Annotated in this window: 50 protein-coding genes; 21 read left to right on the forward strand and 29 right to left on the reverse strand. The window is 67.5% G+C overall.

Annotated elements, in window-relative coordinates; translation table 11 throughout:
- Nucleotides 1–763, reverse strand: a 763-nt coding sequence (locus tag NN4_RS21360) for a biotin/lipoyl-containing protein (protein WP_308633332.1), incomplete at its 3' end; no start/stop codon positions are given.
- Between the two features lie 261 nt (nucleotides 764–1024).
- Between NN4_RS21360 and NN4_RS21365 the strand changes: the two genes are divergently transcribed.
- A complete protein-coding gene (locus tag NN4_RS21365; protein WP_107655090.1) occupies nucleotides 1025–1387 on the forward strand; it encodes an oxidoreductase in 363 nt (120 codons plus the stop codon).
- A gap of 388 nt (nucleotides 1388–1775) precedes the next feature.
- On the opposite strand, the gene NN4_RS21370 is transcribed toward NN4_RS21365, so the two are convergent.
- Both NN4_RS21370 and NN4_RS21375 read right to left on the reverse strand, forming a co-directional pair.
- Nucleotides 1776–3287 (reverse strand): leucyl aminopeptidase, encoded by a 1512-nt coding sequence (locus tag NN4_RS21370; protein ID WP_147134196.1) that lies wholly within the window; start codon nucleotides 3285–3287, stop codon nucleotides 1776–1778.
- A complete protein-coding gene (locus NN4_RS21375; RefSeq protein ID WP_186818548.1) occupies nucleotides 3284–4096 on the reverse strand; it encodes a TetR/AcrR family transcriptional regulator in 813 nt (270 codons plus the stop codon). Before NN4_RS21375 ends, NN4_RS21370 begins: the two co-directional genes overlap by 4 nt.
- Before the next feature lie 98 nt (nucleotides 4097–4194).
- Here NN4_RS21375 and NN4_RS21380 point away from each other — a divergent pair, with 98 nt between their 5' ends.
- The 3 genes from NN4_RS21380 to NN4_RS21390 all read left to right on the forward strand — a co-directional run bounded on the left by NN4_RS21380 (nucleotide 4195) and on the right by NN4_RS21390 (nucleotide 7632).
- Nucleotides 4195–4800, forward strand: coding sequence for a GNAT family N-acetyltransferase (locus NN4_RS21380; protein ID WP_147134199.1), 606 nt, complete (start codon nucleotides 4195–4197; stop codon nucleotides 4798–4800).
- 126 nt (nucleotides 4801–4926) lie between these two features.
- On the forward strand, nucleotides 4927–6027 hold the full coding sequence (gene gcvT, locus NN4_RS21385) for a glycine cleavage system aminomethyltransferase GcvT (protein ID WP_147134202.1): 1101 nt from the start codon (nucleotides 4927–4929) through the stop codon (nucleotides 6025–6027).
- Nucleotides 6028–6534: 507 nt separating this feature from the next.
- Nucleotides 6535–7632 carry a branched-chain amino acid aminotransferase gene (locus tag NN4_RS21390; protein ID WP_147134205.1) on the forward strand — a complete coding sequence of 366 codons (1098 nt, stop codon included), beginning with the start codon at nucleotides 6535–6537 and terminating at the stop codon, nucleotides 7630–7632.
- A 185-nt stretch (nucleotides 7633–7817) separates the two neighbouring features.
- Here NN4_RS21390 and NN4_RS21395 read toward each other — a convergent pair whose 3' ends face one another.
- The 5 genes from NN4_RS21395 to NN4_RS21415 all read right to left on the reverse strand — a co-directional run bounded on the left by NN4_RS21395 (nucleotide 7818) and on the right by NN4_RS21415 (nucleotide 14279).
- Nucleotides 7818–8531 carry an MBL fold metallo-hydrolase gene (locus NN4_RS21395; RefSeq protein WP_147134208.1) on the reverse strand — a complete coding sequence of 238 codons (714 nt, stop codon included), beginning with the start codon at nucleotides 8529–8531 and terminating at the stop codon, nucleotides 7818–7820.
- A gap of 818 nt (nucleotides 8532–9349) precedes the next feature.
- Complete coding sequence (locus tag NN4_RS21400; RefSeq protein WP_147134211.1) at nucleotides 9350–10090, reverse strand: adenosylcobinamide-GDP ribazoletransferase; 741 nt, start codon at nucleotides 10088–10090, stop codon at nucleotides 9350–9352.
- Nucleotides 10091–10379: 289 nt separating this feature from the next.
- Complete coding sequence (gene cobT, locus NN4_RS21405) at nucleotides 10380–11558, reverse strand: nicotinate-nucleotide--dimethylbenzimidazole phosphoribosyltransferase (protein WP_147134215.1); 1179 nt, start codon at nucleotides 11556–11558, stop codon at nucleotides 10380–10382.
- Nucleotides 11559–12179: 621 nt separating this feature from the next.
- Nucleotides 12180–12734, reverse strand: a complete 555-nt coding sequence (gene cobU / locus NN4_RS21410; protein WP_147134218.1) for a bifunctional adenosylcobinamide kinase/adenosylcobinamide-phosphate guanylyltransferase — start codon at nucleotides 12732–12734, stop codon at nucleotides 12180–12182.
- 567 nt (nucleotides 12735–13301) lie between these two features.
- Nucleotides 13302–14279, reverse strand: coding sequence for a helix-turn-helix domain-containing protein (locus tag NN4_RS21415; RefSeq protein WP_147134221.1), 978 nt, complete (start codon nucleotides 14277–14279; stop codon nucleotides 13302–13304).
- An 85-nt stretch (nucleotides 14280–14364) separates the two neighbouring features.
- Here NN4_RS21415 and NN4_RS45075 point away from each other — a divergent pair, with 85 nt between their 5' ends.
- Nucleotides 14365–14523 (forward strand): hypothetical protein, encoded by a 159-nt coding sequence (locus NN4_RS45075; RefSeq protein WP_186818549.1) that lies wholly within the window; start codon nucleotides 14365–14367, stop codon nucleotides 14521–14523.
- Between the two features lie 333 nt (nucleotides 14524–14856).
- Here the strand turns inward: NN4_RS45075 and NN4_RS21420 are convergent, their stop codons facing one another.
- Nucleotides 14857–15465 carry a DUF3043 domain-containing protein gene (locus tag NN4_RS21420; protein WP_240772598.1) on the reverse strand — a complete coding sequence of 203 codons (609 nt, stop codon included), beginning with the start codon at nucleotides 15463–15465 and terminating at the stop codon, nucleotides 14857–14859.
- Nucleotides 15466–15724: 259 nt separating this feature from the next.
- Here NN4_RS21420 and NN4_RS21425 point away from each other — a divergent pair, with 259 nt between their 5' ends.
- Both NN4_RS21425 and NN4_RS21430 read left to right on the forward strand, forming a co-directional pair.
- Nucleotides 15725–16081 (forward strand): HesB/IscA family protein, encoded by a 357-nt coding sequence (locus NN4_RS21425; protein ID WP_069165132.1) that lies wholly within the window; start codon nucleotides 15725–15727, stop codon nucleotides 16079–16081.
- Between the two features lie 731 nt (nucleotides 16082–16812).
- Complete coding sequence (locus tag NN4_RS21430) at nucleotides 16813–17781, forward strand: carbohydrate kinase family protein (protein WP_147134224.1); 969 nt, start codon at nucleotides 16813–16815, stop codon at nucleotides 17779–17781.
- A 360-nt stretch (nucleotides 17782–18141) separates the two neighbouring features.
- Here NN4_RS21430 and asnB read toward each other — a convergent pair whose 3' ends face one another.
- Nucleotides 18142–20085 carry an asparagine synthase (glutamine-hydrolyzing) gene (asnB, locus tag NN4_RS21435; protein ID WP_147134228.1) on the reverse strand — a complete coding sequence of 648 codons (1944 nt, stop codon included), beginning with the start codon at nucleotides 20083–20085 and terminating at the stop codon, nucleotides 18142–18144.
- A gap of 458 nt (nucleotides 20086–20543) precedes the next feature.
- Here asnB and ctaC point away from each other — a divergent pair, with 458 nt between their 5' ends.
- Together ctaC and NN4_RS21445 are read left to right on the forward strand one after the other, a co-directional pair.
- Nucleotides 20544–21629 carry an aa3-type cytochrome oxidase subunit II gene (ctaC, locus tag NN4_RS21440; RefSeq protein WP_107660189.1) on the forward strand — a complete coding sequence of 362 codons (1086 nt, stop codon included), beginning with the start codon at nucleotides 20544–20546 and terminating at the stop codon, nucleotides 21627–21629.
- A gap of 9 nt (nucleotides 21630–21638) precedes the next feature.
- On the forward strand, nucleotides 21639–22055 hold the full coding sequence (locus NN4_RS21445; protein ID WP_107655104.1) for a cytochrome c oxidase subunit 4: 417 nt from the start codon (nucleotides 21639–21641) through the stop codon (nucleotides 22053–22055).
- Nucleotides 22056–22587: 532 nt separating this feature from the next.
- Here the strand turns inward: NN4_RS21445 and NN4_RS21450 are convergent.
- The 4 genes from NN4_RS21450 to NN4_RS21465 form a co-directional block, all read right to left on the reverse strand.
- Nucleotides 22588–23400 (reverse strand): SDR family NAD(P)-dependent oxidoreductase, encoded by an 813-nt coding sequence (locus NN4_RS21450; protein WP_147134231.1) that lies wholly within the window; start codon nucleotides 23398–23400, stop codon nucleotides 22588–22590.
- Between the two features lie 971 nt (nucleotides 23401–24371).
- Nucleotides 24372–25649 carry an FAD-binding oxidoreductase gene (locus tag NN4_RS21455; protein WP_147134234.1) on the reverse strand — a complete coding sequence of 426 codons (1278 nt, stop codon included), beginning with the start codon at nucleotides 25647–25649 and terminating at the stop codon, nucleotides 24372–24374.
- A gap of 51 nt (nucleotides 25650–25700) precedes the next feature.
- Nucleotides 25701–27266: an alkaline phosphatase D family protein gene (locus NN4_RS21460; protein WP_147134237.1), complete on the reverse strand. Its 1566-nt coding sequence runs from the start codon at nucleotides 27264–27266 to the stop codon at nucleotides 25701–25703.
- Between the two features lie 301 nt (nucleotides 27267–27567).
- Nucleotides 27568–27945: a VOC family protein gene (locus NN4_RS21465; RefSeq protein ID WP_147134241.1), complete on the reverse strand. Its 378-nt coding sequence runs from the start codon at nucleotides 27943–27945 to the stop codon at nucleotides 27568–27570.
- Nucleotides 27946–28692: 747 nt separating this feature from the next.
- Here NN4_RS21465 and NN4_RS21470 point away from each other — a divergent pair.
- From NN4_RS21470 to NN4_RS21480, 3 genes are all read left to right on the forward strand, one after another.
- Complete coding sequence (locus NN4_RS21470; RefSeq protein WP_147134244.1) at nucleotides 28693–30168, forward strand: flavin-containing monooxygenase; 1476 nt, start codon at nucleotides 28693–28695, stop codon at nucleotides 30166–30168.
- 31 nt (nucleotides 30169–30199) lie between these two features.
- A complete protein-coding gene (locus tag NN4_RS21475; protein ID WP_147134247.1) occupies nucleotides 30200–31093 on the forward strand; it encodes an SDR family oxidoreductase in 894 nt (297 codons plus the stop codon).
- A 234-nt stretch (nucleotides 31094–31327) separates the two neighbouring features.
- Nucleotides 31328–31942 carry a TetR/AcrR family transcriptional regulator gene (locus NN4_RS21480; protein WP_147134250.1) on the forward strand — a complete coding sequence of 205 codons (615 nt, stop codon included), beginning with the start codon at nucleotides 31328–31330 and terminating at the stop codon, nucleotides 31940–31942.
- A 125-nt stretch (nucleotides 31943–32067) separates the two neighbouring features.
- On the opposite strand, the gene NN4_RS21485 is transcribed toward NN4_RS21480, so the two are convergent.
- The 10 genes from NN4_RS21485 to NN4_RS21530 form a co-directional block, all read right to left on the reverse strand.
- Nucleotides 32068–32796, reverse strand: coding sequence for a lysophospholipid acyltransferase family protein (locus NN4_RS21485; protein WP_107655113.1), 729 nt, complete (start codon nucleotides 32794–32796; stop codon nucleotides 32068–32070).
- 254 nt (nucleotides 32797–33050) lie between these two features.
- Nucleotides 33051–34058 carry an ROK family glucokinase gene (locus tag NN4_RS21490; protein ID WP_147134253.1) on the reverse strand — a complete coding sequence of 336 codons (1008 nt, stop codon included), beginning with the start codon at nucleotides 34056–34058 and terminating at the stop codon, nucleotides 33051–33053.
- The gene (locus NN4_RS46200) at nucleotides 34055–34873 is read right to left on the reverse strand and encodes a hypothetical protein (protein ID WP_246180993.1); all 819 of its coding nucleotides are present in this window, start codon (nucleotides 34871–34873) and stop codon (nucleotides 34055–34057) included. The genes NN4_RS21490 and NN4_RS46200 overlap by 4 nt, the downstream gene beginning before the upstream one ends.
- Entirely contained in the window at nucleotides 34866–36143 is a 1278-nt protein-coding gene (locus tag NN4_RS21500; RefSeq protein ID WP_147134256.1) for an ArsA family ATPase, read from the reverse strand. Before NN4_RS21500 ends, NN4_RS46200 begins: the two co-directional genes overlap by 8 nt.
- Before the next feature lie 23 nt (nucleotides 36144–36166).
- Nucleotides 36167–36604, reverse strand: coding sequence for an SRPBCC family protein (locus tag NN4_RS21505; protein WP_147134260.1), 438 nt, complete (start codon nucleotides 36602–36604; stop codon nucleotides 36167–36169).
- A gap of 67 nt (nucleotides 36605–36671) precedes the next feature.
- Nucleotides 36672–37055 (reverse strand): polyketide cyclase / dehydrase and lipid transport, encoded by a 384-nt coding sequence (locus tag NN4_RS21510; RefSeq protein ID WP_147134264.1) that lies wholly within the window; start codon nucleotides 37053–37055, stop codon nucleotides 36672–36674.
- Between the two features lie 192 nt (nucleotides 37056–37247).
- Nucleotides 37248–38375, reverse strand: a complete 1128-nt coding sequence (locus tag NN4_RS21515; protein ID WP_107655118.1) for a glycosyltransferase family 4 protein — start codon at nucleotides 38373–38375, stop codon at nucleotides 37248–37250.
- Between the two features lie 75 nt (nucleotides 38376–38450).
- Nucleotides 38451–39446, reverse strand: a complete 996-nt coding sequence (locus tag NN4_RS21520; RefSeq protein WP_147134267.1) for a hypothetical protein — start codon at nucleotides 39444–39446, stop codon at nucleotides 38451–38453.
- An 83-nt stretch (nucleotides 39447–39529) separates the two neighbouring features.
- The gene (locus tag NN4_RS21525) at nucleotides 39530–40558 is read right to left on the reverse strand and encodes an NlpC/P60 family protein (RefSeq protein ID WP_246180994.1); all 1029 of its coding nucleotides are present in this window, start codon (nucleotides 40556–40558) and stop codon (nucleotides 39530–39532) included.
- Between the two features lie 263 nt (nucleotides 40559–40821).
- Nucleotides 40822–41394 (reverse strand): C40 family peptidase, encoded by a 573-nt coding sequence (locus NN4_RS21530; protein ID WP_135235842.1) that lies wholly within the window; start codon nucleotides 41392–41394, stop codon nucleotides 40822–40824.
- Nucleotides 41395–42013: 619 nt separating this feature from the next.
- Here NN4_RS21530 and NN4_RS21535 point away from each other — a divergent pair.
- Together NN4_RS21535 and NN4_RS21540 are read left to right on the forward strand one after the other, a co-directional pair.
- Nucleotides 42014–44107: a DEDD exonuclease domain-containing protein gene (locus NN4_RS21535; RefSeq protein ID WP_147134273.1), complete on the forward strand. Its 2094-nt coding sequence runs from the start codon at nucleotides 42014–42016 to the stop codon at nucleotides 44105–44107.
- A 4-nt stretch (nucleotides 44108–44111) separates the two neighbouring features.
- Nucleotides 44112–44387, forward strand: coding sequence for an Lrp/AsnC family transcriptional regulator (locus tag NN4_RS21540; protein ID WP_107655123.1), 276 nt, complete (start codon nucleotides 44112–44114; stop codon nucleotides 44385–44387).
- A gap of 12 nt (nucleotides 44388–44399) precedes the next feature.
- Here NN4_RS21540 and NN4_RS21545 read toward each other — a convergent pair whose 3' ends face one another.
- From NN4_RS21545 to NN4_RS21555, 3 genes are all read right to left on the reverse strand, one after another.
- Nucleotides 44400–44684, reverse strand: a complete 285-nt coding sequence (locus tag NN4_RS21545; RefSeq protein ID WP_147134276.1) for a hypothetical protein — start codon at nucleotides 44682–44684, stop codon at nucleotides 44400–44402.
- A 287-nt stretch (nucleotides 44685–44971) separates the two neighbouring features.
- Nucleotides 44972–46033 (reverse strand): anthranilate phosphoribosyltransferase, encoded by a 1062-nt coding sequence (trpD, locus tag NN4_RS21550; protein WP_147134279.1) that lies wholly within the window; start codon nucleotides 46031–46033, stop codon nucleotides 44972–44974.
- An 82-nt stretch (nucleotides 46034–46115) separates the two neighbouring features.
- Complete coding sequence (locus tag NN4_RS21555) at nucleotides 46116–46544, reverse strand: hypothetical protein (protein ID WP_147134282.1); 429 nt, start codon at nucleotides 46542–46544, stop codon at nucleotides 46116–46118.
- A 240-nt stretch (nucleotides 46545–46784) separates the two neighbouring features.
- Between NN4_RS21555 and ctaE the strand changes: the two genes are divergently transcribed.
- The 6 genes from ctaE to NN4_RS21585 all read left to right on the forward strand — a co-directional run bounded on the left by ctaE (nucleotide 46785) and on the right by NN4_RS21585 (nucleotide 53373).
- The gene (ctaE, locus tag NN4_RS21560) at nucleotides 46785–47396 is read left to right on the forward strand and encodes an aa3-type cytochrome oxidase subunit III (protein ID WP_147134285.1); all 612 of its coding nucleotides are present in this window, start codon (nucleotides 46785–46787) and stop codon (nucleotides 47394–47396) included.
- Nucleotides 47397–47454: 58 nt separating this feature from the next.
- Nucleotides 47455–48318, forward strand: coding sequence for a cytochrome bc1 complex diheme cytochrome c subunit (qcrC, locus tag NN4_RS21565; protein WP_186818550.1), 864 nt, complete (start codon nucleotides 47455–47457; stop codon nucleotides 48316–48318).
- Between the two features lie 23 nt (nucleotides 48319–48341).
- Nucleotides 48342–49580 carry a cytochrome bc1 complex Rieske iron-sulfur subunit gene (qcrA, locus tag NN4_RS21570; RefSeq protein WP_281289386.1) on the forward strand — a complete coding sequence of 413 codons (1239 nt, stop codon included), beginning with the start codon at nucleotides 48342–48344 and terminating at the stop codon, nucleotides 49578–49580.
- A complete protein-coding gene (qcrB, locus tag NN4_RS21575; RefSeq protein WP_107655128.1) occupies nucleotides 49577–51190 on the forward strand; it encodes a cytochrome bc1 complex cytochrome b subunit in 1614 nt (537 codons plus the stop codon). Before qcrA ends, qcrB begins: the two co-directional genes overlap by 4 nt.
- Nucleotides 51191–51421: 231 nt before the next feature.
- Nucleotides 51422–52729, forward strand: a complete 1308-nt coding sequence (locus NN4_RS21580; protein ID WP_147134288.1) for an AAA family ATPase — start codon at nucleotides 51422–51424, stop codon at nucleotides 52727–52729.
- Nucleotides 52730–52734: 5 nt separating this feature from the next.
- Nucleotides 52735–53373: an RloB family protein gene (locus NN4_RS21585; protein WP_147134291.1), complete on the forward strand. Its 639-nt coding sequence runs from the start codon at nucleotides 52735–52737 to the stop codon at nucleotides 53371–53373.
- Between the two features lie 47 nt (nucleotides 53374–53420).
- On the opposite strand, the gene NN4_RS21590 is transcribed toward NN4_RS21585, so the two are convergent.
- Nucleotides 53421–53942, reverse strand: coding sequence for a polyadenylate-specific 3'-exoribonuclease AS (locus NN4_RS21590; protein ID WP_246180999.1), 522 nt, complete (start codon nucleotides 53940–53942; stop codon nucleotides 53421–53423).
- Between the two features lie 173 nt (nucleotides 53943–54115).
- Between NN4_RS21590 and NN4_RS21595 the strand changes: the two genes are divergently transcribed.
- Entirely contained in the window at nucleotides 54116–55501 is a 1386-nt protein-coding gene (locus tag NN4_RS21595) for a class II 3-deoxy-7-phosphoheptulonate synthase (protein ID WP_147134293.1), read from the forward strand.
- An 86-nt stretch (nucleotides 55502–55587) separates the two neighbouring features.
- On the opposite strand, the gene pknB is transcribed toward NN4_RS21595, so the two are convergent.
- The gene (gene pknB / locus NN4_RS21600; protein WP_147134379.1) at nucleotides 55588–57534 is read right to left on the reverse strand and encodes a Stk1 family PASTA domain-containing Ser/Thr kinase; all 1947 of its coding nucleotides are present in this window, start codon (nucleotides 57532–57534) and stop codon (nucleotides 55588–55590) included.
- Nucleotides 57535–57671 lie beyond the last annotated feature (137 nt).

Here is a 57671-nt window from a genome sequence, read left to right on the forward strand (position 1 = left end):
CCTGGGGGGCCGGGGCCTTCGGAGCCGGGGCGGGCGCGGCGGCCTGCTTCGGTTCCGGCTTCGGCTCGGGCTTGGGTTCGGGCTTCGGCTCAGGCTTCGGCGCGGGCTGCTCGGCCTTCGCGGGGGAACCGCTGCCGATCACGCCGAGCTGTCCACCCACAGCGACGACATCGTCTTCCTGCGCGGTGATCTCGAGCAGCTTGCCCGCCACCGGCGAAGGGATTTCGGTGTCGACCTTGTCGGTGGAGACCTCGAGCAACGGCTCGTCGACGGCGACATCGTCACCGACCGCCTTGAGCCACCGGGTGACGGTGCCCTCGGTGACCGACTCGCCCAACTCGGGCATCTTGACCGCGGTGCCATCGCCCGACGACGCGGGCGCGGCCTCGGCGGCGGGCGCCTGAGCCGGTTCTTCCTGAGCCTCGGGCTCGGGCTCGGCGGCCGGAGCTTCCTCGGCGGGAGCTTCCTGCGCGGGCGCGGCAGCGGCTTCGGGGGCGGGAGCCGAGCTCGACTCGGACGCCTCGCCGGCTTCGCTGATCACGCCGAGCTCACCACCGACCTCGACCACATCATCTTCTTGGGCGACGATCTTCGACAGCACGCCCGCCTGGGGGGACGGGATCTCCGTGTCGACCTTGTCGGTGGAGACCTCGAGCAGCGGCTCGTCGACCTCGACCGTGTCTCCTTCCTGCTTCAGCCACCGGGTGACCGTTCCCTCGGTGACGCTCTCACCAAGAGCTGGCATCTGGACGGAGAAGGCCATGTCCTCTGACTCCTCTGACTGCTCGACGGGTTTCTACAACAGTTGATCTCTCAGCGGACCCCCGTCGCGGGTTGCGGCGCGAGTCCGAAAGCCACCGATCATTGTGCGTGGCACCGGAGATCTGTGTGGTTCTTGTACCGCGATCCATCCTTGCACTCGACCGCCCGGCGTGTAGCACAAGGGCAGTGAACTTCGTCGAGCTGGCAAGATAGGGAGACCGGCGCGCACTATGTGCCGGGGGTTGAAAGGAGGTGCGCGTCGTTGGGTTTGCTAGATCGTTTCCGAGGCGGCGCGACCCGGGGTGGTAGCGCAATACGTGCGGGTTCGGGGGGCGGCGAGGACGCCCGCTATCTCGCCGAGTGGGTGCGTACCCATGTCGGTGTCGAAGGCTATTTGGAGCCGAAAACAACCGTGACCGATGTCACTGTCGTGCTGATCGCCGCAGACGGCGAATGGACGCGGCGGATCGTCGGAGAACGCGGGGCGCGTCGGCTAGCCAAAGATTTGCGGATTCCGGTTTACGAGGTCGGTAAAACTGGATATCCACAACGGATGCGGGATTATGACGCCCGCAAACGCATCGAGCGGCAGCGTGCGTTCGAAGCGGAACTGCGGGATCTATAGCTCCTGGCTACCGGCGAGCGACGCCGCATAGCGGTCGAGTCGGCGTGCGCGGAATCGCGTGGGAATAGGTGCGAGTTGCATCGGCAGCGGCGTCGGACGGGCGCCACGCCGGGGAGTCAGTGGCTGCCGGTGAAGGTCTCGAGCGGCGAGCGCCGAAGGCCTCGAGTGGCGTGCGCCGAAGCTCTTGATCGGCGTGCGGCGAGTGTCTCGTGGGGCGTGCGGCGAAGGTCTCGAGTGGCGTGCGCCGAAGCACTGTGTCAGCAGCCGTGAGTGGCACACGATGGAGAGGTCCTCTCGTGGTTTGCCGCAGCCGTGTGCCACTGAACGCGGATTCGGCGGATCGCGGGGCGAGGTGCGCCGTCCGAGAGTTCCGGACGGCGCACCGTGCTCACTCCGCGGCGATGTCCTCGATGACGGCGATGAGCGTGCGGACCGGCACGCCGGTGCCACCCTTGCCGATGTAGCCGAACGGTCCGCCGGTGTTGTAGGCCGGCCCTGCGACGTCCAAGTGCGCCCACTGCACGCCCTCCGGGACGAACTCCTTCAGGAACAGTCCGGCCGAGAGCATGCCGCCCCAGCGGTGCGGGGCGACGTTGGCCAGGTCGGCGATCTTGGAGTTGAGGTCGGCGCGCAGCTCGGTGGGCAGCGGCATGGCCCAGCCGTTCTCGCCGATCCGCCGGGAGATCTCGGCGACGCGGTCGCGGAAGTCGTCGGTGCCCATCACGCCGGGGGTGCGAGTGCCGAGCGCGACCATCTGCGCGCCGGTGAGGGTGGCGACGTCGATCAGGTAGTCGGGCTCGTCCTCGCCGGCCCGCACGATCGCGTCGGCCAGGATGAGGCGGCCCTCGGCGTCGGTGTTGAGCACCTCGACGGTGGTGCCGCCGTACTGGGTGAGCACGTCACCGGGGCGCTGCGCGGTGGCCGACGGCATGTTCTCGGCCATCGGCACGGTCGCGGTGACCGTCACCGGCAGGCTCAGCCGCGCGGCGAGCAGTGTGGTGGCGACGACCGCGGCGGCGCCCGCCATGTCCGAGGTCATGTTCTCCATGTTCTGCGCGGGCTTGATGGAGATGCCGCCCGTGTCGAACGTGATGCCCTTGCCGACCAGTGCGATCTTCTTCGGGCCGCCCGCATAGGTGATCCGGACCAGCCGCGGCGGCCGCGACGAACCCTTGCCCACGCCGAGCACGCCGCCGTAACCGCTTGCGTCCAACGCGTTCTCGTCGAGCACCTCGACGTCGAGCCCGGCCGCCTTCGCCAATTCCTCCGCGCGGGAGGCGAATTCGGCGGGGTACAGGTGGCTGGGCGGAGTGTTCACGAAATCCCGTGCGGTGGCGACGGCTTCGGCGATCAGCTGGGCACGGAACAGCTCGGCCTCGCCGAATTCCGGCTCGGGCACCAAGAATTCGACCCTGGCCACCGGCCGCTCGTCCGGCTTTGGCGCGGACTTGCCCGACTTGAACGGCGTGAACGTGTAGGCGCCGAGGTAGAAACCCTCCGCTGCGGCGCCGAGGTCGAGACCCGACAGGGTGGTTGCCACCAGCTCGGTGCCCGACAGCGCGCGTGCGGCGACACCGGCCGAGCGGCGGATCTGTTCGGCGTCGATCTTGTCGGCGGCGCCGAGGCCCACGGCGAGCACACTGGTCACCTCCGCCAGCGCGGCCGGGGCGGGAACTCGCGTCAGTTCCTCGGCCTTGCCCTTCGCGCCGACCGCACCGAGCTGATCCAGCAGTTCCGCACGGACATCGGCGGTGAGCACGTCGCTGAACAGGTCCTCGGGCACGATGGCGGGACCGTTCTCCGACGAGGTGATACCGAGGACGAGGACGTCGGTGTCCGCACCGATGGTCTGGGTACGTACGAGTTCCGGTCCTAGTGAACGATCTGCAACAGCGGTCATGGCGACAGGCTACTGGGCAGTCTGATCGCGATGCCGTCGAGGAGCAGTCCGAGGCCGGTGTCGAGGATGGCAGGCAAGTCCAGGTCCGGGCCGGGCGGGCCGTCGGCGAAAAGCCGATGTAGCACGGGGCGCACAGCCGGGTCCAGCAACTCGGCGTGATCGGCGGGCAACTCCCTCGGCCCGGCCGTGCGCAGCCGTTCGACGCGTTCGGAATTGGTCAGCAAGGCGAGCCCCTGAACCAAGCCGGAGAACGCGAGATACATCGCGAGCATCGCGTCACGGGTCAGGCCGCGCTGGTCGAGGGCGGCGAAGGAACGCTCGAGAATGTCCAGAAGTGCGGGGCCGATCGGCGGGCGCATGCGCGCGAGGATCGGCAGCATCCACGGGTGGCGTTGATACAGCTGCCACTCCTCGTGCGCCTCGTGAGTCAGCCGGGTTCGCCAGTCGCCGGATTCGGTGTCGGGCTGGTGGATTTCGGCGAGTACCAGTTCGGCCATGCTTGCCAGTAGTGCCTCGCGGTCGGCGAAGTGGCGGTACAGGCCTGCGGTCGCCGCGCCGAGTTCGCTGGCCAATCTGCGCATGGTCAGTCCGTCGATGCCCTCGCGGTCGGCCAGGTCGACGGCGGCGCGCAGGATGCCGATCGTGGTCAGCTTGGCCGGGCGCGCGGCGCGTGAGGTGGGCGTCACGTGGTGGCGGCGGGCTCGGTAGGCGCGGGCTTGGCACGCGCGTGAGCAGTACCGGCGTTTGCGGCCGCGGGCCGGTTGGGTGAGGGCGTTGCCGCAGATTCCGCAGGCCACATCGGCCTCCATTTCGACACACGAATAGGTGTGACGAAATTCTAGCGACGCCACGCTGACCTGCCTACCTTGGCAGAAGCACACGGTGTTCACGACGAAAGGGTCAGCGGATGGAAATCACGGTTCGGCGGGCGGGCGAGCAGGATCGCGACGCGGTGATCGCGGCGTACAGCATTGCCAGCCCGGACGAGGTGGTGACGGAATGGGTGCTCGACGGGTATCCCGTCGACGAGTTCACCCCGCAGTATGTGCCCGGTCTCATCGACCGCGGATTGCGTGACGACGAGATCTGGCTCGCGGGTACCGAATCGGAAATCTGGGCGGTGTCGATCTGGCAGCGGGTGGATTCGGTGGCACGGTTCGAGGCGGAAGCCGTTGAGGCGCGCGCGATGGCCGCGAGTGTGCCCGATGTGCGTCCGCTGCAACGGGTCGCCGTGCTGACCGATCTGCTCGCGAGCTCGCATCCCCGGGAGTTCCCGCACTGGTATCTGCAGGTGATCGTCACGGTGCCGCAGCATCGCGGGAAAGGGGCGGGTGGCGCGATTCTCGCCGATCGGACGAAGGCGGCTTCCTCGGCGGGACTGCCCGCCTACCTCGAGGCGAGCACCGAGCGATCCGCCCGGCTGTACACCCGCAATGGTTTCGCGGCCACCGGCACCACCCACGACCTTCCTGAGAACGGACCCACCATCCGTCCCATGTGGTTCCGCGGATGAGTTCGAGCGGGACATGACGGCGGTGAGCCGCCCTCATGTCCCGCTCGACGGGCTCCGTCTGAGGGCTCAGACGGAGTCGGGGCGGGAGTGGGGACGCCGGTTGCGGGTGACGGATAAGCTCGCCGGGTGACCGACTCGAACCTGCTGCAAGGCCCTATCCATGGTGTACACGTCGAGCTGGGGGCGACTTTCGCGCCGTTCGGCGGGTGGGAAATGCCCGTCTCCTACGAGGGGACGGTGGCCGAACATCAGTCGGTCCGCACCACGGTCGGACTGTTCGACGTGAGCCACCTGGGCAAGGCGACGGTGCGCGGTGCGGGCGCGGCGGCCTTCGTGAACTCGGCGCTCACCAACGACCTCGGCCGGATCCGGCCGGGCAAGGCGCAGTACACGCTGTGTTGCGCGCCCGACGGTGGCGTGATCGACGACCTGATCGCCTACTACGTGAGCGACGACGAGATCTTCCTCGTCCCCAACGCGGCCAACACCGCGGCGGTGGTCGCGGAGCTGCAGAAGGTGGCGCCCGAGGGCATCACGGTGACCGATGAGCACCGCGAGTACGGGGTGTTCGCGGTGCAGGGTCCGCGCTCGACCGAGGTGCTCACCGCGCTCGGCCTGCCCACCGACATGGAGTACATGGCCTACGCCGACGCCGAATGGGACGGACGCCCGGTCCGCGTGTGTCGCACCGGGTACACCGGCGAGCACGGGTACGAACTGCTGCCCCGCTGGGCCGACGCCGAGCCGCTGTTCCGTGCCCTCGTCGAGCAGGTGCGCGCCGCAGGCGGCCAGGCCGCGGGCCTCGGTGCCCGTGACACGTTGCGCACCGAGATGGGTTACCCGCTGCACGGACATGAACTGTCCCTGGAGATCTCCCCGGTTCAGGCTCGCACCGGTTGGGCCGTCGGGTGGAAGAAGCCCGAGTTCTGGGGCAAAGCCGCACTGGAGCAGGAGAAGTCGGCCGGGCCGCGCCGAACCCTGTTGGGGCTCAAAGCGCTCGACCGCCGCGTGCTGCGCCAAGGGCAGACGGTGCTGCGTGATGGTGAGCCGGTCGGCGAGACCACCTCCGGCACGTTCTCGCCGACTCTCAAGATCGGCATCGCGCTTGCGCTGCTCGACACCGAGGCCGGCATCGAGCCCGGCGCCGAGGTCGAGGTGGATGTTCGTGGACGTCGGCTTCGGTGTGAGGTCATCCGGCCGCCGTTCGTGGAGACGAATACGAAGTAGGTGTGAGTTTGCTTGCCGCGCGGGATCTATCGCGCGGCAAGCAATACGCGCCTCCCTGTCGTCGTTGGCGTACTGCCCTCCGAGGCGGCGGTCATGTGGCGTCCGACGGGGCCTCGCCCCCGACAACTACCGCTCGCGTGGGCGGGTATGCCAGTCACCGCTCGAGCGCGGTGTGAGAACTGTTGCTTACGGTGTAGTGCGCTGGGCTGCTGTTCGAGTCGCGAGACCGCTGCTCGCCACTGGCGGGCGTAAATCTTGGCTCGCGTCCGTACCTGCTGCCTTCCAAGATTCGCGGCGGGACACCGTTGAACGCGGCGTGTCGCGCGAAAGTCGCGGCGTGGCGGGTTGGTGGGTGCGCAGATTGCGTACTGAGCGGTGTGGTTTCCTGGGGCGAGTTGGGGCGCACGGTGCATTTTGGTGCGCGCCTCGTGGGGGTCGCGGGAAGTTCTGCGGTGAGGTGGCCGATCGGGCGCAAAGCTTGAATGTGGTTTGGCTAGGATCAGGCACATGACCGTTGCTGCACAGTTTGCCCGTGTCCCGCATCCCGCGCCCGCTCCGGCGCAGCGGCGACAAGAGGTACTGGCGGCGCCCGGGTTCGGGCGGTTCTTCACCGACCACATGGTCTCGATCGACTACACCGACGGCGAGTGGACCAACGCCCGCGTCGAGCCGTACGGCCCGCTGCCCCTCGACCCGGCGACCATGGTCTTCCACTACGGACAGGCCATCTTCGAGGGATTGAAGGCGTACCGGCACGGCGACGGCAGCGTGGCCTGCTTCCGCATCGACGCGAACGCCGCGCGGTTCCGCCGCTCCGCTCGTCGGATGGCGATGGCCGAACTGCCGGAGGAACTGTTCATCGAGTCCGTGCGTCAGCTGCTCGAGGTGGACCGCGACTGGGTGCCCGCCGCGGGCGGCGAAGACTCGCTGTACCTGCGCCCCTTCATGTTCGCCACCGAGGCCGGGCTCGGCGTGAAGCCCGCCGCCGGCTACAAGTACCTGCTGATGGCCTCCCCGGCCGGTGCCTACTTCCCGCGCGGGGTCAAGCCGGTGCGGGTGTGGTTGTCGACCGAATACGTGCGCGCGGCGCCCGGCGGCACAGGTGAGGCCAAGGTGGCCGGTAACTACGCCGCCTCGCTGCTCGCGCAGGCCGAGGCTACGGCGCAGGGTTGCGATCAGGTGGTGTGGCTGGATGCGTGCGAGCGTCGCTACGTCGAAGAGATGGGGACCAACAACCTGTTCTTCGTGTTCGGATCCGGCTCGGAAGCGCGGCTGGTCACTCCGGAGCTGTCCGGTGCGTTGCTGCCCGGCATCACCCGCGACTCGCTGCTCACTCTGGCGGCCGACTCCGGGTTCCCGGTCGAAGAGCGCAAGGTGTCGGTCGAGGAATGGCGCAAGGGTGCCGAATCCGGGGAAATCACCGAGGTTTTCGCGTGTGGAACCGCTGCGGTGATCACTCCCGTCGGCTGGGTCCAGTCCGCGGACGGTGAGTTCACCATCGGTGGTGGCGAGCCCGGTGAGGTCACCATGGCGCTGCGCGACACGCTTACCGGTATCCAGCGGGGAACTTTCGCCGACATCCATGGGTGGATGCGCACGATGTAGTCGGTGAGTGGCACACCATGGTGCGGGTCTCTTGCGATTTGCCGCAATGGTGTGCCACTCGGCTCAGCCCGGCGCGGAGATTGCGGCGGTTCGTGGCGAATGCCATACCTGTGTCGGATTCAGCCCCGGCGTTCCGAGCGCGTGCTTGTCGGGCGGGGTGATTTCCCGCCCGTGTGCCAGGCGAATCAGCTGGGCATGAACATGTGCCACTCGTCCAAAGTCTTCGGGCGTAAGACGTAGTTTTTGTCCCGGACAGTGGAGAGCGGAGCGTGCGGCTCCTGCGAATACCAGTGCCCGGGGTAGACGACCGGGTCGCCGGACAATTCGGCCAAATAGCGCAGGCTGCGGAACATTTCGTCGGAGTCGCCGCCGGGGAAGTCGGTGCGGCCGCAGCCGTCGACGAACAGGGTGTCGCCCGCGATGAGGCGGTCGTCGAACAGGAAGCATTGGCTGCCCGGAGTGTGTCCGGGGGTGTGCAGAAGTTCGATGTCGAAGGTGCCGACGCTGACTTTGTCGCCGTGCTCGTGGCCGGTGAGTTCGCTCGGTGCGATACCCGTGACGTTGGCTACCCAGGAAAGCTCCTGTGCGTTGATATGCACTGGGACGCTTGTCTCTTCGAGTAACTCACGGACACCGCCCAGGGTGAATCCGAGCATCGTCCCGCCCACGTGGTCGGGGTGGTGATGGGTCGCGAGTACCCCGGTCAGCCGTAGCCCGTCACCCTCGACGATATCGACCAGATCCGCCGCCGCGTAGGCCGGATCGACCACCAAACATTCGCCGGTCTCCTGATCACCGATCAGATACGCGAAATTTCTCATCTGCGTCGCAATCGGATCGCCGACGGCGTAGTCCCTCCCCGACAAGAGCTGGCGAAAATACAGGCGCTCAGAAGACATACCGCCCACCTTATTGCCCGACCCAGACGATCCGCGCGCCGCAGGCACAAATTGTTTGCTGTGCCGAACGTGCGTCCCGCGGCGCGACTGGACGAACGCTCAGTTGGGCTTGATCAATATTAGGTGAGAGTGTGGTGCACGCCACTCGGATGATGCCGCAAACATGTCTCCTGAAGCGCCGGGCGAGCTGACGCTCGAGTGTCGACTGGGCAGTGCGACCGGACAGTCGGCGAAATGTCTTGGCAGGCCATCGTAAATGGGACGGGACTGCAGCGATGTGTGCGGCGGGGCTCCGTCACGTCTTGCTGGTCGTGGCATTCGAAGTGTTGAGCGGCAGACTGTCGCGCCGATCTAATCGGTGTCAGCCCGGGGTGATCCGTGTGCGAACGGAATGTGATGGGCAAGAGATGCGAGTGAACTCCACCATGTCCCACTCGGTGTCATTGTCAGTGGCCAACGGGACACGGTGGCGGCGGAGTGCGAGTGGGGGCTTGCGTCATGTCCCGTTGGGCGTCAGCGTCGGTGGTCGGTGGGACGTGGTGGTGGCGGAGTGCGAGTGGGGGCGCCATGTCTCGTTTGATGCCAGCGTCGGGGTTTGTTGGTGGCGAATGGGACGTGGTGGTGGCGGAGTGTGGATGGGGCGGCGTCATGTCCCGTTGGGCGTCGGCGTCGGTGGCCAACGGGACACGGTGGTGGAGGAGTGTGGGTGGGTGCTTCGCTATGTCTCGTTGGGTGCCAGCGCCGGTGGTCGGTGGGACTTGGTGGCGGTGAGTACGGGTCGAGGTTGCGGCTGTGTTCCGGTGATCATGGGGTGTCCGTTAGAGGGACAGGGTGGCGGCGGTGAGGGAGACGGTGAGTTCGATGGTGGCGCCGAGGGTGTCGCCGGAGAGGCCGGCGAAGCGGCGGACGGTGTGGCGGACGAGGATGGTCGCGGCGGTGAGGGCGATGAGGATGGCGAGGGGGCCTTGCCAGTGGTCGGGTGTGGCGAAGATTGCGGCGGTGAGGGCGGCGGCAAACCATAGGGCTGCGGTCAACGGGTGCTGGGTGCCGGCGACGAGGGCGCCGAAGCTGGTGTCCGGCGCGGCGTCGATGCCCTTGCGGCAGGCGAGGACTACCGCGATGCGGCCGACGGTGACCGCCAGGGCGACGGCGAACCAGCGGTCCGCCTCGGCCAGTGCGGCGAACGAAACCGCTTGGACGCCAATGGAGAACACGAGGGCGGTGACACCGAAGGGCCCCGCACCGCCACTCTTCATGATCTGCCTGGCCCGCTCGGGTGGGCCATAGCTGCCGAGCCCATCCATCGTGTCGGCAAGTCCATCCAGATGCATGCCCCGCGTGATCAACGCCAACGCCCCGACCGCCAGCAACCCGGCAAGCACCGGACTGGCCCCCACCCAGACCAGCATCCACAGCAGTCCGGCAGCCCCCGCCCCGAGCAGACCACCCACCAACGGCGCCAACGCAATTGCCCGCCCAGCCGCTACCCGATCGACAGTCTCCGGTCCACGCACCGGCAAAACGGTGAGCCATGACACCGCGAGCCGCAGCCCGTTCATGCCCGCGGACCTGAGAGGCGCGAACTGCCGTGCCCATTTGACGTCGCCCAGTCCGCAGTCGAAAGAGGGGCGCCAGTGCTGCCGCTGGACTTGACGCACTCAGCGGAGGTCGTCCGGTCTGCGCTCGCTGGACGCTGTGCCGCACCGACGCGATCGGTGCCGATGAATGGGTCGATACCGGTGGACGCCACCCGGTCCGCGGTTGGAAGTTGCTGTGCGACAGGGGAACTATGGCTGCCGCTGGGCTCGACGAACCCGACGGGCGCTTCGGTCAGTGACAGCCGGGCACTCATTTCCGCAAGTCCGGTGTGGCCGAGGGAGTGTCGGGGGCCGTAGTGAGATCGGCGGTGTCGGTGGGCGCGGTGAGTCCGGGGGCGTCGGCGGTGTCGGCGGGGATGGTGAGGTCGGTGTTGTCGGCTGTGTCGGTGTCGGCCGTGCTGACGCCCGCTTCGGCGAAGGTGGACATCTCGGCGAGGGTGGCGACGGCGGCGCGGAGGAGGGGGAGGGCGGTGAGGGCGCCGGATGCTTCGCCGAGGCGCATGTTCATGTCCAGCAAGGGTTCCAGGCGGAGGCGCTGCAGGGCCAGGTTGTGTGCGGGTTCGGTGGAGCGGTGGCCGGCCAGCCACCAGGCCGAAGCGCCTGCGGCCAGATCTTCGGCGACCAGGGCGGCGGCGGTGACGACCACGCCGTCGAGGATGACGGGCGTGCGGCGGGTAGCCGCCTGAGCCAGGAATGCGGCCATGGCGGCGAAATCGGCGCCCGCAGCCACCCGCAGCAGCTCGACCGGATCTTTGGCGACCGGCCGGGCTCGGCGCATGGCGTCGCGGATCGCGGCGACCTTGCGCGCCCAGCCCGCGTCGTCGATTCCGGTGCCGCGGCCGACGGCGGCGACGGGTTCGGTGTCGGTGAGCGTCGCGATGAGGGCGGTGGCGGGGGTGGTGTTGCCGATGCCCATGTCGCCTGCGATGAGCATGTCGGCACCCGCGTCGATCTCCTCGTCGGCGATCGCCTTACCGGCGGCGAGCGCGGACGCCACCTCGGCGAGCGTGAGCGCGTCCTCGCGGTCGATGGCCCCGCTGGAGCGACGCACCTTGTGCCTGGCGATGAGCGAATCGGTCTCGGCGTCGACCGAAATGTCCGCCACACGTACGGTGGCGCCCGCGACGACGGCGAGAGCGTTCACTGCTGCCCCTCCACCGAGGAAATTCGCCACCATCTGCGCGGTGACCTCGCTCGGGTACGCCGAAACCCCGTGTCGCGCAACGCCGTGATCCCCGGCGAACACCACCACCCTGGCCCGCTCGAACTGCTTCGGCGGGCACACACCCTGACACGCCGCCACCCAGTTGCCGAGCTCCTCCAGCCGCCCGAGCGACCCACCGGGTTTGGTCAACTGCGCCTGCCGCCGCTCGGCCGCCACCCGAACCTCTGCGTCAGGAGGCGTCACCGGTCCAAATCCGTGTGTCACTGTCGAGCCTTTCCGGTCAGGACGGTCAATACACCCATACGTCGCTCAATCTTGCCCGCCGCAGACATTGCCGCACACATCAGCCGCCCCCAACCGATCGGTATCGGCACGCTCGATCGCAGGGTGTGCGTCGCATTGCAGCCGAGGTCCGGCAACCGGAGCATTTCGGCGACATCTGGTTCCACAGGATCGTGTCGGCGGAGTGGACTGCCCGACGCCGGGGTGCCAGGATCGTGCCGGTGGTGTGGTTGGGCGACGCCGGGGTGCGCGGGGTCGTGCTGGTGGAGTGGTTGGGCGACGCCGGGGTGCGCAGGATCGTGCTGGTGGAGTGGTTGGGCGACGCCGAGGTGCCAGGATCGCGCTGGTGGTGTGGTTGGGTGACGCCGGGGTGCGCAGGATCGCGCTGGCGGAGTGGTTTCGGCGACACTTGCTTCACCAGACCGCGCCGGTGGCGTGGATGTGCTCGGCTGCGACGCCGATGTGGCACGCAGGAGACTCCCTGCGCCGTACCGGCCCTCATTCGGGCAGCCCAGTGTGGCACTTCGGCTGCGGTGAGTGGCTTGTGCGAGCGTGTGGAATGAAACGGTCGGCGTTGGACAGGGCGGCGCTCAGGTGCCCGATTCACTTGAGGCGCAGGGGGAGTCCGGCTACGACGAGGTAAGCCTCGTCGCAGGCCCGGGCGAGCCGCTGGTTCAGCGTGCCGATCTCGTCGCGGAACAGGCGGCCGGAGCGGGTGGCGGGGATGACGCCCATGCCGACCTCGGGGCTCACGATGACCAGGCGATTCGGGTAGGCGGCTACCGCGGCGACCAGCGCGTCGGCGTCGGGGGAGACAGTGCCGCGCGGGGATTCCCAGGCGTCGCGGGTGTCGATGCGGGCTGTGAGCCAGGTGCCGATGTCGTCGATCAGCGTTGTGCCTTCGGTCGCCGACGTACTGAGAACGGCTGCCGGGTCGGCACTTTCGAGCACAGTCCAGTCGGCGGGCCTGCGGTCGCGATGGGTGGCGATGCGGGCGGCGAAGTCGAGGTCGGCGGGGTCGGGGATGGCGGTCGCGAGGTAGCGGACCGGACCGACCGCTTCGGCGGCCAACTCCTCGGCAAAGGTGGACTTCCCGGATCGCGCGCCGCCCAGGACGAGCGTCCGGCGCGGCTCGGCGGACGAGAGACTGTGCGACACGTCAGCACGGTATCAATGACCGGTGGCGTGCCCGCGTCGGTGCGGGTCGGGCGCGTTGTTCCGCCTGCCGAGTCCCGGTGGTTTCAGTGACCTGGCGACGAGGGCGAATAGCGCTGCGGACGAACTGTGCATCGCTTCTACGGGTCAGGCTGGCTGCGCGTACGGGTTGCGGCTGCAGAGGCGGGCAGCAACCTGAGGCCGGACTAGGCGGTCAGATGCTGCGGCGAGGGCTGCACCGCCTCTCTGAGGCTGCACCGGTTGTGGCGCCCAGGACCGGTGCGGATCCGCAGAGAGGTTGCGGCTGCTGAGACCGCCAGCCGCCTGAGGCCGAGGCTGGGGGCAGGTGTTGCGGCGAGGGCCGCACTGCCTCTTCGAGGTTGCACCGGTTGTGGGCGCCCAGGACCGGTGCGGATTCGCAGAGAGGTTGAGGCTGCTGAGACCGCCAGCCGCCTGAGGCCGAGGCTGGGGGCAGGTGTTGCGGCGAGGGCCGCACTGCCTCTTCGAGGTTGCACCGGTTGTGGGTCTCCAGGTGCTGGGTGCGGATCCCGAGAGAGGGCGCGGCTGGAGTCAGGCGGGGGTCTCGACTACCTCGGGCATGGCACCGAAGCGGCGGCGGTATTCGGTGGGGGCGATGCCGACCAGGCGCTGGAAGTGGTGGCGCAGGAGCGCTCCGGAGCCGAAACCGGCTCGGGTGGCGATCTGTTCGAGACCGAGGTCGGTCTCCTCGAGCAGGTGTTTGGTCAGCAGGACGCGCTGGTTGGTGAGCCACTTCACGGGAGTGGTGCCGGTTTCGGCGGCGAAGCGGCGGGCGAAGGTGCGGGTGGACATGGTGGAGCGGGCGGCCAGGTCCTCGATGGTGTGCGGGAGGTCGAGGTTCGCGTTCATCCACTCCAGGGTCGGGATGAGGCTGTCGGAGGTGCAGGTGGCGACGGGGCGCTCGATGAACTGGCGCTGACCGCCGTCGCGCTGCGGTGGCACGACCATCCGGCGCGCGATCGCGTTGGCCACCGAGCTGCCGAGTTCGCGGCGCACCAGATGCAGGCAGGCGTCGATGCCCGCGGCGGTGCCGGCGCTGGTGATCAGGTTGCCCGCGTCGACGTACAGCACGTCAGGGTCGACGGTCGCTTCGGGATGCCGCTCGGCGAGCAGGTCGACGTAGCTCCAGTGCGTGGTGCATTTGCGCCCGTCGAGCAGGCCGGCCGCGCCGGCGAGGAAGGCGCCGGAGCAGACGGTCAGCACGGTCGCACCTGCCGCCGCGGCATCGCGTACCGCGCCGACGACGCGCGGATCGAACCCGTCCTTCGTGGAGGCGGCCGGGATGGCGACGAGGTCCGCTTTCGCGAGCTCCGCGAGGCCGTATTCCGGGGTCACCGTGATGCCCGGGGTGGTGGAGTGCAGCGGTTTCCCGGCTTCGGCGCCGCAGACCTTGAAGTCGAAGGAGGGGAGTCCGTCGGCACTTCGATCCATGCCGAAAACCTCGCACAGGACCCCGAATTCGAACATGGCCATGCGCTCGGACAGGACGACGGCAACCTTCGACAGCATGCCGCTAGCATAATGGCTGAATCTTTACGAAGAGTGTCAGTCCAGCCACTTTCGGCGGTAACTAAACGAGCGCAAAATTACTGCCATGATTACTTTCCTGATCGCCTTCGCAGTCATCGTCGCTTTCGCCACCCTGATGAGCCACTACTCCGCTCCCGCCGGTTCGACGAACATCACCGATCGGGACCGGCAGCGGTTGCAGGCCGAGCTGTCGGCGATGCACGGCCGAACCAGCAACATCTGACCGCATGTCCCCGCAACCGACCGCGGCCCGGCTCGTATTCCACGAGCCGGGCCGCAATCATGTGTGTGGTCGACCGCGCTGGAGCCGCAGTGGCCGTAAGCGGCGGCGCTGCCCTGAATGGGGGACGCGATGGAGCCGGACGGTGCAGGCGTCGACCGGGCCGAAAGACCCAGCGGCCTTGCCTGCGCGTCGCTACCCGTCCGCACGCCGACGTCGACATCCGACAGGTCTGCCTCGCCAGCATCAACCGGCCTGTCAAGCACCCTGGACAGCTCGAGGCACGAACACGAGCGAATCGGGGCCACGCCGAAGCGCGCCCGGACCGCAGACGATCTAGATGGCGTCGCCTGGACTGACCCGCGGCTTCGGCGCCCGCATCTTGCGGATCTGCGAAGCACGCACGAACGCGTACCAGCCGAGCTTGTACCCGGTGTCGTCACTGTCCGGGAAACGCTCCCTGACCCGCCCGTTCACGATCCGCCCGAGCAGGAATCCCTCGGCGATCATGAAGACCATCATCACCAGCATGGCCAGCGTGACGATCGTTTGCAGCGCGGGCGCGACGAACATCGACAGGATCAGCACGAGCGCCATCGGCATGAACAAGCCGACCAGGTTGCGCCGGCCGTCGACGATGTCGCGCACGAACGCCCGGACCGGCCCCTGATCGCGCGGCAACAGGTACTTGTCCTCGCCGGCGAGCATGCGGGAGCGCCGATCCTGGACGGCCGCTTTGCGCTCGGCCGCGGCCGCTTTGCGCTCCTCTTTGCTCCCGCGAGTGGCCTTGCGCCGGGCGCGGGCCTCCTTCGCGGTGAGCGGTGCTGGAGCGACCGGGCCACGGCGCTTGCCTTGGGCGTCACGGCGTTTCGGGGTGGGACGGCCCTTGCCCGCGGTGGCGGTGACCGCCGTGCGAGTGGAGCCCGCGGCCGAGCCGCCGTCCACGACCGCCGTCTGATCGGCGGCCGCGTCGGTGGTGCTGGACTCGCCGCGACGGAACAATTTCACATCGACCAGGCTATTCGATGGAATACCCGGCGGGAAATGCGGTCCGATTCGCGCAGGTGTCGCGGGTCACGGAGGTGACGTGTTCCTCGGGGCGCGGTGGTGGCAAGATGGGGGAATAGCAGCCCGCCGAGTGGTGTTGACCGACACGACCCGTGCGCTGTTCACGGGTCGACGACAGGTTCCTCGAGGAGAGTTCATGACTGTGCAGAACGAGACCGCCACCGAAACCCACGGTGCTGTGCTGACCGATGCTGCCGCCAGCAAGGCGAAGGCGCTGCTGGACCAGGAAGGTCGCGACGATCTGGCGCTGCGCATCGCAGTCCAGCCGGGTGGTTGTGCCGGCCTGCGGTACCAGCTCTTCTTCGACGATCGCTCGCTCGACGGCGACATCGTTGTCGAATTCAGCGGCGTCAAGCTGGCCGTCGACCGTATGAGCGCCCCGTACATCCAGGGTGCCTCCATCGACTTCGTCGACACCATCGAGAAGCAGGGCTTCACGATCGACAACCCGAACGCCACCGGTTCCTGCGCCTGCGGCGATTCCTTCAACTGACCGAACCCGACCGCCTCGTCGCAAGCGGGTTCACCGCGTAAACAGCCCACCCCACGTGAGGATTGCTCACGTGGGGTTGCGCGTTTTCAGCCCGGATTCGCTGCCAGTGCTCTGGGTGGCGGGTGTTCGCAGTCGGCCCGAGTCGTGGGTGCGGGCTGTGAAGTCCTACGTGGCGGTGCGCGAGGCGGTGTCTGAGTGGCGGTGCGCGTGGTGGCGCTTCGTGTGGTGCTCGGAATCGGCGGCAATCCACAGCGGTAGCCACCGCAGTGCCTGAGTCGAGGTCCGCATTGCGGCGTTCGATTAGCGGTCCGCATGGCGGCGTTCGAGTGACGGTCCGCACGGCGGTGCTCCGAGTGGCGCCCGGATGCGGCCGCGATCCACAGCGGTAACCACTGCGGGCATGTCTGCCCCAGTGCCGTGGCCGCAGGACGACAGCTAGCTCGAGCCGAGCTGGCGGTGTCGCGACCCATCAGGGCATACCGCCGTAGCCCACCCAACTCTGTTCCGACCGCTGTACCAGCACCCGAAGCGACGGAATCCGTAAGGATGCGCGCGACTCGCCGAGCCGACGAGCACCCCGCCGCGCCCCAACGATCCCGCGCCACCGCCGATCTCAGCGCGCCCCCCACCGCATCGAGGTCTCGGAGCCGCCGACCAACATTGGTACGGTAATGCTGGGACTTCGTTCCCGGTCTGCACCGCCTGCCGCCTACCGTTGAAGGGCCAGCCTCGTGTCCATCGCCGTTTCCGCGTCCATTGCCACCGACCACCTCATGCGTTTTTCCGGACGGTTCCGCGACGCACTGCTGGCCGATCAGCTCGACCACGTCTCACTCAGCTTCCTCGTCGACGACCTGCAGATCCGCCGCGGCGGCGTCGCAGGCAACATCGCCTACGCCATGGGGCTTTTGAACCGCACACCCCTGCTCGTCGGCGCGGTCGGCGCCGACTTCGCCGAGTACCGCCAGTGGCTGGAGAAGCACGGCGTCGACTGCTCCGGCGTGCTGATCTCCGAGAAGGCGCACACCGCCCGCTTCGTCTGCACCACCGACGACGACATGGCGCAGATCGCGTCGTTCTACCCGGGCGCGATGAGCGAGGCCCGCGACATCTCCATCGGCGACCTGGCCAAGGCGCACACGCTGGACCTGGTGCTCGTCGGCGCCAACGACCCCGAGGCGATGCTGCTGCACACCGCCCAGTGCCGCGAACTGGGCATCCCGTTCGCCGCAGACCCGTCCCAGCAGCTGGCCCGCCTCGACGGCGAGCAGGCCGTGCAGCTGATCGACGGCGCCGCATACCTTTTCACGAACAAGTACGAGTGGGCGCTGCTGCTGCAGAAGACCGGTCTGAGCGAGGAAGAGGTCGCGCAGCGCGTCGGCATCCGGGTGACCACGCTGAGCGAGAACGGCGTGCACATCGTCGACCGCGACGGCACCGAGCTCACCGTCGGCGTCGTCCCGGAGACCACGAAGGTCGAGCCGACCGGCGTCGGCGACGCGTTCCGCGCGGGCTTCCTCACCGGCCACACCGCAGGCCTCAGCCTGGAGCGCTCGGCCCAGCTGGGCTCGCTCATCGCGGTCCTGGTGCTGGAGACCATGGGCACCCAGGAGTGGACCCTCAACAAGGAAACCGCCCTGGAGCGCCTGGCCGACGCCTACGGTGCCGAGGCGGCCGCGGAGATCAAGCCGCTGCTCTGAGCCTGCTCGCTGCGCACAGCGTCCCACCGCTCGGCCGGTGCCGCGCATAACGCGCAGCCGTGCACGAGATCGCAGCGAGCCGTGCACGACGCGAGAAGATGTGTACGCGAACAGTATTCGCGACGAGGAAGTGGCCTGGCAGCTGACGGGCGAAGTTGTGGCGGCATGCTCGAAACCGCCTGCCGCACTTGCGCTGACGGTGCGCGTCGACGGGCGAGCGCGGTACCTCCCGCGAACGGACCATCGCAGCGCGCTGTCGATCAGAGCCGGAACCGCTGCGGTGAGCTAGCTGGACGGCTACGAACAGCACTGTGCCCCTCGGCCTTTCGATCGAGGGGCACAGTTGCGTTTTCGCGCCTACTACAGCGAGACCGGGTAGACCGGCTCCTGGATCTCCGGCTTGATGCGGTTCTCGACGAAGATCCCGTGCCACACCATGAACACCAGCAGCGTCCACAGCCGACGGCTGTGGTCGACGCCGCCCGCCCGGTGCGCGACGAGCATGTCGCTGATCGCGGCCTTGTTCAGCAGGTGGTCGGTCTGCGATTCGAGGATCTGCTGCTGCGCCCAGTCGTAGAGTTCGGTGCCGCGCAACCAGTGTCGCAGCGGGACCGGGAAGCCGAGCTTGGCGCGGTGCAGCACGTGTGGCGGCACGATGCCCTCGAGGGCCTGGCGCAGTGCGTATTTCGTGGTTTCCTTGGTGATCTTCTGCTCGAACGGCAGCCCCTCGGCGACCTTCAGCACCTCGGAATCCAGGAAGGGCACCCGCAATTCGAGCGAGTTGGCCATGGTCATCTTGTCGGCCTTGACCAGGATGTCACCGCGCAGCCAGGTGAACAGGTCCAGGTGCTGCATGCGGGCCACTGGATCCCAGCCGCGTGACTGCGCGTAGATCGGCGCCGTCACGTCCTGATGGGTCCATTCGGGCCGGAATTCGCGTAGCACGGAACGCAATTGGGCGTCGCTGAAGCTGCGGGCGTTGCCGTAGTAACGCTCTTCCAGGCTGAGTGAGCCGCGGTGCAGCAGACTCTTGCCGCGGGTGCCGTCCGGAATGCGCTCGGAGAGCTTGCCCGCCAGCTTGCGCAGCCCGCCGGGCAGGTACTCGAAAGGCTTGAGCGACAACGGCTCCCGGTAGATCGTGTACCCGCCGAACAGCTCGTCGGCGCCCTCGCCGGACAGCACCACCTTGACGTGCTTGCGCGCTTCCTTCGCCACGAAGTACAGCGGCACCAGCGCCGGGTCGGCCACGGGATCGTCGAGGTACCAGACGATTTCGGGAATCGCGGCGGCGAACTCGGCGGGGGAGACGGTCTTGATCACGTGCTTGGCGCCGATCGCCTCGGCCGTCTCGGCGGCGACGTCGGCCTCCGAATAGCCTTCGCGCTCGAAGCAACTGGTGAAGGTGATCAGTTTCGGGTTGTGCCGCATGGCCAGCGCGGCGACCGCGGTGGAGTCGATACCGCCGGACAGGAACGAGCCGACGGTGACGTCCGCGCGCATGTGCTTGGCGACCGAATCCTCCATGGCCTCGGCGATTTCGCGGTAACGCGCGGCCGCCGAGCCCGGCGCGAACGGGCGCACCGTGAACTGGGGATGGAAGTACCGAGTGGCCTTCGGCGCCTCGCCCGGTCGCACCGTCGCGTAGCTGCCGGACTCCAGCCGCCGGATGTCCTTGTGCAGCGTCTCCGCTTCCGGCACGTACTGCAGCACGGTGTAGTGCTCCAGCGCGCGCGGATCAAGCGCGTCGGTCAGTTCGAGCGCGGGCAGCAGTTCCAGCAGGCTCTTCTTCTCGCTGCCGAACGCGGTCCCGCCGGGGCCGGTGGCCAGGAACAGCGGCTTGATGCCGAACGGGTCGCGCGCCAGGAACAGTTCCTTGGTCTCGGTGTCCCAGATCGCGAACGCGAACATGCCGCGCAGCTTGCGCACCGCCTCGGGGCCCCAGTAGTGGAACGCCGCGACCACGGCCTCGCCGTCACCCTCGGTCAGGAAGATGCCGTCGTCGCCGAACTCCGCACCGTGCGCCTCTGCCAATTCCTTGCGCAGCTCGATGTAGTTGTAGATCTCGCCGTTGAAGGTCAGCGCGTAGCGCTCCCGGTTCTCCGGCGGGCCCCAGCGCAGCGGCTGGTGCGAGTGCTCGATGTCGATGATCGACAGCCGGTTGAAGCCGAAGATCATGTGATCGTCGTGCCAGGTGCCGCGTTCGTCGGGGCCGCGGTGCCGGACGCAGTGCAGCGCGTCGTACACCTGCTCCACCACGCCAGGTGCTGCCTCGTCAGATGTCAGAAACCCGAGCAGTCCACACACGGCGTCGGCAACCTCGTTTCTCCGGTCGGGACGCCGCCGAAAGTGCGGCGTCCGGATGTCTTGCGGGGGCGGTGCGCAGCGTCTGCCGCGAGCGGTTGTTCCGGTACGTGCCGGGGCCTGCTCTCGCGGTGAGCACAGCGGCCGAAATGTTGTGTCCGAGTATGCCGCACATACCCACTCCGCGCGCATCGCGCTCCCTGTCCAGGGCTTTTACGTACCGATCCCAAGGTGACCGCGACTGGCTCACCTGTCCGCACGCCATTGGCGGAGTGTCGAATGCGACCCGACGACAAAGAGGGCGCCCGTTTGGTCTACGCTGCGTAGTACTCAGGCCATTCTCAGGCGGCGCATGCGCTCGACCGGGGACCGGCCTGACATGTGCTTAGAACGTATCGCCGGGCGGTCGCAGCCCAGGCGGTGCAAATGTCGGAATGTGTGGCGACCAGGAAGGCGTGAGCGTGGCGCACAAGGCGAGCGAAGAGATCGGGGCACGACCCGCCAAGGGTCTGCAGAGCCGCATCCTTCGGCGGGCCGGGCTGGCGGTGTCCCTCGGGATCACCGCGGTGCTCGTCTCGGGCTGCTCCATCGACAATGTTTGGCTGCGGTTCGGCTGGCCCTCGGGTGTCACGCCGCAGGCCACCCGGATGCGGGAGCTGTGGACCTGGTCGATCGTCGCCGCTCTGGCGATGGGCGTGCTGGTGTGGGGTCTGACCTTCTGGACCGTCGCCTTCCACCGCAAGAAGCCGGACTCCCCGGAGTTCCCGCGCCAGACCGGATACAACGTGCCGCTGGAGCTGACCTACACGGCGGTGCCGTTCGTCATCATCGCGGTGCTGTTCTACTTCACCGTCGTCGTGCAGAACTACGTGCACGAGAAGGTGGCCGACCCCGACGTCACCGTCGACGTGACCGCCTTCCAGTGGAACTGGAAGTTCGGCTACCGCGACGTGAACTTCAAGGACGGCTACCGCTTCGAGGGCATCGACACCACGCGTGAGTCGTCGAACCAGGAGCAGCTCGAGGAGTACAAGGAACGGACCAAGGACGGTCACCCGCAGCCGGGCCCGGTGCACGGCAAGCCGGAGAACGACATCCTGTCCTACCTGCACTACGACAAGGTCGAGACCTACGGTTCCAGCACCGAGGTGCCGGTCCTGGTGCTGCCGACCAACAAGGTCATCGAGTTCCAGCTCGCCGCCGCCGACGTGGTGCACGCCTTCTGGGTGCCCGAGTTCCTGTTCAAGCGCGACGTGATGCCGAACCCGAAGGAAAACCACTCGGACAACGTCTTCCAGATCTCCAAGATCGAAAAGGAAGGCGCGTTCGTCGGCCGCTGCGCCGAGATGTGCGGCACCTTCCACTCGATGATGAACTTCGAGGTCCGCGCGGTGTCGCCGGAGAAGTTCACCAGGTACCTGGACGCGCGCCAAGCGGGCAAGACCAACGCCGAGGCGCTCGACTCCATCGGTGAATCGCCGGTCGCCACCTCGACTCGGCCGTTCAACACCGAGCGCACGACCAAGACCGCGGCCGAGGCGAAGTAAGGGACTGATATGAAGATCGAAGCGCGGATATTCGAACTGCTGACGGTGTTCTTCATCATCGTCGCGATTGTCTACGGCTACTTCACCGGCGTCTCCCGCACCGGCGTGGAATGGGCGGGCACCACCGCAACCGTCCTCACCGCCGGCCTGTCGCTGATCATCGGCACCTACTTCCGCTTCGTCGCACGTCGCCTCGACCTGCGTCCCGAAGACTACGAAGACGCCGAGATCGTCGACGGCGCAGGCGACCTAGGCTTCTTCTCGCCCGGCAGCTTCTGGCCCATCACCCTGGCCGCCGCAGGCTCCATCACCGCCCTCGGATTGGCCTTCTTCCAGTTCTGGTTGATCGGCCTCGGCGTGATCTGCGTGCTGATCGCCGCCGCAGGGCTGGTGTTCGAGTACTACCTCGGCCCCGAAAAGCACTGAGCTATCTCACGAAAGCCCCCTCCGCTGGTTGCGGAGGGGGCTTTCGGCATTCCATATGCGACTTGACGCAGGTTGCGGGTTCTTGACGTGTGTTGCAGCAGACGTCAGGCGGGTGCAGCCTGCGTTAAGTGGTGCAGGTTGCGTTAAGTGGGCGCGAAGGGTGTTGGGCTTGCGGAGGTCGGGGCGGTCTCGGTTGTTTGTGGATCGCAGCAGCCTCGGTTCGCGCGGGTGCCAGCAGTACTGTTCGACTTGCTCGGGCACGGCCGCTCGGCACGCCGAAGACCGACAGCCGCATCGTCGTCCAGCTCGGCGGTGAACTGGCCGCATTTATCAGGGCGAGCGCGCAGGCCGGTCGGGCTACGCCGGCTAGCGCGTAGTCGGTAGGGGGTTCGCCCCCGGTTCGATGCCGGATGGCTGGGCGGCGTTCTGGTGTGCGGAATTACGGCGGACTGGATGTCGTAAGCGTGCATCAGGCGGGCGTGGAGGCGCGGATCGTGCTGTGTGACGTTCTGGTGCGCGGGATTACGGCGGGTTAGATGCCGAAGGCGTGCATCAGGCGGGCGGTGGAGCGGGGGGCTACGCCGGCCAGGGCGTAGAGGGTGCGGGTGAAGCGGGGTTCGGGGCGGGGGGTGCTGGTGTGGATGGCGGATTCGATGCGGTGGGCGGTGTGGTCGGCTTCGTCGCGGTCTTCGGTGGAGTCGAGGTCCGCTCGGAAGGCGGGGTAGTGGACGGCGGTGACCTGGATGCCGTGCGGGGATAGTTCGGCGTCGGCGCATTGGCCGAAGGTGGTCCAGGCGGCTTGGGCGCTGGCGTAGGAGGCGAAATTCGGTGCGGCGCCGGTGTGCACGTTCCAGGGGCCGACGTTGATCACGTGGCCGGAGCCGGAGCGCAGCATGGCGGGTAGCAGGCCGAGAGTCAGGCGTAGGGGGCCGAAGTAGTTGGCGGCCATCATGCGTTGGTAGTCGCGGAACTTGTGTAGCGACTGAGTCACCGGTCTGCGCACCGGGCGACCGGCGATGTTGATCAGCACATCGACGGCGCCGAACTCGCTGAGCACCCAGGTGACCAGCTCGTCGACATCACCGAGTGCCGAGATGTCGCAGCGATACCAGTGCGCGTCACCATTGTTCGCGCGGATCTGGTCGCAGGCCGCGATGAGCTGATCGCTGCCACGCGCAACCAACAGCAGTTGCGCACCTTGGGCGGCAAGCGTCTGAGCGGTGGCAAGGCCGACGTCCGAACAGGCGTCGGTGATCAGGACACGTCGGCCGGCGAGCGAGCGCTCCGGCGGACGGTGGCGTTTACGATCGGCGAATCCCACCGGGGCAGCACGAAATTCGGGCATCGGCACAGCAACCTTCACACGCGATCGGGCTGAACACACGCACGGCACCCCGCCGACAGTGCCGAAGCCGCCCGCCGCCGCAACCTTCTGGCGACCACATGCGGCCGGTCACAGTATAGGGTTTGCCACCCGGTTGATGGAGCCGTTCGCACGGATGCCCAGCCCACCCAGCCTCCGCTTGCCCACCGCCAGGCGAACACCGCTGCGCCCCTGCGCACCTCGCCGCAGTTACCCACCAGCCCCCTCCGTCGCCGAATGGGGTGCTGAAGCCGCCGTACCCAGCAACAGTTTGCTGCCGTCATGTCCCGCTCGGTGATCGATAGCCCGCCGAGTGGGGCATGAGGACGCTGCGTCCTGCGGTTTGCCGCTGTCATGTCCCGTTGGGTGATTGGTGGCCCGGCGAGTGGGGCATGAGGACGCTGCGTCCTGCGGTTTGCCGCCGTCATGTCCCGTTGGGTGATCGGTGGCCCGCCGAGTGGGGCATGGAGGCGTCGTGGCCTGCGGTTTGCCGTCGCCGTGTTCCAATGGCCGCCGGCTGTATGAGGCGGTCGCCGAATGGGACGTGCGGGCGCTGTTTCGGCGTTTCACCGCCCCCATGCCCCCGTTGCGTGCTCGGTGGTTCGCTGAGTGGGACGTGAGGGCGTTGTGTCCGATGGTTTGCCGGCCCGCTGGGGCGTGCGGAGCAGAGGCACGTTGCCAGCCGCTGCTGGACGGAGCGCGAGTCCGGTTGCGTGCGTGCTCTCGACATGCGACAGCTAGCTCACCAGCGATGACACTGCTGACGAAGGTGCCGGGGGTGGCGGCTGGAAACACGTTCGACTCGTAGGTGACGCCGTATCCCGTTCGATGAGCGCCTGCACGAGACGACCGCCGAACGGGACATAAGGACGTCGCTTTCTAGGACGTAACCGTGCCCGTGGCGCGAGCCAGGGACTCGCGGCCGTTGGGCGCGAGTCCCAGTGCGCTGACCCCTACTCCTCCGACTCGTACCGCAGCGCGTTCTCCGACCGGCAGATCTCGTCGATTCCGGACACGATGTCGCGCAACAGTTCTGAGGGGAGGGCGGCGGGGCGGAGGCGGCTGGTGAAGGTGATGAGGCCGTGGTCTTCGGGGGAGAGGCCGCGGGCGGCGGATTCGGAGCGCAGGTAGCGGGAGCGGACGCCGTAGGTCATGGCGGAGATGACGGTGAAGCAGCCGGTGCGTTCGCGGTGGCCGGCGAACAGGTCGTGCAGGCGGTAGAAGACCGACGTGTAGCTCGACAGGGGCGCGAAAATGCCGACGCGGTAGGCGGGTCCGCGTTCGGAGGAGCTGAGGGCGGTGTCGGCGAGGTATTCGGCGTCGCGCAGGGTTTGCACCTTCGGCGCGAACAGCACCGCGCCCGCGGCGGCGTTGCGCAACGGCATGCCTGCCGGACCGCTCGCGGCGGACGCGATGACGCCCAGCGACTTTCTCGCACGCGACCCGACCTCGCGCCGCGCCCGCACGGAACGGGTGGGTGCGGTGGGGTGCAGGGTCGACCACTGGCCGAACCGCACCGTGCCCAGCTGCACATGCCCCACACCGCCGGGGCGTGCCACCTTCAACGGCGCGGTGTCGACCCACCGGCCTACTTGCAGCGCCGCGTTGCCCGGCCGCATGATCTCGGCGTAGGCGTGTTCCACGAACGAGTCGAAATCGAGGAAGCGGTCCGCGTTGGTGGTGAGCCAGGTGCGGTCCTTGTCGATGTCGATCACGTCGAGAGTGAGCGCGGTGATGATGCCCGCGCGGCCACCCGCGCCGAGAATGCGGTGGAAACGCTCGGCGTGGTGGGTGCGCCCGCAGGTGCCGATGCGGCCGTCGTTGTCGACGTACTCCAGATCGACGACCTGATCTATGAACATGCCGTACTTGTGCGAGGCCGCGCTCACCCCGCCCACGGACGCGAATCCGCCCGCGGTGATGTCGCGATGGTCGCCGACGATCGGCAGGCCGAGCCCGTGCGCGCCGAGTCGCCGGTCGATGTCGGACAGCTTGGCGCCCGCCTGCACGCGCACCGTTCGCCGCCCCAGGTTGATGTCGAGCACCTGATTCATCCGGCGCAGCGACACCACCGTCGGCTGGGCGGGCAGCGTCAGGCCGTCGTCGAGTTGCTCGCCGCCGCGCACGGTGAGCCGTTGCGCGCGTCCGCGTGAATCCCGAACCGTGCGAACGACATCCGCCGTATCGCGGGGTAGGTATTCCTCGGCGGAGACAAACTGCGGCGTGCTCATGGCACGAAAGCTACTACAGCGCGGCCCGCGCCGCTCGCCCGATCTCCTGTGCTACCGGGCGGTCGGTTCCAGCCGCTGGCTGAACAGCACGGATCCGCTCGCGTCGCACAGATCGACCGTCAGTTCCCTTGACTTGCCGTCGATCCGCACCTCGCCGAAATGCTGGAAGGCATCGAGCGGAGAACTGTTCTGCACGGGCGGGGCGTGCACGAACACCGCCTCCGGGCCGAACGTCGCATCCAGCGGATTCGGGCCGAACGCACCTGCATTGAGCGGTCCGGAGACGAACTCCCAGAACTCGTCGAAGTCGGTGAACGCCGCGCGCTCGGGGGAGTAGTGGTGCGCTGCGGTGTAATGCACGTCGGCGGTCAACCAGACCACGTCGGTCACCTTGTTCGCCTTGATCGCCGAGAGCACCTGGGCGATCTCGGTTTCCCGGCCGGACGGCGCGCCGGGATCGCCGTTGGCCGGACCCTCGAACGCGACCGTGTCCTTCTGTTCGCCGTCCTTGACGACCAGACCGAGCGGTAGGTCGTTGGCGACGATCTTCCAGGTCGCCTGCGAATCACGGAGGCCCTCGATCAGCCACTTCGTTTGTTCCGGACCGAAGATGCGGCCCTCGGCACCGTTGTTCGCGTCGTTGGTGTCCTTGTAGGTGCGCATGTCCAGCACGAAGACGTCCAGCAGCGGGCCATAGGAGATCTTGCGGTAAAGGCGGCCGTCCACAGCTTCCCTGGGCTCCACCGGCATCCACTCGTGGAACGCCTGCCAGCCGCGGGCGGCCAGGGTATCCATGCTGCGCTCGGTGTAGTCCTTGGCCGCCGGGACGAGGCCGCCCGGGTACCAGTTGTTGACCGTCTCGTGGTCGTCCCACTGCACCACCTGTGCGACAGCGGAATTGAAGCGCAGGTAGTTCTGGTCGGTCAGGTTGTAGGCGTAGTTGCCGCGGAACTGCTGAAGGGTTTGTGCGGGAGCGCTTTTCGCCTCGGTCACGATGTTGCGCCAGATTCGCCCGTCGGGGAGTGTCACCGATTCCTTGATGGGATTGTCCGCGTAGATGCAATCACCCGAGTGGATGAACAGGTGCGGGTCGCGGGCGGCCATGGTCGCGAAGATCTTCATGCCGCCGAGGTCGGGGTTGATACCGAAACCCTGGCCGACGACGTCGCCGGACCACTGCAGCTTGATGTCGGACGCGCCGGTAGGGACGGTGCGGAACACGCCGGTGATCGGCTCGGAGGTGCCGCCGTCGTCGCCCTCCAGGGTCACCCGGTAGTGCACTTGCTCGCCCGCGGGCAGGCCGTTGACACGCACCCGGCCGGTACCGTCGGAATCCGGGGTGAGCAACGGTCCGGTGAATCGCTTGGCGTTGGCGAACGATTCGGTCGAGGCGGTCTCCACGATCAGCTTCGCCGGCCGGTCGGCACGGGCCCAGATCAGCGCGCCGTCACTGCGCGGGTCACCCACCGCGACACCGTGTGTCAGCACCGGGCGATGCCGGACCAGGCCGGGTCCGTCGTTCGACGAGCACGCGGCCAGCGCGGGGGCGGCCACCAGGCCGAGCGCGGAGGTGCGCAGCAGGGTGCGGCGGGAGAAGCCTTGGGTCGAACCATTCATGGGGATCACCCTGGACCAGCTATCTCAACGCAAGGTGAACGGGTCCGGTCCGGTGGGGTAACTGGGCGGCCTGCGCGGACAGTTTCGGGCCGGTCAGCGGGAATTTCCGCCGTTGGGTGGGGAAAGTGTCCGGGCAGGCCGGGTGTCCCGCAGACCCGGCGGTGGGTGGCGCACCGTTGTAAGGATCTCGTCGCTGTCATGTACCGCTCATGCTTCCGTTGGAGTCGCAGCCGTAGTCACGGCCGCAGCTGTAAACCATGGCCGCAGCCGTATTGCCCTGCCATACCGGGTGGTCGGGGAGCTACCCGATGGGTATGGCCGGGACAGTCAGGCAGAAAGGGTGGCCGGACGGGTCGAGGAGGACTCGCCAGCGGTCGGGTTCGGGTTGCGGGTCGGGTTTTGATGCGCCGAGGGCGATTGCGGCCTGTTCGGCGGTGTCGAGTGCGGTGACGAACAGGTCGAGGTGCATCTGTTTGGGGACTCGGTTGCCGGGCCAGTCCGGCGGGATGTGGTCGTCTACGCGCTCGATCGTCAGTGTGACGCCGTCGCCCTGGAGCACAACCAGTTCATCGGATTCGTACTCGAGCTCGAGACCGAGCAGCTGCCGGTAGAACAGCCCCAGTCCGCGCGGATCCTTACTGTCGAGCGAGATGGCACCGAACTTGGCTGTCGCGGTCACAGCTTCCCCCTGCAGTTCGTCGACCCGCTGCGTGGCGAGGTCGTTGATCGGTTGGCGGTTCCGATCGCGAGTTTAATGGGTGGGGCGGGTCGGTTTTAGTTGGCGCAGAAGACTATTCGAGTTTTCTTTGGTCATACCCCTACTCGGAAGCCGAGTAATGCCGAGTAGATGCGGTCGGAGAGCGTTGTGCCGGTGGCTGATTGGCAAGGCTCCCCACATGATGGTCGGCACGTGCGGTGCTTGCCGGGGAAGCTGGCCGGGCACGCGTATTGCCGAGGGTATAGGTGCGGTGAACTTCGCGTCGGCCGGGCAAATGTATTGCGCCACCGGCGAAAACTGTGTCGCCGGGAGGTCCGGTTCGACGCGAGGCACGGCTGCTGGTGCCGTCGTTGAATTCTGCACCAACGGATCGACCGACCTTCTCGTGGCCTTCATTGTCGGGACATCACGAACTCGGGCTGGTTCCTGACCGAATGAATCGCTCCGCTGCACGCCCTCGACGCGGCAGAACCCGCCCCCTATCGAGACCGTCAAGCGGGCCGGAGCGTCGCCGTTCCGATTTGTTCCTTGACTTATCGAGACCCTAGGGGAATCATGTGATTCTAATGGAATCAGGTGATTCCTGTAGGGCGACGGCTGCTGGTGGAGCAGCCCGATCGAAGGCTGGCCCCTGGTAGGAGGGCGATGCCGTGCTCTGTCATCCACACCTACCTGCGGCCGACCGCGTAGCGAAACAGGAAGTACCTCATGGCAAACAGTGAAGAGCACGTGTCTGCCGCAGTCATCGGTGCCGGATTTGCGGGGATCGGGCTCGGAGTACGGTTGCGGGAGGCCGGGTTCGAGGATTTCGTGATTCTCGAGCGGGCCGGCGGCCTCGGCGGCACATGGCAAGCAAATACGTACCCCGGCTGTGCCTGCGACGTACCGTCGGCGCTGTATTCGTACTCGTTCGCGCCGAATCCGGAGTGGACCCGCCGGTATGGCACGCAGCCGGAGATTCTCGACTATCTGCGCACGGTGGCACTGAAATTCGGTGTGCTGCGGCATATTCGCTATGACACGGAGTTGCGTGAAGCCAGTTGGGATGACGTACGCGGGCATTGGCGGATCAACACGTCGCGGGGATCGATGACGGCGGATGTACTCGTTTCGGCGATCGGTCCGTTCAGCGAGGCACAGATTCCGGAACTGCCGGGTATCGAGAACTTCACCGGTACCCAATTCCATTCGCTGCATTGGGATCACGAACATGACCTGACCGGCGAGCGGGTGGCCGTCATCGGCACCGGGGCGTCGGCGGTGCAGTTCATTCCCGAGATTCAGCCCGTGGTGGGCCAGTTGACGGTGTTCCAGCGGTCCGCGCCGTGGATCGTGCCGCGGCTGGATTGGGCCACGTCCGCACTCGAACGGTCCGTGCTGCGGCGGATGCCGCTGCTGGGCAAGGCGGTTCGTGGCGCCTACTTCGCCGGTATCGAAGGCTTCGGTTTGGTCGGTTTCGTGGACAAGCGATTCCGGCATCCGTACGAGGCGCTGGGTCGCCTCCAGTTGCGTCGGCAAGTGCCGGATCGGCGGCTGCGTGAGCGGTTGACCCCCGACTACATGATCGGCTGCAAGCGGGCGATCTTCTCCGACGCTTACTACCCGGCGCTGACGCAGCCGAACGTCGAGGTGGTGACATCACGGATCACCGCGGTGGGACCGCGTTCCCTCCGCACCGCCGACGGTGTTCAGCACGAAGTGGACACCATCATCTGGGGTACCGGTTTCGGCGTGCCGCCGCAGGTGTTCGACCGGGTCCGCGGCAGCGACGGCCGCAGCATGGGTGAGCTGTACCGCGACCGTCCGCAAAGCTACCTCGGCACGACGGTGACCGGATTTCCGAACTTCTTCACCACCCTTGGGCCGTTCGGCGCCGCGGGAAACCAGTCCGCGATCTACATGATCGAAGCGCAGATCCGCTACATCGTCGACGCGCTGAAGACGATGCGGGACAACGGACTCCAGCGGATCGAGGTCCGCCCGGAGGCGCAACAGGCGTTCCTTCGGGAGATGGACGACCGCAGCCGCGACACCGTCTGGGTGACCGGCAACTGCCGCAGTTACTACCAAACCGCCGACGGCAGTGCGAATGCCGGGCTGTACCCGAACTGGAGCTTCGAATACGCCCGCCGCACAAGCCGGTTCGACGAGGACGCTTATCTGACGAGTGGGGTGCGGGGATGATGTCGGATCGCGAGCGAAAGGCGAGGATCGCATGAGGTTGGGTTTGCGGTGGCCGACAGCCGGTTTCGAGGTGTGTGACCGGGCGGTGGTGATCACCGGCGCGGGGCAGGGGATCGGGCTCGAATTGGCCCGGATGCTGCACCGGCGGGGTGCTTCGGTGGCGATGATCGACCTCGACGAGGCGAGGACGCGCCGTGCCGAAGCCGAATTGGGGGAGCGCGCGCTGGCGGTTCACGCCGATGTCGCCGATCGGGACGGGATGGTCGCGGCTTTGGCGACGATCCGCGAGCGGTTCGGCCGGATCGACGTCGTGGTCGCGAATGCCGGTGTGACACCGACGCCGGCGACGATCCGCACCATGGACCCCGACGATTTCGATCGCGTCCTCGCAATCAATCTGACCGGAGTGTTCAATACCGTGCGCCCGGCCTTGGACGACATCGTCGCTGCCCGTGGCCATGTCGTGGTGGTCTCGTCCTGCGCCGCCTTCGCGCCGGGCATGGGCGGCTCGCCCTACATGATCAGCAAAGCGGGCGTCGAGCAATTCGGTCGTGCGCTGCGCGTCGAACTCGCGCTAGCGGGGGCCAGTGCGGGGGTCGCCTACTTCGGCATAGTGGAGACCGCGATGACCAAGCACACCCTCGATGAGGACGAACTCGGCCGCGCCGCCGGGCAATTGCTGCCATGGCCGTTGAACCGGCGCATCACCGCCGCCGACGCGGCCGCCAGCATCGCCGACGGCATCGCCCACCGGGCGGCGCGCACGATTGCCCCGAGTGTGTGGGAGCCGTATGCCCTCCTACGCGGCGCGGTCAACGTCGCGCTCGACCGGTATCTCAGCCTGGACCCGCGCACGCACGACCTGATCCGCCGACTGGAACAACGAGTGTCTCCGCACACCGCCGAACCCTCGACCGCCTCATGACTCCAGCACTGCCGAGCCCCCGACCGCGCCGTGGCACCAGCACCGCTGAATCTTGGACCGCGCCGTGGCATCAGCATCGCCGAACCCCTTGGCCGCGCCACGAAGTCAGCACCGGTGACCCCCGACCGCGCCGTGACATCAGCACCGGCGAGCCCCCGACTGCGCCGTGGCACCGGCACCGCCGAGCCCCCGACCGCGCCGTGACATCCACCGGACCGTGACATCATCAGCACCGTGAGTTCGTCAGCCGACAACACCTGGCGCGGCAGCACCATGGCCGACCGTTCCGCCGAGCGGCGCGACCAATTGGTGCGTGCCGGGTTCGAGCTGCTCGGCGCGGACGGCGCGGCGGCCACCACTATGCGGGCCGTCTGCCGCACGGCCGGGCTGAGCCTGCGCTACTTCTACGAGAGTTTCCCCGATCGTGAAGCGCTGCTCGTGGAGGTTTACGACCAAGTCGCGCACGGTCTGCTGGACGCGGTCACGACGCGGTTGGCCACCGCGCCAGGTGACGAAACCGCCCGCCTACGCGCGGCTTTCGATGCGGCCGCCCATTACTTCGAGGAAGACCCGCGCCGCGGCCGAATCATGTTCCGCGAAACCCTCGCCGACGACACCCTGCGCACCCACGGCTCGGCCGTCCTCCCCAATTTCGTGCTACTCGTCGCCGCCCAATTCGCCCCCGGCCAGTCGCTCGACGCGGATCACCTCACCATGCCGATCAGCGCCCTGTCCGGCGCCCTCGTCTCCCTCTTCCTCGACTGGCTCACCGGTCGAATCCCGGCCACCCGCGCCGAAATAGTCGACTACGCCACCCATCTCACGACAGCCGTCCTCGCCAAGCCGTAGGTCCGGACACGGCGGCACTGTTTTCAGCGAGTCACTCTGCTCGACGGGCGGTGAACGACCGTGCGCCACAGACAGCTCCGCCGACCAGCGTTTCTGCCGGTCGGCGGGCTACGGCTGGGTGCGGCTCAGCTGGCGGCGGTGTGCGGGATGCGGGTTGCTTCTTCGCGGGGCGCGCCGCTGGGCACGTTCTTCTTGAGACTGGCGGCGTAGACGTCCACGTATTCCTGGCCGCCGAGTTGCATGAGCTCGTACATGACCTCGTCGGTGACGGCGCGCTCGACGAAGCGGTTGCCGCCCATGCCTTCGTAGCGGGAGAAGTCGATGGGGGTGCCGAACTTGACGGTGACCTTGCGGCGACGCCAGCGGAAAGGTCCGGGCGGGCTCACCTGGTCGGTGCCGATGACGGCGACCGGGATGACCGGGACGCCGGTCTCCAGCGCGAGGCGGGCGAGGCCGGTCTTGCCCTTGTACAGGCGGCCGTCGGGGGAGCGGGTGCCCTCGGGGTACAGGCCGACGAGGCGGCCCTGATCGAGCAGTTTGCGGGCGGCGTTCAGCGCGTCCTCGGCCGCGTCGGCGCCGGTGCGGTCGATCGGGAACTGTCCGGTGGTGGTGAAGAACCACTTCTGGAAGGCGCCCTTGATGCCCGGGGTGTTGAAATACTCGGCCTTGGCCAGATAGTTGATGCGGCGGGGACTCATCAGCGGAGCGAACAGCCAATCCGCGAAGGAGAGATGGTTACCCGCCATGATCGCCGGTCCGTCCGCCGGAATGTTCTCTACGCCCTCGACCGTCGGCCTGTTGTAGAGATGCATGAACGGCCCCAGCAGCGCGTACTTCAGCAGCCAGTAGAACATGACGTCCTTCCCCCGGACCGGGATAGAGGCGGGCACCTGCGTCAGTTGCCGACTTTACCGCTGGTGCCAGATCACATCCAACCGCAGCGGCGAATCTCACCACACTCTGCCATGAGCAGGCGGATGCGCCGTAATCGGTGACCGGCAGCTGATTCCTCGGCGGCCGGATCGGGAGGTCAGCGGCGACCGAAGCAAAGTCTTCGACCACCGAATACCACTGCCGCAGGCGATGAAACGTCCCCTATCCGGAAAGGTCAGTGGCTGCGGGCTACTCGGGAGGACTTGCGCTCGCTTTCGATGAGTGCGGCGCGGGCGAGGTCGGCGGCGCCGATCATGCCCGCGGCTTCACCGAGTTGGGTGGTGCGGATGCGGGCCAGTGGTCGGTGACCCGCGCCGGTGACCGAGCGGGCGTATTCCTCGCGCGCTTCGTCCAGGAAGAGCGGGGCGGAGCTGCTGACGCCGCCGGCGATGACGACCAGGTCGGGGTCGAAGATGTCACTGACGAAGGCCAAGCCGAGGCCGAGCCAGCGGGCGAAATCCTCCATGACGCGGACGGCGAGCGGATCGCCGTCTTGCGCGGCATTGGCGACGCGGCGGCCGGTGAGCGAGCCGGGGTCGCGGAAGACGTCCCTGGCCAGGACCGAGCGGACCGGGTCGGTGGCCAGCATCTCGATCGCGGTGTCGGCGAGTGCCGTTCCGCTGCAATACCTTTCCCAGCAGCCGCGTTTGCCGCACGGGCAGGCACGGCCTTGCGGCACGACTTGCAGGTGCCCGAGCTCCGGTGCGACGCCGTGCGTTCCGCGATACAGCTGACCGTCGATGAGCAGCGCGGCGCCGATGCCGGTGCCGATCGCGACGAGCACCACGTTGTGGCCGCCCGCTGCCGCGCCGAATCGGTATTCGGCCCACATGGCGGCGTTGGCGTCGTGCTCGAGCAGGACGGGAAGCTCGAGGCGTTCGGTGAGCCGCTGCGCGACGGGGGTGTCCTGCCAGGGCAGGTGCGGTGCGAAACGGACGGTGGAGCGGTCACCGTTGATGAACCCGGCGACGGCCAGACCGACCGCGCCGATCGGGTGCCGTTCGCACAGCTCGCGGACGGAGCGGGCGAGCGCGTCCTCGAGCGCCTTGGCGGAGTGCGGGGTCGGCGCTTGGACGGTGTCGAGGACCTCACCGCTGGTGTCGATCACGGAGGCGCGAATGTTGGTGCCGCCGACGTCGATTCCGACGGTCAGCGGTCGCGCACCTGCTATGCGGTGCGTCATGCCTTGATCGTCACGGGAATGCTGACATAGCGGGAGCGAGTGCCCGTCCGCGATGTGTGGTGTCCGGCAGTGGGTTCCGTGCCGGTCGGCGTCGAATCCGTTGGCACGCCATGGTTGTGCTGGTGGCGGGCGGGATCGTACTCGGGCATGACCGGCTCGACCGGCACCCCGGCCAACGCCTCACGCAGCACGGTCACGATCGCGGTGCCGTGATCGGCCACCGACTGGAGCACCTCATGGTGCTGACCGCGCATCAACGCGGCCGCCGCGCAGACGGGACACCAGTTGCAGCTCGACCACTCCACCTGTCCGTCGGCCGCTTGGCGCAACACCGGTTCCACACGCTCGAGCACGGATTCGGCGAGCAGCTTCAGCTCTGCGGCGAACTCGGCGAGGCCGTCTATCGGATCGTCTTCTGCGGCAGTGCCTTTCGACCGGCCACCGGATTGCGACTGCGACTCAGCATGGGCTGCGTCCTCGGCACCACGACCCGAACCACCGGCGGTCCGATCCTCGCGCGGCCCAGGCCCCGAGCTGCCGGCGGTCCGATCACCAGGCGTAGCAGGTTCTTCGGCGTCCCGGCCCGAACTCTCGGCGGTCCGATCATCGCCCGAGTCCGATCGGTTGCCGCGCCATCCCGACCTACCGGCAGTCCGATCATCGGTAGCGCTCAGTCCGTCGACGTCCTGATCGGAACCATGCGCAGTCGAATCACCGCTTCCGGCCTCGGAACCCCGCGGGCCCTGACTCTCGGCAGAATCACCACTTCCGTCCCGTCCACCCCGCCGGAAGAATCCGCCGCTCCGCTCACTCATCGCCGCTACCTTCCGGCCATAAGTCCGGGTCGGGCCGGAATCGCACCACGAGCTGACCACCGTCGAGTTCGGCGCCGTCGACCGTGCACCGCCGCAATACCGGCGCAAGGCGAACTCGGCGCCGGACACCGTCCGCTCCCACGATCAAATCGTCCTCCACTCGGCCAAGTCGCAGTGTCGCCGCATCGACAACGGGCAGGGGCATCCGCAGTGTGTATATCGCGTGCAGACCGCTGCCTGATTCCCATCGAACCATCGGTTCGCCGGAACTCGCGTCAACCTCCGTCGGACTGTCGCTCAGCATAAAGGCTGGGTCGCCGGTGTTCCTGTCTGAGTCCACCGCGTACGACAGGGCCGCGAGCGAGGTCAGTCCGATCGGTTCCGGTCCGGTGTGCTGTGCGATCAGGACGGGGATACCCGGCATCGCGCGTTCTAATTCGGCGATCGCGGCCAGCTGTTCGCCGCGCCGGTTCAGATACCAGTGCACCGCGGGGTGCGCGCTGTCGAGCGGGGCGGCGGGGTCGAGGGGCGTGGTCGGTGGCAGCACCTTGTTGACCACCACCGCGTCCAATCGCAACCCGAGCAGCGTGGCGGCGGAGCGGACCCGCTCGGATTCGGCGAGTGTCACCCGCTCGGCGACGGTGATCAGGCGCGCGCCGGTGCGCCGATGGTCGGCGAGCAGATCGCGGACCTCGGTGACCGCCTTGACGATCCGTTCGACGGTCGCGGCCAGCACCGCGCGGCGCAGGTCGGTGCCGACCGTGCTCATCGCCCTGGCGTGCGGCGGCCAGATCCGCTCGAGATAACCGAGCAGGGTGTCCGGCGCGGTGATGATGCGCAGCATGTCGGCCGAGGGCGGGCAGTCGACGACGATCACGTCCCAGTCGTCCTCGTTCGCGAACTGGGTGATCTCGACGAGCATCAGCAGTTCCTGCACGCCGGGCAGGCCGGTCAGTTCGGCCGGGTCCAGTGCGGCGAGGTCGATGCCGTGGTTGTGACCGGTGCCCGGCGACAGCACGCGGACTACGTCGCGGAACCGATCCTCCAGCAGCGCAAGGGAATCCACCTCGATCACGTCGAGACCGGGCAGCACGGTGGCGATTCCGGTGACGGTGCCCGGATCGTGCGGGAAACGGAAGCCGAGCGCGTCGCCGAGCGAATGCGCCTGGTCGAGCGAGGCGACCAGCACGCGGCTGCCCGCTCTGGCATAGGACATGGCGGTGGCACACGCCAGCGTCGTCTTGCCTACCCCGCCTTTGCCGATGAACAGTTCGACACGGGTCGTGTGCGTCGTCAGCCTTCGACCCGTTTCTTCAGTTCTTTCAGCGCGGTATCGGTGATCACCTTCTCGGCTTTGCGTTTGAACATGCCGATCATCGGGATGTTCAAGTCGACGGTCAGCGTGTAGACGACCTCGGTGTGACCGTTGGGCTGGTCGATGAGTTCGTAGGTGCCGTTCTGCGCTTTCTGCAGCTCACCGCTGACCAGCGTCCAGCTGACCGCCTTGTTGTCCGGGCGCCAGGTATAGGAGAGGACATAGCTGTCCTTCACCACGCCCGCGTCGAGGACGAAGCGCGCGGTGCGTGCCCGGCCGTCCGGATCTTTTTCCTGTACTTCCACCGATTTCGCCGCCGCGACCCACTCCGGGTAGGACTCCAGGTCGGCGATGACGGACATCACCTGCTGCGACGGGGCCTCGATGATGATCGACCTCTGGGTCCTGTCGGCCATAGCGGACAGCTGTTCCTTTCGGCGTCGGTGCTGGTGACGGCAGCCGGCGGAGCCGGCGGCGTGAGCGTCAGGAGGCGTGGGCAGGTGCGACACCGGCCGGGCGACCTGCCTCCAGCCGGGATTTCAGTTCGAACGACATAGCGCGGCCCGCGACCCGGCGCGCGCGGTTGGCGGCAGCCGCGCGGCTGGCCGGCAGCGCGGGCTGCGGTTCGGCGTGCAGGAAGTAGTGCACGATGACGCCGTCGAGTGCGGGCTGCAGCCAGACCTCCATGGTGCCGTCCAGCGCGCCGGACACGGTCCAGCGGATTCCCTTGTCGCCGCGGTCTTCCCGGACGACCAAGGTCAGGTCCGGCCACCAGCGGCGCCAATTGTTCTGGGCCGCGAGGATATCGGCGACGGCGGTTCCCGGCGCGGCGACGAATGTCTGGTCGGCGACCTGGATAGTGCTCACGACTCCACCTCGCTAGCGCTCGGTTCCGTCGTGCCCACGGGCGCTGTGTCTGTGGTTCGCTCGCTGCGCTCGCTCACGAGCTCACCTCTTTGTCGCTCGACGCAACCGCGTCCAGCGGCGCTGCGTCTATGCTTCGCTGCCTCACGCTGCTGAGCCTAATGGATGACCTGTCCCGGCGATGCCCTCGCCGGTTCACCGCAGCAGGTGGCGCAGCCGGGCACCGTGGGAATCCCAGCGCCAGTGTTCCTCCACGAAGGCCCGCCCCGCGGCACCCATCCGGGCGGCCGCGTCGCGATCGGAGAGGATGTCGACCAGTGCGTCGGTGATCTGCTGTGCGGAGCGGCCGTCCACGACGCGCCCGGTTTCCCCTTCGATGACGGTTTCCGGTGCGCCACCGGAACGACCCGCGACCACGGGCACGCCGGAGGCAGACGCTTCGAGATAGACGATGCCGAGCCCTTCGACGTCCAAGCCCGCACCACGGGTCCGGCACGGCATGGCGAACACATCGGCCAGCGTGTGGTGGGCGGCCAGCTCACCGGACGGTACGCGCCCGGTGAAGATGACATCGTCCTCGACCCCGAGGGCGACGGCGAGTTGGCGCAGCTTCTCCTCGTAGGGCCCGCCGCCCGCGATCACCAGCACGGCACCGGGAACGCGGGTGCGGATCTCGAGCATGGCGACGATCAGCGCGTCCTGACCTTTACGGGGGACCAGGCGGGACAGGCACAGGATGGTCGGCCGGTCGTCGAGTCCGTAGCGGTCGCGCAGTTCCGCGCGCGCGGCCGGGTCGGGCCGGAACTCGTCGGTGTCCACACCGGGTGGCAGATACTCCAGCGCGGCATTGCGTCCGAACGCCGACGCGAACCGGCCCCGGGTGTACTTGCTGACGTAGGTGACCACGTCGGTGTGCTCGCCGATCTGACGCAGCGCCTGCCTGCCGCCGGGCAGCATGGACCAGCCGACCTCGTGCCCATGCGTGCTGGCCAGGATGCGCTCGGCACCCGCGCGCCGCAGCACCGGCGACATGAGTGCGAGCGGCGCGGCGGCGCCGAACCACACGGTGTCGCACTTCTCGCTGCGCAGCAGGCGCGCGGCGCGGCGCATGACGAGCGGGGTCGGCAGCATCAGCGTGGTGGGATGGCGGACCACCTGGAATTTCTGCTTGGCATCGAACTTCAGATGGCTGTCGCCGCGCCAGCGGGGGGCGTAGACGACGAGATCATCCGGCGGCAGCTGCCCGGCCAAGGCCTGCAGATAGGACTGAATACCACCCGGCCGCGGCGGGAAATCATTGGTCACCAGCAGAGTTCGGGCCATGGTGACAACCTACTGTGTGCGATTTGCCGCGCCGCCGCGGCGTGTTCGTGGCCGCCGGGTGACTCGCGGTGCGGCTCAGATCGTCTGAGCGGACAGCCAATCACGCCAGTCGGCGACGAATTCGGTGCGGCTGCGGCCGAGCACGGTCTGCAGGATCTGATCTTCGGTGGCCGGGGTCTGGCGGGCTGCGGCGACCCGGCGGTAGAGCTCGACCAAGCGGGGTTCGTCGTAGGTGTCGGCGATGTAGGCGCAGACGGACCAGGCTTGTTCGTAGGTGGCGGCGGCGTCGGCGCCGGTGAAGTCGGCGTCGGCGGGCAGGTCGCCGGGGAGAGCGTGCAGCCGGGCCCGCGCGGTGAGGCTCGGGGCGATGTCGGCGAAGGGGCGGCCCTGGTCGCGGTGGGCGGTGTAGTCGGCGAAACCTTCGAGCATCCACAGGGGTGCGCCGTCGCGGGTGTCGGCGCGGGTGGCGATATGGGTGAGTTCGTGGCGGAGCAACGTGCGCAGACCATCGGGGTCGAGGCGGCGTCCCGCGTCGGGGCTGAACACGATGCGCTGTCCGGTCGGCCGGCTGCCCGGCGCGAAGGGGTCGGCGACGGACGCGGCGGCGACCTCGGTGGACATCGCGGCACCCGCGCGCACCAGGCCGGCGAACTCCGACGGGGAGGAGGCGACGACGACCGTGCTGGCCTGCGCCCAGTCCGTGCCCCACACCTCGGTGACCGCGGTGGTCGCGGCGGCGAGTTCACGCTCCAGGACGTCGATCTCGATGCGCTGTGCGGGATGGCCGACGACCAGGGATTGTTGTCCGTCGCCGGTGGTCACCTGGCGGGCGACGATCGGGCCGAACGGTTCGATGCTGCGGCGCACCTCGGCGAGTCGCGGGTCGGTGGCCGGAGCTTGGCCGACCGCGTCGGTCGCCTCGGCCGCATGCGGTTTCGGTAGTGCGGAGTTCGGCAGCATGACAACGGCGCCACAGAGACCGGTGAGCGTGACCACCATCGCGACAGTGAGGCAGAACTCGAATCGCCGCCGCGCCGACCACCACTCGCGTAGGCGCCGCACCCCACTCATGACTCCACCTCGTGACGTGAACCCGCAGCCGAGATCACCCCGGCGGGGGAGGGATTGGACAGGTCATGTCCATTCATAGGTGTTCAGTATCGCCGAGCGGAGTTGTACGGCGTGGTGCTCATGGGTGCCACGGCGACCGGGACACCGAAGGTGGAGGCGTGCAACATGAGTCCGTTGCCCGCGTAGATGCCGACGTGGGAGATGTCGGGGTAGAAGAACACGACGTCGCCGGGTTGCAGATCGTCCTTGGCGACGGGCGTGCCGTAGGACGCCTGCGCCGAACTGGTCCGCGGCACGTTCTTGCCGACCTGCTTGAACGCCCACTGCACGAGCCCGGAGCAGTCGAACTGGTTCGGGCCGGTCGCGCCCCAGACGTACGGGTCGCCGATGCGGGTGAGGCCTGCGGCCAGGGCGCTGGTGCCGCTGCCGGGGACCAGACCTTGCAGCAGGGTGTCGCGGTCGAAGCCGGGCGGGAAGGGCGAACCGGCGAGCGCGGACTTGTCCCTGGTGGACAGCGAGCCCCACGCTTGCACCACCTGCGCGATGGCGCCGCCGAGGTCGCTGCGTTTGCGTTCCAGGTCGGCGCGCACCGTGTCGGCCTTCTGCGCGGCCGCGTGGGCTTCGTCGGCGGCTCGGCGCGCGACGGTCTCCGCCGCGTCGGCGGCGTCGGTCGCGACCTTGTATTGGTCGAGCTGCGCGGAGGTCTGCGCGGCGAGCACGTCCAGGGTGGACATCTGGTCGAGCAGTTGCTGCGGGGAATCGCTGACCAGCACGGCGAACAGCCGGTTGGTGCGCGCGCCCTGGTAGGCGGCGATCGCGGTGCGGTCGATGATCGGCTGGTACTTGCGCACCTCGTCGCGGGCCCGGTGCACCAGCTCGGTGCTGGCGGCCAGCTTGGTGTCGGCGTCCTGCTGGATCGCGAGCTTGGCGTCGAGATCGGTCTGCGCGACGAGGGCCTGCTCGTTGAGCTGCTCGGACTGGCGCGAGAGGTCGATCATCCGCTGCACGGCCTCGCTGGCAGTGCTCGGCAACGCCACCGGGTCGGCGCCGGCCGGACCGCCACCGTAGAGGGCGGTGGTGGCCAGCACTCCGGCCGCCAGGACGCCGCCCACGAGACGTCGTGTGCCATGTCTCCGGTGTGCTGCCACAGCCTGCTGTGCCCCGCTCTCTGGTGAAACGATCTCTCTGGAACCGACGATCTGACCGACGAGCGCCTTCCTCGCGAAACGAGGTTTGCGAACTGCGTGCCTCGGGTAATTCGAGAAGGTCTCGATTAGGTTACGGAACGTCCTGCGTCTGTGTCCAGTAGAGAACGAAATGATCACAGCGACCGTCCGGTGGTCGGGCCGCGACGTACGGCCCGACCAGCGGTTCGTCAGAAGCGACGGGCTCCGGTGACCGGCATCGAGGAGATCGGTGCCACCTGCACGGGCGTGCCGGAGGTGGCCGCGTGCACCACGTTGCCGTCGCCGGCGTACAGGCCGGAGTGGCCGCCGCCGTAGAACGACACCAGGTCGCCCGGCTGCAGGTCGTCGATCGACACGGGGCTACCCGCGGACAGCTGGGCGCCGCTGGTGCGCGGCAGCTCCAGGCCGGCCTGCTCGTAGGACCACTTCACCAGGCCGGAGCAGTCGAAGGCGTTCGGGCCCGCGGCGCCGTACACGTACGGTGCGCCGAGCTTGCTCATGGCGGCGTCGAGGGCTTCCTCGCCGACCGTGCGCTTCGGGGCGACGAACGGCAGCGGCGCCTGGCCGGGCAGCTCGACGCCCGGGATGCCTTGCGGGATCTGGATCTCGTTCGGCACCTCGAAGGTGCCGATACCGGGGATGGTCACCGGCTGCGCCGATGCGGGGGCGGCCGGAAGCAGGAACGCGCCGATGGTGGCAGCGCCGACGGCCCCGGCGGCGACGGCACGCTGCGCCGAACGCTTGACGGATTTGGTCGTCATGATGCGGTACTCCCAATCTGCCCCACGACGCCGCACCCTGACTGGTGCCGCGGACTTCGTGTCGTTCGCACCGAGTTGGTGCGTCGGACTCCGTGAGGTCTCGAAAAGGTTACGAACACATCACGGGGGTTTGTAAAGCCCGGCTCCGGCGAAATGCGCGGGCGCCCGTGAATTCGTGCTTAATCAGTGTGAGATATGTCCCAGCAATCACGAAAAGATAACGAAGCGCTTTTATGGACGAGCGTCCCGGTCGCTATCTCGGTCAGCCATGCCATGGCTGATCGGTGGTCCGATGGGAACCGATTGGACATTTACCCAGGTCGCTGCGTTCATCTCCGCGACATGTGCGGGTCGGGGACCGGCCGGTCGGCCAACCCGCTGTGATCGGTCACAGCGAGCGGGAAGCGGCCCGCCCGGGCTGCTCGACACGCCCGAGCGATTGATACGTTTTATGCAACGATGTGAGCTGCGTCACTTTTCGGCGTTCTAGATCATTTCCTGGGTAACTCGACGTAAATACGCACGGTGTAATTCGGACATTTGCTGAGGTTTTCGTGTGCGCCGACGCCTGCCCGCGCGAGCCCCGTGCTTGTCGGACCCTCCGCCTACGCTCCAGCCCGTGTCCGACCCCGCGCCACGCAAAGCCGCCGCTCAGCAGTTGGTCTTCGACGACCTCGACACGCCGCTGTTCGACACCACCTTCGTCGTCGTCGACCTGGAGACCACGGGGACCAGTCCGGGCGCCGACGCGATCACCGAGATCGGCGCCGTCAAGGTGCGCGGCGGCGAGGTGCTCGGCGAGTTCGCCACCCTGGTCAACCCCGGACGGGCGGTGCCGCCGGCGATCGTGCAGGTCACCGGGATCACGACTGCCATGGTGTACGCGGCGCCCAGCATCGCGTCGGTGCTGCCCGGTTTCCTCGAATTCGCCTCCGGTGCGGTGCTCGTCGCGCACAACGCGCGGTTCGACATGGCGTTCCTGCGCGCAGCCGCGGCCGCCTGCGACACCGCGTGGCCCACCGCGACGGTGTTGTGCACCGTGAAGCTGGCCCGGCGGGTACTCGGCCGGGACGAGGCGCCGTCGGTCCGGTTGAGCGCGCTGGCCCGGCTGCTCGGTGCGAGCACCCAGCCGACGCACCGGGCGCTGGACGACGCGCGGGCGACCGTCGATGTGCTGCACGCGTTGATCGCCCGGGTCGGCAATCAAGGCGTGCACAGCCTCACCGAGTTGGTCGACTACCTGCCCGACGTCACCCCGCGCCAGCGCGCGAAGCGGTTCCTCGCCGCCGACATGCCCGCGAGCCCCGGCGTGTACCTGTTCCGCGGCCCGACCGACGAAGTCCTCTATATAGGAACCGCGGTGAATCTGCGTCGCCGCGTGCGCAACTACTTCACCGGTTCGGAGACGCGCGGCCGGATGAAAGAGATGGTCGCCCTGGCCACCCGGGTCGACCATGTGGTGTGCGCGCACGCGCTGGAAGCCGGTGTGCGCGAGCTGCGACTGCTCGTCGCGCACACGCCGCCCTACAACCGCCGCTCCAAGTTTCCCAAGCGAGCCTGGTGGATCACGCTCACCGACGAGCCCTTCCCGCGATTCTCGGTCGTCCGCACACCGAACCGAGATGCGCTGGGGCCGTTCAACTCTCGCGCCGACGCGGCCGAGCTGGCGCTGATCATCGCGGAGTACACCGGCTTGCGCACCTGCGCCACGCGCCTGCCCAGAAACGGTGTGCACGCCTGCCCGCCGGCGGTCGTCGGTGGTTGTCCGGCGGCCGTCGCCGGGACTCCTATTAATACAAAGGAATATGCACCCGTCCCTGCACGCGTCCGCGCGCTGTTCGCGGGCTACTCCGACGCCCCAATCCGCTCGATGCTCGACCGCATCGAAACCTATTCCCGCGCCGAGCATTTCGAGGCCGCTGCCCGTCTGCGCGATCGCGTCGTCGCCGTCATTCGCGCCCTGCACCGCACCCAGCGCCTCGCCGCCGTCGCCCGCATCGCGGAACTGATCGCCGCCCACCCGGACGGCGCAGGCGGATGGGAGTTCGCGGTCATCCGCTACGGCCGCCTCGCGGGCGCCGGGACCGCACCCCGCGGAGTGCCGCCGATGGTCGTCGTGGAACAGATCGTCGCCTCCGCCGAAACCGTGATCCCCGAAGGAGGGGTAGGGGTAGGGATTCAGGAGCAGATCGCCGACCTCCCGGCCGAGGTGAGCTTCGCCTCCAGCGCCGGAGCGACCGCACCCCACACCGCCGCACCATCGCCTCTCGAATCGGCGCCGACAGCCTTGCCGCCTGCTGGATCGGGGTCTGCCGCCTTGTCGCCTGGTGAGCCGGGGTCTGCTGCCTTGCCGCCTGCCGGATCGGGGTCTGCCGCCTTGCCGCCTGCTGAGCCGGGGCGTGCCGCCTTGCCGCCTGCTGAGCCGGGGTCTGCCGCCTCACCGCCTGCCGAGCCGGAGCTCGACGCATCGCCGCACATCGCACCGGGGGATTGGGTGCCGGTGAATGTGCCGCCGCTGCGGGGGGCCTCGCCCGAGGAGGCGGCGCTTGTTGCGCGCTGGTTGGCGCGGGCGGGGGTGCGGATCGTGCGGACGAGTGAGGGGTATCGGGAGCCGAGATTCGGGGCGGGGCGGTGGTTGGGGTGGGCGGAGGTGGCGGATGCGGCGGCACGGACCCAACCCGCTGAGGAGGAGTACGTGGACCGCTTAGGCTGAGCGCATGATTACCGCGATCGTGCTCATTGACGCCGACAACGGCCGCATTCCCGAGACCGCCCAGGCCGTGGCGGACACCGAAGGTGTCGCCGAGGTGTATTCCTGCGCAGGCGATGTGGATCTGATCGCGATCGTGCGGGTGCGCGACCACGAACAGATCGCCGACGTGGTGACGGGCCGGATCGACAAGGTCGACGGTGTCGCCAGGACCATCACCCACATCGCGTTCAAGTCCTACTCCAGCGCCGACGTGGAGGCCGGGTTCTCGCTGGGGGAGTGAACGCCGCTGGGATCAGCGGATCATCGACTTGCCGGTGTAGGTGCCGCTCCCTCGACCCGAGAGGACCCCGGAAGCGGCGCCCATACACTGGGCGTTCATATAGATGGTTACCACCCGGTCACTGTTGTTGATGAATTTGCGTGGTGCATTGGGGCCGAGGTCGATGCAGCCGGACTGCCCGCCGTAGTCGGTGCCGTCGACGAGCAATTCGCCCTCCGCCGCGCCTGCGGTCGGGGCGGCGACATACACAGCCACCACCGATAGCACTCCGAGTGCGACACGCACGCTGTGTTTCATGCTGCGCTCCTCGTCAGTCGAGGCCGGTCGACGCGGGCTCGCGCCGAGTTGGCTTTGCCATGAGCATGCCGATCTAGCTAACGCGCTATCCACATCTTATGCGCTTCAGCTATCGCAGCGCTCGGTGTGTTCCGCATACGAACGTTGCGCAACGGTCAGCACCGTCCCGCACTAAGGGGTTACCCGAGACTTGGCTGGCCGGATCTGCACCTTCTCTTGGGACGCGCACGCCCTGGGGGCGTGCGGATCCCGAGAAAAAGTGCAGATCGGAAGGGTGGACGACGCGGTCAGCGATTGCCGAGCGTGACGGTCAACTTCGCCCAATTGTCGAGCAGCGCAGCCGCCTTACCCGAGTCGATGGCCTCGGCAGCCCGCTCGATGCCCCCTGCCAGCGCTTCGTGCACATCGGCGGTGTAATCGACGGTCCCCTGGGACAGGTCGTAGGCCACGATGGCTGCTGCCGAGTTCACCAGGACCGCGTCCCGCACCGCACCGGCAGTTCCGGCGAACACACTCCGCGCCACCCCGGCGTTGACCGCGGAGTCACCGCCGCGCAGCGCCTCCAGGCCGACGCGCGCGATGCCGAGGCGCGTCGGATCGATGGTGGCTTCCCGCATCTGCCCACCGGACACCACCCACACCGCGGTGGTGTCGGAAGTGGTGATCTCGTCGAGCCCGTCGTTGCCCCGCACCACCAGCGCACTCGCCCCGCGCCCAGCGAACACGCCCGCGATCACCGGTAGCAGATCCGCGAACGCGCACCCCACCAGCCCCGCGCGCGGCTGCGCCGGATTCGTCAGCGGCCCGAGCACATTGAAGACAGTAGGAATGCCGATCTCCTTGCGCGCCGCACCCGCGAACCGCAGCGCAGGATGGAACACGGGTGCGAAACAGAACCCGATGCCGACCTCGCGCACGCAGCGCGCCACCGCTTCCGGCCCCAGCGCCAACCGCACCCCGAGCGCCTCCAGCACGTCGGCGCCGCCGCTCTTGGACGAGGCGGCCCGGTTGCCGTGCTTGACCACCGGCACTCCGGCCGCGGCCACCACGATCGAGGACATGGTGGAGATGTTCACCGAACCGGATCGGTCACCGCCGGTGCCGACGATGTCCACCGCGTCGCCGTCGATCCGCACCAGCCTGGCGTGGTCGAGCATGCCGGTGGCGAGGCCGGTCAGTTCGGCCGGTGTCGGGCCCTTGATCTTCATGGCGACGCCGAACGCCGCGATCTGAGCGGAGGTGGCGTTGTCCGACATGATCTCGTCCATCGCCCAAGCCGTGTCGTCCGCGGCCAGGTCGCCACCGTCGGCGAGGGTTCCGAGCACCTGGGCCCAGCTGCGCACGTTCATGTCTTGCTTCTCCCGTCACACTGGTTTCACACCAGTTTGTCGCGAAGCAGCTTACTGCGCGTTGTCGGGGCGGAGCCCGTCCTTAAAGTTGTTCGCTCGTGACCCGCGGTTGCAGCGCATCCCACCCGTCGGCCGTCCCGTCGTGCCGCTGCGCCAAGCCCGCCATCCGCGACCGCTCCTGCGAACAGTGCAACGCGTCGAGCACCTGCACGCGCTGCAGAATCACCGTCTCCAGCGCATCGGTCCCCGGCCCGCCGACCCGCGGCGCCGGCGCGTACCCGTCCTGCGCCGCGATCGCGCACACCGCCTCGACCTGCGCGGGCGGTATCCGCAGATGATGGCGCAGCACCGCCTCCGCATCCGGCGTCAGCTCACTCGCCCGCGCCAAGGCCGCCGAACAAGCCTCGGCGTCATCGAAACTCGCCGCGACCACCACCAGATCCGCCCGGCTCGGATCCAGCGGCGCCGGACCACCGCGCCCGAACCATCGACGCCATCCACGCGCTGCCACATCGCCTCCATCTCAGCTTTTACTTACGCACACCTGTCATGCTGTGCTCCGGCTACCTGTCGGCACGCGGACCCCGACCGGTAAACACGTCCCGACCGACGCCGCCACACCACGAGCGGGCCCGCTCCAACACGCCGAGCCCTGGTCGAGAGGCTGTCTGTCCGTGGGTTTTCCGACACGGAGGCACAAGTTTCGCACCCGGGTACTTGTGTCGTACTACGACGAGTCATACTTACCCCCGTGACGACCGCAGTAGGGACCCCCGGATCGGCCATTACCCAGCGTGTGCACTCGCTGAATCGGCCCAACATGGTCAGCGTCGGTACCATCATCTGGCTGTCCAGCGAGTTGATGTTCTTCGCCGGCCTCTTCGCGATGTATTTCGTCGCGCGCGCCCAGGCGCATGGTGTCTGGCCGCCGGAACCGACCGAGTTGAATCTGAAGCTCGCCGTGCCGGTCACTACCGTGCTGGTCGCGTCGTCGTTCACCTGCCAGATGGGCGTGTTCGCCGCGGAGCGTGGCGACGTGTTCGGCCTGCGCCGCTGGTACGTGGTCACCCTGATCATGGGCACGATCTTCGTGCTCGGTCAGGGCTACGAGTACATGAACCTGGTTCACGAGGGCACCTCGGTCTCGAGCAGCGCCTACGGCTCGGTGTTCTACATCACCACCGGTTTCCACGGTTTGCACGTCATCGGCGGTCTGATCGCGTTCGTGTTCCTGCTGATCCGCACCAAGGTCAGTAAGTTCACCCCCGCGCAGGCGACCGCCGCGATCGTCGTCTCGTACTACTGGCACTTCGTCGACATCGTGTGGATCGGGTTGTTCGCCACGATCTACTTCGTCCGCTGAGTCGGGCATACCTCAGTCTTTTGCACACGTCGGTTCCGTCTACTCCAAAGGGACACAGATGAGTTCATCTCCCCCGTCAGCGCCAGAGCCCGCAAGCAACGGGAACGGCGAGGCCAGCAAGACACGCAGGCAGCGCCGCGTTCGCCGTCGCATCGCGGGCGGGCTCGCGCTGTTGGTGGGCCTCGTCGGAGCAGGCTTCCTGGCAGCGGCTTTGACGCCGGACCCGCAGGTCGCGACCGCGAACCAGGATTCCTCGGCGCTGATCCGCGAGGGCCAGCAGCTCTACGACACCTCCTGCATCACCTGCCACGGCGCGAACCTGCAGGGTGTCCAGGACCGCGGCCCCAGCCTCATCGGTGTCGGTGAGGCCGCCGTCTACTTCCAGGTGTCCTCCGGTCGCATGCCGATGGCCCGCAACGAGGCCCAGGCGATGCGCAAGCCGCCGAAGTTCGACGAGCACCAGACCGACGCGCTGATGGCGTACGTGGCGGCCAACGGTGGCGGCCCGAGCGTGGTCCGCGACGCGAACGGCGAGATCGCCCAGGAGTCGCTGCGCGGCCCGGACATCGCCCGCGGTTCGGAGCTGTTCCGGATGAACTGCGCCTCCTGCCACAACTTCACCGGTCGCGGCGGCGCGCTGTCCTCCGGTAAGTTCGCGCCTCCGCTGGAGCCCGCGAACGAGCAGCAGGTCTACGACGCGATGCTCAGCGGCCCGCAGAACATGCCGAAGTTCTCCGACCGGCAGCTGTCGCCGGAAGAGAAGCGCGACATCATCGCCTACGTCATGAACGCCAAAGAGGAGAACGCCCCCGGCGGCTGGGACCTCGGCGGCTTCGGACCCGCGACCGAAGGTCTGGTCATGTGGGTGATCGGTATCACGACGGTCGTCGGTGCCGCGATTTGGATCGGTTCGAGGTCATGACGGATAAGAAGGAGCCAAACGACATGGGTCGGCCGGATGAGGGCCACGACGGCGGCGAGCCGTCGAACGTATCCACGGGCCACGGTTCCCACGAGGTGGTCGCCGGCTCCGACGGCCACGCCGTGGCGGAGTCCGACAGCCACGCGCTGAAGAAGGACTACACCGAGGCCGAGCTCGACGCGATGACGCGCGACGAGCTGGTCAAGCTCGGCACCGAGCGCGACGGCGTCGACGTCGCCTACCGGCGCGAGCGGTTCCCGGTTCCGGGCACCCGCGCCGAGAAGCGCGCCGAGCGCGCGGTCGCCTTCTGGTTCGCCGTCTCCGGCATCGCCGCGGCGGCGCTGGTCGGGGTGTACCTGTTCTGGCCCTGGCAGTTCAAGCCCGCCGACGACGAGGGGCACACGGCCTACTCACTGTTCACCCCGCTGGTCGGTGTCACCTTCGGCGTCTCGGTGCTGGTCATCGGTGTCGCGGTGGTGCTGATCCGCAAGCTGTTCATCCCCGCCGAGCTGTCCATCCAGGACCGCCACGACGGCCCGTCGCCCGAGGTCGAGCGCCGCACGCTGGTCGCCGAGCTGCAGGACGCGCTGGACACCTCCACGCTGGCCCGCCGCAAGATGATCACGCGCACCGCAGGCGCCGGTGTCGGTGTGCTCGGTATCGGCGCGCTGCTGGTATTCGTCGGCGGCATGGTGAAGAACCCGTGGGCCAAGGGCGACAAGTCGCCGCTGTGGGTCTCGGGCTGGACCCCGGACTTCCCGGGCGAGACCATCTACATCCGCCGCGACACCGGTCGCCCGGAGGACATCGTGCTGGTCCGCCCCGAGGACATGGACGCGGGCGGCATGGAGACGGTGTTCCCGTGGAAAGAGAAGTGGCGCGGCGACGAGCACGCCACCCTGCAGTCCCTGCGCGGTATCCGCAACTCGGTCATGCTGATTCGCCTGCGCACCGAAGACGCGCAGAAGGCGATCAAGCGTAAGGGCCAGGAGAGCTTCAACTACGGCGACTACTTCGCCTACTCGAAGATCTGCACCCACCTCGGTTGCCCGACGTCGCTGTTCGAGTCGCAGACCAACAAGATCCTCTGCCCCTGCCATCAGTCGCAGTTCCTGGCGACCGAATGGGGTAAGCCGGTCTTCGGTCCCGCCGCTCGCGCACTGCCGCAGCTGCCGATCACCGTCAACTCCGAGGGCTACCTGGTCGCCAACGGCGACTTCATCGAGCCGCTCGGCCCGGCCTACTGGGAGCGTCGTTCATGAGTATCGCAACCCAAGCCAACGAGATGGACGAGCGGTATCAAGCCGCCGCGTTCATGAAGCGGTCGATCAACAAGGTCTTCCCGACCCACTGGTCGTTCCTGCTCGGTGAGATCGCGCTGTACGCGTTCATCATCCTGCTGCTGTCGGGTGTCTACCTGACGCTGTTCTTCGATCCGTCGATGACCGAGGTCGTCTACAACGGCTCCTACCAGCCGTTGCGCGGCGTCACCATGTCGCGAGCCTACGAGACCTCGCTCGACATCACCTTCGAGGTGCGTGGCGGTCTGTTCGTCCGCCAGGTGCACCACTGGGCCGCGTTGCTGTTCGCGGCGTCGATCATCGTGCACCTGTTCCGCATCTTCTTCACCGGCGCGTTCCGCAAGCCGCGCGAGGCGAACTGGGTGATCGGCTCGCTGCTGCTGATCCTGGCCATGTTCGAGGGCTTCTTCGGTTACTCGCTGCCCGACGACCTGCTGTCCGGCACCGGCCTGCGGGCCGCGTTCGGCGGTATCACGATGAGTATCCCGATCGCGGGCACCTGGATGCACTGGCTGATCTTCGGCGGGGACTTCCCCGGCACGATCATCATCCCGCGCCTCTACATCGCGCACGTGCTGCTGCTGCCCGGCATCATCCTCGCGTTGATCGCCGCGCACGTGGCGCTGGTCTGGTACCAGAAGCACACCCAGTTCCCCGGACCCGGCCGCACCGAGAACAACGTGGTCGGCGCCCGCATCATCCCGGTGTTCGCCGCCGACCAGGGCGCGTTCTTCGCCTTCACCCTCGGCATCGTCGGCATCATGGGTGGTCTGTTCCAGATCAACCCGATCTGGAACCTGGGCCCCTACAACCCGTCTCAGGTCTCCGCGGGTTCGCAGCCCGACTTCTACATGATGTGGACCGACGGTCTGGCCCGGCTCATGCCGCCGTGGGAGCTGTACCTGGGTCGCTACACGGTGCCCGCGGTGTTCTGGGTGGCGCTGATCATGGGCCTGGTGTTCACGGTGCTGATCATGTACCCGTGGATCGAGAAGCGGCTGACCGGCGACACCGCCGGGCACAACCTGCTGCAGCGTCCGCGCGACGTGCCGGTCCGTACCGCGATCGGCGCCATGTCGATCGGCTTCTACGTGGTGCTCACCCTGTCGTGTGTCAACGACATCGTGGCGCTGAAGTTCGACATCTCGCTGAACGCGACCACTTGGATGGGCCGCATCGGCATCCTGGTCGTGCCGCCGGTCGCGTACTTCGTGGCGTACCGGTTCTGCATCGGCCTGCAGCGCGCCGACCGTCAGGTGCTCGAGCACGGCATCGAGACCGGCGTGGTCAAGCGACTGCCGCACGGTGAGTACATCGAGGTGCACCAGCCGCTCGGCCCGGTCGACGACCACGGCCACCCGATCCCGCTGGAGTACCAGGGCGCGACCGTCCCGAAGAAGATGAACAAGCTCGGTTCCGCGGGCAAGCCCGGCACCGGCAGCTTCCTGCGCCCCGACCCGTGGCAGGAAAGCGAGCAGCACTTCGAGACCGAGCACGCCGAAGAGCACAAGCAGCTCAAGGTGCTGCAGGCGCGTCAGGAGAAGGAACTCGGTGGCAAGCACAGCCACTGACAGCTGAACACAAAGGCCCCGAGTCGGTTTCGACTCGGGGCCTTTGCTTTTGGTCTACAAGCGGGGAGTGCTGCGGTAGATCGGTTCGCCCTGGCGTCGACGGCGGAATGCTGACCTACGGTATGGGGTATCGACATATGCAGATTGATTAGAGCGCCTATTTTGTCAATCTGCTACGGAATAACGTGTTTGTACGCTGCTATCCAGCAATTTGGTGCGTAGGATGTAGTTGTGTTGATCCGATTCGAAGTCGCCAACTTCCGATCGATCCTCGACCGGGCCGAGCTGTCGATGGTGGCGGTCGATCGCGATCGACCGGCCGCGCGTGAGGCGGCGATGCTGGGTGAGCATCTCCTCACTGCTGCCGGAATCTACGGCCCCAATGCCTCGGGCAAGTCCAACGTGCTGGCCGCACTGCGGTGGATCCGCGACGCGGTCAGGACATCGGTACGTGTGTGGGACGAGTCGATTCCCGTCGAGCCCTTCGCTTTCTGCGATGGCCCCCGACGATCGACCGAGTTCGCCGTCGAGCTGCTCGTGCACGACGTACGTTTCGAATATCTGGTCGAGTTGGATCGTGAGCGGGTCCATTACGAGGCTCTGTTTCATTATCCGGAAAAGAAGCGTCGACGAGTCTTCGAACGTGAGGGTCTGAAGCTCACCCTCCAGCGCGGCTTGGGCGATCTTGCGGGCGCTCGGCAGCTGCTGACGGACAGGACCCTGGCGCTTTCCGCTGCCCGGAGATTCGATGACCCTACGGTGTCCAGCTTTGCGAACGCCTTGCTCGATATGAGGACACGCGGGGTTGCGGCGATGTCTCGTAGCATGGCTTTTGCCATCAATAGAGACAAGCCAACGGATTGGTGGTTCGATTCGAGCCGGGGCTTCGAAATGGGGAAGAGTCTCTTCGCGGATGCATTCGACGAGATCGAAAGCGTGGATGTCCCCGGCGCTGAGCACGAAAAAGATCGACGCGAAGCTTTGGCATTGCTGCGCATGGCTGATCTCGGGATCGAGGATGTGCTGTTCGACGAAGAACACCATGTTCTTTCGACAGGAGAGGTTCGAACACGGAGGCGCCCGCGTCTCGTGCACCGTTCGTCTACCGAATCCGCCACTCTCGATTTCGCAGCAGAATCGGCGGGAACCCGTAGCTGGTACGAGTTGATCGGGTTGTTACTCAGCACGCTTCGGTCAGGTTCGATGCTCGTGCTGGACGAGATCGACGCTAGTTTGCATCCGACCCTGTCGGCCCAGTTGATCCAGCTGTTTCACGATTCGGCGACGAACCCGAGGGGGGCTCAGCTGATCTTCACCACGCACGACACCAGCCTGCTCAATCATCTCAACCGTGACGAAGTGTGGTTCACCGAGAAGTCGGCTAACGGCGCCACCAGGCTCGGCGCGCTGGCCGAGTTCGCCGGCGAACGGGTACGCAAGTCGCAGAACCTGGAGAACGCCTACCTGCATGGGCGCTTCGGTGCTTTGCCCGACGTCGACAGAGCCGAACTTCTTCGCGCTCTCGGCATGATCGCCTGATCGGCGTGGCGGCACGACGCAAACCCGCGCGACCGCTCGAGCGCAGGATCGGTACTCGCACAGAATTTCATACCATCTTGATCTTCTGCGAAGGCATCAACACGGAGCATGATTACCTGAAGGCCGTCAAGAATCTTCCGCATGTTCGCTCGAATACCTCGGTCAGGATCGAGTTGGACCCCGACCAAGGGGCACCCCTCACTCTGGTGCAGCGCGCGGTCGCGCGCAAGCAGGACAAGGAGATCGACGAATGCTGGTGTGTCTTCGATGTCGAGTGGCCCCAGCATCATCCGAATTCGAGTAAAGCGGTCGAGCTCGCCAATGCGCATGGTGTAGGGCTGGCCATCTCGAACCCTTGCTTCGAGCTCTGGTTGATCCTGCATCATCGAGACCACAACGCGTATATCGATACCAAATGTGCTGAAAGTGACAGCAGAAAGCTCGATCGCCGCGAGGGAAAGCATATCGAGGCGGCGACGGTGTATATGCCGCTGCGAATGCACGCGGCACGCCGAGCCGCAGTGCTCGCGAAGCGGCATGCGAGCAACGGCAACACGCTGCCGGACGACAACCCGTCGTCATCGATGTACGAACTACCTCGGACGCTCGAGCGGTCGCAAGAAAACTCCGCGACTGATAGCTGAAAGCAAAGGCCCCGAGTCGATGTCGACTCGGGGCCTTTGCTCTCGATCTACAAGCGGGGTGTGCTGCGGCGCGCCGCCTCGATGGCCTCGAACTTGGCCAGGTTGTGGCGGGCGTCGGCCAGGGCGTCGTGTGCGTCCGGGGGGACGGGGGGAAGTTCGGGGCGGCCGTGGGCTTCCCAGTGCTGGCGCAGTTCGTTGGTGTAGCGGGGGAAGGCGGTGGGGAGGTCGACCATGGAGCCCCAGAGTTGGCACAGTGCTACGTGGTCGTAGGCGCCGACCCAGGCCCACAGCTCGGGCACCACCGATGAGCGCGGCACCAGGAACTTGTACAGGTCGTCGCGGATCTGCTTCCTGCTGCGCCACAGCGGGGAGGACGGCGAAGGCAGCTGCGGCAGCACATGCCTGCGCACCCACGGGCCGGCCCGCTCGGGGTCGAATTCGGTGGACACCGCGTAGTATTCGCGCCCGTCCTCGCACACCACACCGATGGAGACCAGGTCGATGACGACCCCGTCCTCGATGAATTCGCAGTCGTAAAAATATCGAAGCGAGATCGGTCTACTCCTCAGCAATTCGGTATGGCGCCGGATCTGTCGGGCGTACTTCCGAACAATCACCCTATGTGGAATAGGGGCCGGATCGGCAGCCGGGCTCGGATCCGCGGATCGATCACCGGGGTGGTGGTCAGTACCACCCCTATGGTGGGTACCGGCGGCGTCCGAGTGGTCCGTATTCTGAACGGGTGAACTGGACCGTCGACGTACCGATCGATCGCCTGCCGGAACTGCCGCCGCTGCCCACCGAGTTACGCAGGCGGTTGGACGAGGCGCTGGAGCGCCCCGCGCTGCAGCAGCCGTCGTGGGATCCGGGGCAGGCGGCGCAGATGCGCACCGTGCTGGAGAGCGTGCCGCCGATCTGCGTGCCCGCCGAGGTCGAGGAGCTGCGCGAGCAGCTGGCCGAGGTGGCCCGCGGCGAGGCGTTCCTGATGCAGGGCGGCGACTGCGCCGAGACGTTCGCCGACAACACCGAGCCACACATCCGCGGCAACATTCGCACCCTGTTGCAGATGGCGGTCGTGCTCACCTACGGCGCCAGCATGCCGGTGGTCAAGGTGGCCCGCATCGCCGGCCAGTACGCGAAACCGCGTTCCTCCGATACCGATTCGCTCGGCCTAAAGTCCTACCGCGGTGACATGGTCAACGCGCTGGTCGCCGACGCCGCGCTGCGCGAGCACGACCCGTCCCGGCTGGTGCGCGCCTACGCCAACGCCAGCGCCGCGATGAACCTGGTGCGCGCGCTGACCGGCGCCGGCATGGCCGACCTGCACAAGGTGCACGACTGGAACCGTGACTTCGTCGCGAAGTCGCCCGCCGGGGCCCGGTACGAGGCGCTGGCCGAGGAGATCGACCGCGGTCTCGCGTTCATGACCGCCTGCCGGGTGAACGACCCGAGCCTGAAGCAGGCCCGCATCTACGCCAGCCACGAGGCGCTGGTCCTCGACTACGAGCGCGCCATGCTGCGCCTGAGCGAGAACGCCGCGGGCGAGCCGGTGCTCTACGACCTGTCCGCACACTTCCTGTGGATCGGCGAACGGACCAGGCAGCTCGATGGCGCGCACATCGCGCTCGCCGAACTGATCGCCAACCCGATCGGCCTGAAGATCGGCCCGACGACCACGCCCGAGATGGCAGTGGAGTACGTCGAGCGGCTGGACCCGAACAACGAGCCCGGCCGACTCACCATCGTCTCGCGCATGGGCAACGGCAAGGTCCGCGACGTGCTGCCGCCCATCATCGAGAAGGTGCAGGCCACCGGCCACCAGGTGATCTGGCAGTGCGACCCTATGCACGGCAACACGCACGAGGCGTCCACCGGCTTCAAGACCCGTCACTTCGACCGCATCGTCGACGAGGTGCAGGGCTTCTTCGAGGTGCACCACGCGCTCGGCACCCACCCCGGTGGGCTGCACATCGAGCTCACCGGTGAGGACGTCACCGAGTGCCTCGGTGGCGCGCAGGACATCTCCGACCTGGATCTGTCCGGTCGCTACGAAACCGCCTGCGACCCTCGCCTGAACACCCAGCAGTCGCTGGAGCTCGCCTTCCTCGTCGCCGAAATGCTGCGCTGAGCAAGGTATTTCGGACAGGCCGAGCAGCTCAACGGTTGTCCCGGAAGTGATTCCGGGACCAAATCGCGACAGTCAGCGTGCCCCACTCAAGGCAGGGCAACCAGCGAGACGGTGTTGCCCGACTCGATGTTCGCGCCGACACCCGGGGTTTGCGAGACGATGAGTGAACTGTCGCTCGCCACAAGCTGTTTCACCTCTACCTGGACACCGAGGGATTGCAGCTTGGCTCGGGCGTTGGCAACGGTCCAGCCGCGCACATCGGGCATCTTCAGCGCGTTGGAGACCAGCAGGGCGACGCCGTCACCCGATTGGATCGTCGTGCCCGCAACCGGGTCGGTGCCGATGGCCTTGTCCGCCTCGATGCTCCGATCGAACTGGGACCTGGTCTCGCGCACCGCGATACCGGCGGCGGTGAGGATCTTGGTGGCCTCGTCGGCCGACTTGCCGCGCACGTCGGGCACCTTCACCGGCTGGGAGCCCTTGCTGCGGTACACCTTTACCTGCGCGCCCATCGGAAGGACAACGCCGGGACCAGGATCGGTCTTGGCGAGCGTCCCCTTCGGCGCGGTATTGCCGACCTCACCCGAGTCGATCGGCTGCAACCCCGCATCGCGAATCAGCTGATTCACCTTCGTGATTGGATCACCCGGCTGGACGTCGGGCACCTTCGGTTTGCCGTTGGAGATCAGGACCGCGACGGTCGAACCCTTGGTGACCCGTGATCCCGCCGACGGGTCGCTGCCGACCACGCCGCCGACCGGCACCACATCGGAAGCCTTCTGCCGCAGCTCGGTCTCGAACCCGGCATCCCGCAGCGCCGCGATCGCACGGTCGGAATCCATTCCGGCGATCGCCGGAACTGGGGAGTATCGGCCGACGCCGAGCCACCAGCCGCCGACCCCGACGACCAGCGTGAGAATCGCCACAATGGCCACCCACGCCCACGTCGTGCGGCGCGACCTGCTGCGATCGGGCGCGTAGGCCTGATACGGCGAGGCTGCGTGCTGCTGACGCACCGGCTGCTCGTCGTAGCCGTTGGGCGGACCGTAATCCACCCGCGGCCGCGGCGCGGTGACCACCTTCGTGTGCTGCACCGTCGGCGGCGTGTAGGGCTCGGGTGCGGGCATCGCCGCGGCCTGCTGCGGAGGCGGCGTGGCCACCTTGTAGCTCGCGCTCAAATGCTCGGCCGACTCCTGCGGCGCGGGCACCCGATACGGCGGCAGGTTCAGCTTCGCGCCGATGTGCCGCAGCGCGGCCGCCATCTCGTTCGCGTCGGTGAACCGGTGCGCGGGCTCGCGCGCGGTGGCCTTCGCGACCAGCTCGTCGAACTCCGGCGGCACACCCGAGATGAACCGGCTCGGGCTCGGCACGTCGTTCTCGATCCGCTGATACGCCACTGACAGCGAGGTATCGCCGGTGAACGGCACCTTGCCGGTGAGCAGCTCGAAGATCAGCACGCCGAACGAGTACACGTCACTGCGCGCGTCGGCCGTGCCGGTGGTCACCTGTTCGGGGGACAGGTACGCGGCAGTGCCGAGAATCACGCTGGCCGAGGTCGTATTGGCCGCCGCGACCGCGCGAACCAGGCCGAAATCGGCGATCTTCACCTCGCCCGCATCGGAGATCAGCACGTTCTCCGGCTTCACGTCCCGGTGCACCAGCCCCGCCGAGTGTGCGACACCGATCGCGGCGAGCACCGGCTCGGCCACCGCGCGCACCGCATGCGGCGGCATCGGCCCGCGCTCGCGCAGCAACTCGCGCAGCGTGCCGCCCTCGACCAACTCCATGATCAGGAACGGATACTCACCGTCGACACCCTGGTCGTATACCGCGACCAGCGACGAATGCTTCAGCTTGGCGACCGCGCGGGCCTCGAACTCGAAACGCGACAGGAACTGCGGGTCACCGGCGAACTTCGGGTCCATCACCTTGATGGCCACCGGCCGGTCCAGGCGGGTGTCGACGCCCCGGAAGACCATCGACATGCCGCCGCGGGCGATCGGCGCATCGATCCGATAGCGCCCTTCCAGCATCTGGCCGATCAATTGATGTCCTCCGGCTTTCACAAAGTTCTCACCCCTCGCGGTTCGTCCCACAAGCGATCGACCGCCCCGTGCGGCCCTCACGATGGTATCGACCAAACGCACCCGGGTGTCTCACGACTTGCTGC

The sequence above is a fragment of the Nocardia ninae NBRC 108245 genome (assembly GCF_007990755.1).
Classification (GTDB): Bacteria; Actinomycetota; Actinomycetes; order Mycobacteriales; family Mycobacteriaceae; genus Nocardia; species Nocardia ninae.

Excerpts from the sequence above, each read along its gene's own strand:
- NN4_RS21370 (WP_147134196.1), bottom strand. The coding sequence starts at position 3,287 with ATGACCGCTGTTGCAGATCGTTCACTAGGACCGGAACTCGTACGTACC.
- NN4_RS21375 (WP_186818548.1), bottom strand. The coding sequence starts at position 4,096 with ATGGAGGCCGATGTGGCCTGCGGAATCTGCGGCAACGCCCTCACCCAA.
- NN4_RS21380 (WP_147134199.1), top strand. The coding sequence starts at position 4,195 with ATGGAAATCACGGTTCGGCGGGCGGGCGAGCAGGATCGCGACGCGGTG.
- NN4_RS21390 (WP_147134205.1), top strand. The coding sequence starts at position 6,535 with ATGACCGTTGCTGCACAGTTTGCCCGTGTCCCGCATCCCGCGCCCGCT.
- NN4_RS21395 (WP_147134208.1), bottom strand. The coding sequence starts at position 8,531 with ATGTCTTCTGAGCGCCTGTATTTTCGCCAGCTCTTGTCGGGGAGGGAC.
- NN4_RS21400 (WP_147134211.1), bottom strand. The coding sequence starts at position 10,090 with ATGAACGGGCTGCGGCTCGCGGTGTCATGGCTCACCGTTTTGCCGGTG.
- NN4_RS21415 (WP_147134221.1), bottom strand. The coding sequence starts at position 14,279 with ATGCTGTCGAAGGTTGCCGTCGTCCTGTCCGAGCGCATGGCCATGTTC.
- NN4_RS45075 (WP_186818549.1), top strand. The coding sequence starts at position 14,365 with ATGATTACTTTCCTGATCGCCTTCGCAGTCATCGTCGCTTTCGCCACC.
- NN4_RS21425 (WP_069165132.1), top strand. The coding sequence starts at position 15,725 with ATGACTGTGCAGAACGAGACCGCCACCGAAACCCACGGTGCTGTGCTG.
- NN4_RS21445 (WP_107655104.1), top strand. The coding sequence starts at position 21,639 with ATGAAGATCGAAGCGCGGATATTCGAACTGCTGACGGTGTTCTTCATC.
- NN4_RS21450 (WP_147134231.1), bottom strand. The coding sequence starts at position 23,400 with ATGCCCGAATTTCGTGCTGCCCCGGTGGGATTCGCCGATCGTAAACGC.
- NN4_RS21455 (WP_147134234.1), bottom strand. The coding sequence starts at position 25,649 with ATGAGCACGCCGCAGTTTGTCTCCGCCGAGGAATACCTACCCCGCGAT.
- NN4_RS21460 (WP_147134237.1), bottom strand. The coding sequence starts at position 27,266 with ATGAATGGTTCGACCCAAGGCTTCTCCCGCCGCACCCTGCTGCGCACC.
- NN4_RS21470 (WP_147134244.1), top strand. The coding sequence starts at position 28,693 with ATGGCAAACAGTGAAGAGCACGTGTCTGCCGCAGTCATCGGTGCCGGA.
- NN4_RS21475 (WP_147134247.1), top strand. The coding sequence starts at position 30,200 with ATGAGGTTGGGTTTGCGGTGGCCGACAGCCGGTTTCGAGGTGTGTGAC.
- NN4_RS21485 (WP_107655113.1), bottom strand. The coding sequence starts at position 32,796 with ATGTTCTACTGGCTGCTGAAGTACGCGCTGCTGGGGCCGTTCATGCAT.
- NN4_RS21490 (WP_147134253.1), bottom strand. The coding sequence starts at position 34,058 with ATGACGCACCGCATAGCAGGTGCGCGACCGCTGACCGTCGGAATCGAC.
- NN4_RS46200 (WP_246180993.1), bottom strand. The coding sequence starts at position 34,873 with ATGAGTGAGCGGAGCGGCGGATTCTTCCGGCGGGGTGGACGGGACGGA.
- NN4_RS21505 (WP_147134260.1), bottom strand. The coding sequence starts at position 36,604 with ATGGCCGACAGGACCCAGAGGTCGATCATCATCGAGGCCCCGTCGCAG.
- NN4_RS21515 (WP_107655118.1), bottom strand. The coding sequence starts at position 38,375 with ATGGCCCGAACTCTGCTGGTGACCAATGATTTCCCGCCGCGGCCGGGT.
- NN4_RS21520 (WP_147134267.1), bottom strand. The coding sequence starts at position 39,446 with ATGAGTGGGGTGCGGCGCCTACGCGAGTGGTGGTCGGCGCGGCGGCGA.
- NN4_RS21530 (WP_135235842.1), bottom strand. The coding sequence starts at position 41,394 with ATGACGACCAAATCCGTCAAGCGTTCGGCGCAGCGTGCCGTCGCCGCC.
- NN4_RS21540 (WP_107655123.1), top strand. The coding sequence starts at position 44,112 with ATGATTACCGCGATCGTGCTCATTGACGCCGACAACGGCCGCATTCCC.
- NN4_RS21545 (WP_147134276.1), bottom strand. The coding sequence starts at position 44,684 with ATGAAACACAGCGTGCGTGTCGCACTCGGAGTGCTATCGGTGGTGGCT.
- trpD (WP_147134279.1), bottom strand. The coding sequence starts at position 46,033 with ATGAACGTGCGCAGCTGGGCCCAGGTGCTCGGAACCCTCGCCGACGGT.
- qcrC (WP_186818550.1), top strand. The coding sequence starts at position 47,455 with ATGAGTTCATCTCCCCCGTCAGCGCCAGAGCCCGCAAGCAACGGGAAC.
- qcrA (WP_281289386.1), top strand. The coding sequence starts at position 48,342 with ATGGGTCGGCCGGATGAGGGCCACGACGGCGGCGAGCCGTCGAACGTA.
- qcrB (WP_107655128.1), top strand. The coding sequence starts at position 49,577 with ATGAGTATCGCAACCCAAGCCAACGAGATGGACGAGCGGTATCAAGCC.
- pknB (WP_147134379.1), bottom strand. The coding sequence starts at position 57,534 with ATGCTGGAAGGGCGCTATCGGATCGATGCGCCGATCGCCCGCGGCGGC.